Origin of the sequence: Variovorax restrictus, assembly GCF_051216715.1 — a bacterium.
Lineage (GTDB): Bacteria > Pseudomonadota > Gammaproteobacteria > Burkholderiales > Burkholderiaceae_C > Variovorax.
On sequence record NZ_JBPJZH010000001.1, the window covers coordinates 1 to 55,153 of the forward strand.

At 68.2% G+C, this 55,153-nt stretch carries 55 protein-coding genes (1 of these 55 cut by a window edge); 16 read left to right on the forward strand and 39 right to left on the reverse strand.

Annotation, left to right across the window (positions count from 1 at the left end):
• The 9 genes from ACSFA0_RS00005 to ACSFA0_RS00045 all read right to left on the reverse strand — a co-directional run.
• The coding region (locus ACSFA0_RS00005) for a GTP-binding protein (RefSeq protein WP_435448179.1) at nt 1-351 on the reverse strand (351 nt) is incomplete at its 3' end.
• A gap of 141 nt (nt 352-492) precedes the next feature.
• Nucleotides 493-2,592, reverse strand: a complete 2,100-nt coding sequence (gene fusA, locus ACSFA0_RS00010) for an elongation factor G (protein ID WP_435448180.1) — start codon at nt 2,590-2,592, stop codon at nt 493-495.
• Nucleotides 2,593-2,677: 85 nt separating this feature from the next.
• Nucleotides 2,678-3,151 (reverse strand): 30S ribosomal protein S7, encoded by a 474-nt coding sequence (gene rpsG, locus ACSFA0_RS00015; protein WP_435448181.1) that lies wholly within the window; start codon nt 3,149-3,151, stop codon nt 2,678-2,680.
• Nucleotides 3,152-3,327: 176 nt separating this feature from the next.
• Nucleotides 3,328-3,705 (reverse strand): 30S ribosomal protein S12, encoded by a 378-nt coding sequence (gene rpsL / locus ACSFA0_RS00020; RefSeq protein ID WP_013543948.1) that lies wholly within the window; start codon nt 3,703-3,705, stop codon nt 3,328-3,330.
• A 137-nt stretch (nt 3,706-3,842) separates the two neighbouring features.
• Nucleotides 3,843-5,012, reverse strand: a complete 1,170-nt coding sequence (locus ACSFA0_RS00025; protein ID WP_435448182.1) for a D-alanyl-D-alanine carboxypeptidase family protein — start codon at nt 5,010-5,012, stop codon at nt 3,843-3,845.
• Nucleotides 5,013-5,034: 22 nt separating this feature from the next.
• Nucleotides 5,035-5,667 (reverse strand): alpha/beta hydrolase, encoded by a 633-nt coding sequence (locus ACSFA0_RS00030; RefSeq protein WP_435448183.1) that lies wholly within the window; start codon nt 5,665-5,667, stop codon nt 5,035-5,037.
• 19 nt (nt 5,668-5,686) lie between these two features.
• Complete coding sequence (locus tag ACSFA0_RS00035) at nt 5,687-6,049, reverse strand: (2Fe-2S) ferredoxin domain-containing protein (RefSeq protein ID WP_435448184.1); 363 nt, start codon at nt 6,047-6,049, stop codon at nt 5,687-5,689.
• Between the two features lie 10 nt (nt 6,050-6,059).
• The gene (locus ACSFA0_RS00040) at nt 6,060-7,172 is read right to left on the reverse strand and encodes a VanZ family protein (RefSeq protein ID WP_435448185.1); all 1,113 of its coding nucleotides are present in this window, start codon (nt 7,170-7,172) and stop codon (nt 6,060-6,062) included.
• 28 nt (nt 7,173-7,200) lie between these two features.
• The gene (locus tag ACSFA0_RS00045; RefSeq protein ID WP_435448186.1) at nt 7,201-7,629 is read right to left on the reverse strand and encodes a CopD family protein; all 429 of its coding nucleotides are present in this window, start codon (nt 7,627-7,629) and stop codon (nt 7,201-7,203) included.
• Between the two features lie 456 nt (nt 7,630-8,085).
• On the opposite strand from ACSFA0_RS00045, the gene hemB reads away from it, so the two are divergent.
• Together hemB and ACSFA0_RS00055 are read left to right on the forward strand one after the other, a co-directional pair.
• Complete coding sequence (hemB, locus tag ACSFA0_RS00050; RefSeq protein ID WP_435448187.1) at nt 8,086-9,093, forward strand: porphobilinogen synthase; 1,008 nt, start codon at nt 8,086-8,088, stop codon at nt 9,091-9,093.
• A 12-nt stretch (nt 9,094-9,105) separates the two neighbouring features.
• A complete protein-coding gene (locus ACSFA0_RS00055; protein ID WP_435448188.1) occupies nt 9,106-10,248 on the forward strand; it encodes a magnesium transporter CorA family protein in 1,143 nt (380 codons plus the stop codon).
• A 97-nt stretch (nt 10,249-10,345) separates the two neighbouring features.
• Here ACSFA0_RS00055 and ACSFA0_RS00060 read toward each other — a convergent pair whose 3' ends face one another.
• A complete protein-coding gene (locus ACSFA0_RS00060; RefSeq protein ID WP_435448189.1) occupies nt 10,346-10,696 on the reverse strand; it encodes a hypothetical protein in 351 nt (116 codons plus the stop codon).
• Between the two features lie 172 nt (nt 10,697-10,868).
• Between ACSFA0_RS00060 and ACSFA0_RS00065 the strand changes: the two genes are divergently transcribed.
• Nucleotides 10,869-11,774: a LysR family transcriptional regulator gene (locus ACSFA0_RS00065; RefSeq protein ID WP_435448190.1), complete on the forward strand. Its 906-nt coding sequence runs from the start codon at nt 10,869-10,871 to the stop codon at nt 11,772-11,774.
• A 3-nt stretch (nt 11,775-11,777) separates the two neighbouring features.
• Here the strand turns inward: ACSFA0_RS00065 and ACSFA0_RS00070 are convergent, their stop codons facing one another.
• Both ACSFA0_RS00070 and ACSFA0_RS00075 read right to left on the reverse strand, forming a co-directional pair.
• A complete protein-coding gene (locus tag ACSFA0_RS00070; RefSeq protein WP_435448191.1) occupies nt 11,778-12,461 on the reverse strand; it encodes a dienelactone hydrolase family protein in 684 nt (227 codons plus the stop codon).
• A 28-nt stretch (nt 12,462-12,489) separates the two neighbouring features.
• Nucleotides 12,490-13,098: a 2-hydroxychromene-2-carboxylate isomerase gene (locus ACSFA0_RS00075; protein WP_435448192.1), complete on the reverse strand. Its 609-nt coding sequence runs from the start codon at nt 13,096-13,098 to the stop codon at nt 12,490-12,492.
• 85 nt (nt 13,099-13,183) lie between these two features.
• Between ACSFA0_RS00075 and ACSFA0_RS00080 the strand changes: the two genes are divergently transcribed.
• Nucleotides 13,184-13,933 (forward strand): SDR family oxidoreductase, encoded by a 750-nt coding sequence (locus ACSFA0_RS00080; protein ID WP_435448193.1) that lies wholly within the window; start codon nt 13,184-13,186, stop codon nt 13,931-13,933.
• A gap of 14 nt (nt 13,934-13,947) precedes the next feature.
• Nucleotides 13,948-14,592, forward strand: a complete 645-nt coding sequence (locus ACSFA0_RS00085) for a MarC family protein (RefSeq protein WP_435450865.1) — start codon at nt 13,948-13,950, stop codon at nt 14,590-14,592.
• 16 nt (nt 14,593-14,608) lie between these two features.
• Here ACSFA0_RS00085 and ACSFA0_RS00090 read toward each other — a convergent pair whose 3' ends face one another.
• The 5 genes from ACSFA0_RS00090 to ACSFA0_RS00110 all read right to left on the reverse strand — a co-directional run bounded on the left by ACSFA0_RS00090 (nt 14,609) and on the right by ACSFA0_RS00110 (nt 19,278).
• A complete protein-coding gene (locus ACSFA0_RS00090) occupies nt 14,609-15,256 on the reverse strand; it encodes an ABC-type transport auxiliary lipoprotein family protein (RefSeq protein WP_435448194.1) in 648 nt (215 codons plus the stop codon).
• A gap of 10 nt (nt 15,257-15,266) precedes the next feature.
• Nucleotides 15,267-16,250: an MlaD family protein gene (locus tag ACSFA0_RS00095; RefSeq protein ID WP_435448195.1), complete on the reverse strand. Its 984-nt coding sequence runs from the start codon at nt 16,248-16,250 to the stop codon at nt 15,267-15,269.
• Nucleotides 16,251-16,255: 5 nt separating this feature from the next.
• The gene (locus ACSFA0_RS00100; RefSeq protein ID WP_435448196.1) at nt 16,256-17,077 is read right to left on the reverse strand and encodes an ABC transporter ATP-binding protein; all 822 of its coding nucleotides are present in this window, start codon (nt 17,075-17,077) and stop codon (nt 16,256-16,258) included.
• Nucleotides 17,074-18,246 carry an MlaE family ABC transporter permease gene (locus ACSFA0_RS00105; RefSeq protein ID WP_435448197.1) on the reverse strand — a complete coding sequence of 391 codons (1,173 nt, stop codon included), beginning with the start codon at nt 18,244-18,246 and terminating at the stop codon, nt 17,074-17,076. The genes ACSFA0_RS00100 and ACSFA0_RS00105 overlap by 4 nt, the downstream gene beginning before the upstream one ends.
• Before the next feature lie 72 nt (nt 18,247-18,318).
• Nucleotides 18,319-19,278 carry a LysR family transcriptional regulator gene (locus ACSFA0_RS00110; protein ID WP_435448198.1) on the reverse strand — a complete coding sequence of 320 codons (960 nt, stop codon included), beginning with the start codon at nt 19,276-19,278 and terminating at the stop codon, nt 18,319-18,321.
• A gap of 109 nt (nt 19,279-19,387) precedes the next feature.
• On the opposite strand from ACSFA0_RS00110, the gene ACSFA0_RS00115 reads away from it, so the two are divergent.
• Nucleotides 19,388-20,899, forward strand: a complete 1,512-nt coding sequence (locus ACSFA0_RS00115) for a CoA-acylating methylmalonate-semialdehyde dehydrogenase (RefSeq protein ID WP_435448199.1) — start codon at nt 19,388-19,390, stop codon at nt 20,897-20,899.
• Nucleotides 20,900-21,237: 338 nt separating this feature from the next.
• Here the strand turns inward: ACSFA0_RS00115 and ACSFA0_RS00120 are convergent, their stop codons facing one another.
• Both ACSFA0_RS00120 and ACSFA0_RS00125 read right to left on the reverse strand, forming a co-directional pair.
• Entirely contained in the window at nt 21,238-22,698 is a 1,461-nt protein-coding gene (locus ACSFA0_RS00120) for an amidase (RefSeq protein WP_435448200.1), read from the reverse strand.
• Nucleotides 22,699-22,784: 86 nt separating this feature from the next.
• Nucleotides 22,785-23,726, reverse strand: coding sequence for a LysR family transcriptional regulator (locus ACSFA0_RS00125; RefSeq protein WP_435448201.1), 942 nt, complete (start codon nt 23,724-23,726; stop codon nt 22,785-22,787).
• Between the two features lie 66 nt (nt 23,727-23,792).
• Between ACSFA0_RS00125 and aptA the strand changes: the two genes are divergently transcribed.
• Both aptA and ACSFA0_RS00135 read left to right on the forward strand, forming a co-directional pair.
• Entirely contained in the window at nt 23,793-25,145 is a 1,353-nt protein-coding gene (aptA, locus tag ACSFA0_RS00130; RefSeq protein WP_435448202.1) for an omega-aminotransferase AptA, read from the forward strand.
• Between the two features lie 123 nt (nt 25,146-25,268).
• Entirely contained in the window at nt 25,269-26,909 is a 1,641-nt protein-coding gene (locus tag ACSFA0_RS00135) for a GMC family oxidoreductase (RefSeq protein WP_435448203.1), read from the forward strand.
• A gap of 536 nt (nt 26,910-27,445) precedes the next feature.
• On the opposite strand, the gene ACSFA0_RS00140 is transcribed toward ACSFA0_RS00135, so the two are convergent.
• The 7 genes from ACSFA0_RS00140 to ACSFA0_RS00170 are packed head-to-tail and all read right to left on the reverse strand — an operon-like array spanning nt 27,446 to nt 34,135.
• Nucleotides 27,446-28,522, reverse strand: a complete 1,077-nt coding sequence (locus ACSFA0_RS00140) for an ABC transporter substrate-binding protein (RefSeq protein ID WP_435448204.1) — start codon at nt 28,520-28,522, stop codon at nt 27,446-27,448.
• Between the two features lie 45 nt (nt 28,523-28,567).
• Entirely contained in the window at nt 28,568-29,707 is a 1,140-nt protein-coding gene (locus tag ACSFA0_RS00145; RefSeq protein WP_435448205.1) for an NAD(P)/FAD-dependent oxidoreductase, read from the reverse strand.
• Nucleotides 29,704-31,098: an FAD/NAD(P)-dependent oxidoreductase gene (locus ACSFA0_RS00150; RefSeq protein WP_435448206.1), complete on the reverse strand. Its 1,395-nt coding sequence runs from the start codon at nt 31,096-31,098 to the stop codon at nt 29,704-29,706. Before ACSFA0_RS00150 ends, ACSFA0_RS00145 begins: the two co-directional genes overlap by 4 nt.
• The gene (locus ACSFA0_RS00155; protein WP_435448207.1) at nt 31,095-31,397 is read right to left on the reverse strand and encodes a (2Fe-2S)-binding protein; all 303 of its coding nucleotides are present in this window, start codon (nt 31,395-31,397) and stop codon (nt 31,095-31,097) included. The genes ACSFA0_RS00150 and ACSFA0_RS00155 overlap by 4 nt, the downstream gene beginning before the upstream one ends.
• Nucleotides 31,394-32,191: an ABC transporter permease gene (locus tag ACSFA0_RS00160; RefSeq protein ID WP_435448208.1), complete on the reverse strand. Its 798-nt coding sequence runs from the start codon at nt 32,189-32,191 to the stop codon at nt 31,394-31,396. Before ACSFA0_RS00160 ends, ACSFA0_RS00155 begins: the two co-directional genes overlap by 4 nt.
• A gap of 4 nt (nt 32,192-32,195) precedes the next feature.
• Nucleotides 32,196-33,056: an ABC transporter permease gene (locus ACSFA0_RS00165; RefSeq protein WP_435448209.1), complete on the reverse strand. Its 861-nt coding sequence runs from the start codon at nt 33,054-33,056 to the stop codon at nt 32,196-32,198.
• Entirely contained in the window at nt 33,053-34,135 is a 1,083-nt protein-coding gene (locus ACSFA0_RS00170; RefSeq protein ID WP_435448210.1) for an ABC transporter ATP-binding protein, read from the reverse strand. The genes ACSFA0_RS00165 and ACSFA0_RS00170 overlap by 4 nt, the downstream gene beginning before the upstream one ends.
• A gap of 186 nt (nt 34,136-34,321) precedes the next feature.
• Here ACSFA0_RS00170 and ACSFA0_RS00175 point away from each other — a divergent pair, with 186 nt between their 5' ends.
• On the forward strand, nt 34,322-35,170 hold the full coding sequence (locus ACSFA0_RS00175) for an IclR family transcriptional regulator (RefSeq protein WP_435448211.1): 849 nt from the start codon (nt 34,322-34,324) through the stop codon (nt 35,168-35,170).
• Here ACSFA0_RS00175 and ACSFA0_RS00180 read toward each other — a convergent pair.
• A complete protein-coding gene (locus tag ACSFA0_RS00180) occupies nt 35,079-36,071 on the reverse strand; it encodes a LysR family transcriptional regulator (protein ID WP_435448212.1) in 993 nt (330 codons plus the stop codon). The genes ACSFA0_RS00175 and ACSFA0_RS00180 overlap by 92 nt on opposite strands.
• Nucleotides 36,072-36,244: 173 nt before the next feature.
• Between ACSFA0_RS00180 and amaB the strand changes: the two genes are divergently transcribed.
• A complete protein-coding gene (amaB, locus tag ACSFA0_RS00185) occupies nt 36,245-37,786 on the forward strand; it encodes an L-piperidine-6-carboxylate dehydrogenase (protein WP_435448213.1) in 1,542 nt (513 codons plus the stop codon).
• Between the two features lie 7 nt (nt 37,787-37,793).
• Nucleotides 37,794-39,473, forward strand: a complete 1,680-nt coding sequence (locus ACSFA0_RS00190) for a thiamine pyrophosphate-binding protein (RefSeq protein WP_435448214.1) — start codon at nt 37,794-37,796, stop codon at nt 39,471-39,473.
• A gap of 6 nt (nt 39,474-39,479) precedes the next feature.
• Here the strand turns inward: ACSFA0_RS00190 and ACSFA0_RS00195 are convergent, their stop codons facing one another.
• Complete coding sequence (locus ACSFA0_RS00195) at nt 39,480-39,770, reverse strand: hypothetical protein (protein WP_435448215.1); 291 nt, start codon at nt 39,768-39,770, stop codon at nt 39,480-39,482.
• A gap of 27 nt (nt 39,771-39,797) precedes the next feature.
• Nucleotides 39,798-41,150 (reverse strand): ammonium transporter, encoded by a 1,353-nt coding sequence (locus ACSFA0_RS00200; protein WP_435448216.1) that lies wholly within the window; start codon nt 41,148-41,150, stop codon nt 39,798-39,800.
• A gap of 416 nt (nt 41,151-41,566) precedes the next feature.
• Between ACSFA0_RS00200 and ACSFA0_RS00205 the strand changes: the two genes are divergently transcribed.
• Nucleotides 41,567-41,770 (forward strand): hypothetical protein, encoded by a 204-nt coding sequence (locus tag ACSFA0_RS00205; RefSeq protein WP_435448217.1) that lies wholly within the window; start codon nt 41,567-41,569, stop codon nt 41,768-41,770.
• A 27-nt stretch (nt 41,771-41,797) separates the two neighbouring features.
• Here ACSFA0_RS00205 and mrdA read toward each other — a convergent pair whose 3' ends face one another.
• The 4 genes from mrdA to ACSFA0_RS00225 are packed head-to-tail and all read right to left on the reverse strand — an operon-like array spanning nt 41,798 to nt 46,413.
• Nucleotides 41,798-43,771, reverse strand: coding sequence for a penicillin-binding protein 2 (mrdA, locus tag ACSFA0_RS00210; RefSeq protein ID WP_435448218.1), 1,974 nt, complete (start codon nt 43,769-43,771; stop codon nt 41,798-41,800).
• A 54-nt stretch (nt 43,772-43,825) separates the two neighbouring features.
• Nucleotides 43,826-44,347, reverse strand: coding sequence for a rod shape-determining protein MreD (gene mreD / locus ACSFA0_RS00215; protein WP_435448219.1), 522 nt, complete (start codon nt 44,345-44,347; stop codon nt 43,826-43,828).
• On the reverse strand, nt 44,344-45,354 hold the full coding sequence (mreC, locus tag ACSFA0_RS00220) for a rod shape-determining protein MreC (protein ID WP_435448220.1): 1,011 nt from the start codon (nt 45,352-45,354) through the stop codon (nt 44,344-44,346). The genes mreD and mreC overlap by 4 nt, the downstream gene beginning before the upstream one ends.
• 15 nt (nt 45,355-45,369) lie before the next feature.
• On the reverse strand, nt 45,370-46,413 hold the full coding sequence (locus ACSFA0_RS00225; RefSeq protein ID WP_262075790.1) for a rod shape-determining protein: 1,044 nt from the start codon (nt 46,411-46,413) through the stop codon (nt 45,370-45,372).
• Nucleotides 46,414-46,627: 214 nt separating this feature from the next.
• Here ACSFA0_RS00225 and gatC point away from each other — a divergent pair, with 214 nt between their 5' ends.
• The 3 genes from gatC to gatB are packed head-to-tail and all read left to right on the forward strand — an operon-like array spanning nt 46,628 to nt 49,960.
• The gene (gene gatC, locus ACSFA0_RS00230; RefSeq protein ID WP_435448221.1) at nt 46,628-46,927 is read left to right on the forward strand and encodes an Asp-tRNA(Asn)/Glu-tRNA(Gln) amidotransferase subunit GatC; all 300 of its coding nucleotides are present in this window, start codon (nt 46,628-46,630) and stop codon (nt 46,925-46,927) included.
• Complete coding sequence (gene gatA, locus ACSFA0_RS00235; RefSeq protein ID WP_435448222.1) at nt 46,924-48,414, forward strand: Asp-tRNA(Asn)/Glu-tRNA(Gln) amidotransferase subunit GatA; 1,491 nt, start codon at nt 46,924-46,926, stop codon at nt 48,412-48,414. The genes gatC and gatA overlap by 4 nt, the downstream gene beginning before the upstream one ends.
• Nucleotide 48,415: 1 nt before the next feature.
• Nucleotides 48,416-49,960, forward strand: coding sequence for an Asp-tRNA(Asn)/Glu-tRNA(Gln) amidotransferase subunit GatB (gene gatB, locus ACSFA0_RS00240; protein ID WP_435448223.1), 1,545 nt, complete (start codon nt 48,416-48,418; stop codon nt 49,958-49,960).
• Nucleotides 49,961-49,966: 6 nt separating this feature from the next.
• Here the strand turns inward: gatB and ACSFA0_RS00245 are convergent, their stop codons facing one another.
• The gene (locus ACSFA0_RS00245; protein ID WP_435448224.1) at nt 49,967-50,581 is read right to left on the reverse strand and encodes a DUF4124 domain-containing protein; all 615 of its coding nucleotides are present in this window, start codon (nt 50,579-50,581) and stop codon (nt 49,967-49,969) included.
• A gap of 72 nt (nt 50,582-50,653) precedes the next feature.
• Complete coding sequence (gene pyrE / locus ACSFA0_RS00250) at nt 50,654-51,337, reverse strand: orotate phosphoribosyltransferase (RefSeq protein ID WP_435448225.1); 684 nt, start codon at nt 51,335-51,337, stop codon at nt 50,654-50,656.
• A gap of 11 nt (nt 51,338-51,348) precedes the next feature.
• Between pyrE and ACSFA0_RS00255 the strand changes: the two genes are divergently transcribed.
• Nucleotides 51,349-52,152 (forward strand): exodeoxyribonuclease III, encoded by an 804-nt coding sequence (locus ACSFA0_RS00255; RefSeq protein WP_435448226.1) that lies wholly within the window; start codon nt 51,349-51,351, stop codon nt 52,150-52,152.
• Nucleotides 52,153-52,269: 117 nt separating this feature from the next.
• On the opposite strand, the gene ACSFA0_RS00260 is transcribed toward ACSFA0_RS00255, so the two are convergent.
• The 4 genes from ACSFA0_RS00260 to atzD all read right to left on the reverse strand — a co-directional run.
• Nucleotides 52,270-52,698: a DUF3830 family protein gene (locus ACSFA0_RS00260; RefSeq protein ID WP_435448227.1), complete on the reverse strand. Its 429-nt coding sequence runs from the start codon at nt 52,696-52,698 to the stop codon at nt 52,270-52,272.
• A gap of 84 nt (nt 52,699-52,782) precedes the next feature.
• Nucleotides 52,783-53,523 (reverse strand): ABC transporter permease, encoded by a 741-nt coding sequence (locus ACSFA0_RS00265; protein ID WP_435448228.1) that lies wholly within the window; start codon nt 53,521-53,523, stop codon nt 52,783-52,785.
• Nucleotides 53,520-54,401 carry an ABC transporter ATP-binding protein gene (locus tag ACSFA0_RS00270; RefSeq protein WP_435448229.1) on the reverse strand — a complete coding sequence of 294 codons (882 nt, stop codon included), beginning with the start codon at nt 54,399-54,401 and terminating at the stop codon, nt 53,520-53,522. Before ACSFA0_RS00270 ends, ACSFA0_RS00265 begins: the two co-directional genes overlap by 4 nt.
• Nucleotides 54,402-54,426: 25 nt before the next feature.
• On the reverse strand, nt 54,427-55,153 hold the 3' portion of the coding sequence (gene atzD, locus ACSFA0_RS00275; RefSeq protein WP_435448230.1) for a cyanuric acid amidohydrolase. 395 nt of this gene lie beyond the right edge of the window; the window shows 727 of its 1,122 coding nt (coding positions 396-1,122); its start codon lies beyond the right edge, outside the window — the gene reads right to left on this strand; the stop codon is at nt 54,427-54,429.

Sequence of the window (55,153 nt, forward strand, 5' to 3'; positions counted from 1 at the left end):
ACGGGTCTGGGGCATCGGGCCGTCGGCGGCCGAGCACACCAGGATCGCGCCGTCCATCTGGGCAGCGCCGGTGATCATGTTCTTCACATAGTCGGCGTGGCCGGGGCAGTCGACGTGGGCGTAGTGGCGGTTGGCCGTTTCGTACTCGACGTGCGCGGTGTTGATCGTGATGCCGCGGGCCTTTTCTTCAGGTGCCGCGTCGATCTGGTCGTACGCCTTGGCCTCGCCGCCGAACTTGGCCGACAGCACCGTGGCGATGGCCGCCGTCAGCGTGGTCTTGCCGTGGTCGACGTGACCGATCGTGCCCACGTTCACGTGCGGCTTGGTGCGGGTGAATTTACCTTTTGCCATTTTTCAATCCTTAGAAAGAGCATGTCCGTGTGTTGGTTTTATGTCTGCACCCGATTGCTGATTCGCCCCGCACGGAAACAGGACGGCACCGGATCGCAGACAAGTCGGGCCGCGCACTGCGCGAGCCCCACATTCTTGAAATTACTTCGCGCGAGCGGCCACGATGGCTTCGGCGACGTTACGGGGAGCCTCAGCGTAGTGCTTGAACTCCATCGTGTACGTGGCGCGGCCTTGCGACATCGAGCGCAGCGTGGTCGAGTAGCCGAACATTTCCGACAGCGGCACTTCGGCCTTGATGGCCTTGCCGCCACCGATCATGTCGTCCATGCCCTGCACCATGCCGCGACGGCTGGACAGGTCGCCCATCACGTTGCCGGCGTAGTCTTCGGGCGTCTCGACTTCCACGGCCATCATCGGCTCGAGGATCACCGGGCTGGCCTTGCGGCAGCCTTCCTTGAAACCGAAGATGGCGGCCATCTTGAAGGCCATTTCGTTCGAGTCCACGTCGTGGTACGAACCGAAGTGCAGCGTGACCTTGACGTCGACGACCGGGTAACCGGCCAGCACGCCCTGATTCAGCGCCTCGATCACGCCCTTCTCGACCGCGGGGATGTACTCGCGAGGAACCACACCGCCCTTAATGGCGTCGACGAACTCGAAGCCCTTGCCGGCTTCCTGCGGCTCGACCTTCAGGATCACGTGGCCGTACTGGCCCTTGCCGCCCGACTGGCGAACGAACTTGCCTTCGGCATCTTCGACCGTCTTGCGGATGGTTTCGCGGTAGGCCACTTGCGGCTTGCCCACGTTGGCTTCCACGCCGAATTCGCGCTTCATCCGGTCCACGATGATTTCGAGGTGGAGCTCGCCCATGCCCGAAATGATGGTCTGGCCGGACTCTTCGTCGGTCTTCACGCGGAAGGACGGATCTTCCTGGGCCAGGCGCTGCAGCGCGATGCCCATCTTTTCCTGGTCGACCTTGGTCTTCGGCTCGACGGCCTGCGAGATCACCGATTCCGGGAACACCATGCGTTCGAGCGTCACGATGGCCGTCGGGTCGCACAGGGTTTCGCCCGTGGTCACTTCCTTCAGGCCCACGCAGGCCGCGATGTCGCCGGCGCGGATTTCGTTGACTTCTTCGCGGTTGTTGGCGTGCATCTGCACGATCCGACCGATGCGCTCCTTCTTGCCGCGCACCGGGTTGTAGACGCTGTCGCCCTTGGTCAGCACGCCGGAATAGACGCGCACGAAGGTCAGCTGGCCCACGAACGGGTCAGTCATCAGCTTGAACGCCAACGCAGAGAACTTCTCGCTATCGTCGGCCTTGCGGGTCACGGGCGCTTCGTCTTCATCGGTGCCACCGACCGGTGGGATGTCCGTCGGCGCGGGCATGTATTCGATGACCGCGTCGAGCATGGCCTGCACGCCCTTGTTCTTGAACGCGGAGCCGCACAGCATCGGCTGGATTTCGCCGGCGATGGTGCGCTGACGAATGGCGGCCTTGATCTCTTCCTCGGTCAGCGCTTCGCCTTCGAGGTACTTGTTCATCAGGTCTTCGCTGGCTTCGGCAGCGGCTTCGACGAGCTTCTCGCGGTATTCGTTGCAGACGTCGACGATGTCGGCGGGGATTTCGCCGTACTGGAAGGTCACGCCCTTGTCCTCGTCCCAGATGATGGCCTTCATCTTCACGAGGTCGACGATGCCCTGGAACTTGTCTTCGGCGCCGATCGGGATCTGGATCACGACCGGGTTGGCCTTCAGGCGATCGATCATCATCTGACGAACGCGCAGGAAGTTCGCGCCGGTGCGGTCCATCTTGTTGACGAACGCGAGGCGGGGCACGCGGTACTTGTTGGCCTGGCGCCAGACGGTTTCCGACTGGGGCTGCACGCCGCCGACGGCGTCGTACACCATCACAGCGCCGTCGAGCACGCGCATCGAACGCTCGACTTCAATCGTGAAGTCGACGTGACCGGGGGTGTCGATGATGTTGATGCGGTGTTCGGGGAACGTACCGGCCATGCCCTTCCAGAAGCAGGTCGTGGCAGCCGAGGTGATCGTGATGCCGCGTTCTTGCTCCTGCTCCATCCAGTCCATCGTCGCGGCACCGTCGTGCACTTCGCCGATCTTGTGGTTCACGCCCGTGTAGAACAGGATGCGCTCGGTCGTGGTGGTCTTGCCGGCGTCGATGTGCGCGGAGATACCGATGTTGCGGTAGCGCTCGATGGGGGTTTTGCGGGACATGAGTATTTACTCCGTTAACGGATGAAAGCCCGCCCACCACACGGTAGGTCGGGCTTCCAGCCTGTCTGATTGAGGGACGGTCTTCTTAGAAGCGGAAGTGGCTGAAGGCCTTGTTGGCTTCGGCCATGCGGTGCACTTCATCGCGCTTCTTCATGGCGCCGCCACGGCCTTCCGTGGCTTCCATGAGTTCGTTGGCCAGACGCAGAGCCATCGACTTCTCGCCGCGCTTGCGGGCGGCTTCCTTGATCCAGCGCATCGACAGCGCCAGACGACGCACCGGGCGCACTTCGACGGGCACCTGGTAGTTCGCGCCACCGACGCGGCGCGACTTCACTTCGACCATCGGCTTCACGTTGTTGATGGCCATCGTGAAGGCTTCGACCGGGTCCTTGCCCGGGTTCTTCTTCTCGATCTGGTCGAGCGCACCATAGATGATGCGCTCGGCGATCGCCTTCTTGCCGCCTTCCATGATCACGTTCATGAATTTGGACAACTCGACATTGCCGAACTTCGGGTCCGGCAGGATTTCACGTTTGGGGACTTCGCGACGACGTGGCATGTTACTAACCTCTTTGCTTCAGTTGGCACCGTTTGCGGCACCGCGAGAGCCAACAAGAACTCTCACTTACTCGACCCGACAGTGGGTCACTTCGTTCGATGTGCCCGCCAAGGCCACCGAACACCGATGAATCGACACGGCGAAGGCTTGAACCTTCTTCGCGCCAGAAAGCCGGATCAGGCCTTCTTCGGACGCTTCGCGCCGTACTTGGAACGCGACTGCTTGCGGTCTTTCACGCCTTGCAGGTCGAGCGAACCGCGCACGATGTGGTAGCGAACACCGGGCAAGTCCTTGACACGACCGCCGCGAACCAGCACGACGCTATGTTCCTGCAGGTTGTGGCCTTCGCCGCCGATGTAGGAGATGACTTCGAAGCCATTGGTCAGGCGGACCTTGGCCACTTTACGAAGCGCCGAGTTGGGCTTCTTAGGCGTCGTGGTGTAGACGCGGGTGCAGACACCGCGGCGTTGCGGCGAGTTCTGCATGGCAGGGCTCTTCGAATTGATCTTCTCGACCGTTCGACCCTGACGCACCAGTTGATTGATGGTTGGCATGAATGAATAAGTCCCAAAACACCCCGGCCTTGTGCCTCATCGTGACATGAGAGGCCGGGAAATGACGAAAACGTGAAACCCTTCGGAAATTTCCGAAAAGCCCGCGAGTATAGCAGTCCGCCCGGGTTGCGGGCGTTTTACTTGATCCAGAGGCGGATGGCGTCCCAGGCGCGGCCCAGGATGCCAGCCTGCTCCACAGGCTCCAGCACCACCAGCGGCACCTCGGCCACCGGCTCCTCGCCCAGCATGACCTTGAGGGTGCCGACGGCCTGGTTCTTGGCGAACGGTGCCACCAGCGGATCGGGGCGTGCGACCTGCGTCTTGAGCTTGCTGGCCGAGCCGGCAGGCACCGACACGACGATGGCCTCCGGACGACCCAGCTTGACGGTGTCGGACTTGCCCTTCCAGACCGCCGGCGTGGCCGCAGGCTGGTTGGCGTCAAACAGCTTGACCGCGTCGAAGGCGGTGTAGCCCCAGTTCAGCAGCTTCTGCGATTCGTTGGCGCGCACGTTCTCGCTGGAGGCGCCCAGCACGATCGACAGCAACCGGCGGCCGCCGGCCAAGTTCGGGAAGTCGCGCTTGGCCGTCACGATCATGCAGTAGCCGGCCGCATCGGTATGACCGGTTTTCAGGCCGTCGACGGTCGGGTCGCGGAACAGCAGCAGGTTGCGGTTGGTGTCGTTGGTCGACGGCGTACCCGGGTAGCGGTACTTTTTGATGGCGTAGTAGTGCACGTACTCCGGAAAGTCGTGCATGAGCCGCGTGGCCAGGATGCTCAAGTCGCGCGCCGTCGTGGTGTGGCCCGGCACCGTGAGGCCTTCGGGGTTCCTGTAGCCGGTGCCCTTCATGCCGAGCGCCTTGGCCTGCTCGTTCATGAGTTCGATGAAATGCTCGGCCGTGCCGCCCACGCCCTCGGCCAGCGCCATGGTGGCGTCGTTGCCCGACTGGACGATCATCCCCTTGATCAGGTCGTCGACCGGTACCTGCATCTTCGGGTCGATGAACATGCGCGAACCCGGCATCTTCCAGGCGCGTGTGCTCACGGGCAGCGTTTGGGTCAGGCTGATCTTCTTGGACTTCAGCGCATCGAACACCAAGTAGGCCGACATCAGCTTGGTCAGCGATGCGGGCTCGACCGGGCTGTCGATGTCCTTCTGCGCCAGGATCTGGTTGGCCGTGACGTCGAGCAGGAGGTAGCTGCGGGCGGCGACTTCGGGCGGCGCCGGGACCTGGGCCGCGGCCAGCATGCAGAAGGATGCGGCGGCGGCCAGCACCAGCGCGCGCAGCGCGTCAGAGATACGTTTCATGGGAGATGGGAAGACCTGCAGATCAGGCCGCGCGCAGATGGCGGGCCACGAGATTTTTCAAGAGCGGCAATTGTCCGTGAAAGAAATGGCCGCCTCCGGGGACGACTGTGACAGGAAGTGACTGTGGGCGCGCCCAATCCATCACGGCCGACAGGGCGACCGTGTCGTCTGCCTCGCCATGCACGACCAGCGTCCGCTCGAGCGCACCGTCGGGCAGCGGCGGCGGCACGACGCGCGCCACGCTGGTCCCGACCAGCACCACCTGCTGCACCTCACGCGCTGCCCACAGCACCTGCAGCGCATTCACCGCCACGAAGCCCCCGAAGGAAAAGCCCGCCACGGCGACCGGCCCGTCCGCCGCGACCTGCGCCAGGACGGCGGCGAAGTCCCCGGTCTCGCCACGCCCTTCGTCGTGCGTGCCCTCGCTGGCGCCGACGCCACGGAAGTTGAAGCGCACGGCCGTCCATCCGTTCGCGACGAAGGCGCGGGCCAGCGTCTGCACCACTTTGTTGTCCATGGTGCCGCCGAAGAGCGGGTGCGGGTGGGCGATCACGGCGACGCCGCGCGATGCAGCATCGCCGGGTGGCCGGTCGCGCTGGGCTTCGATGACGCCCGCCGCGCCTTCCAGGCGAAGTTTCTCGGTCTGCGAATTCATCACGGATGCGGGGTCGGGTTCAGCGGCCGACGTCAGGCGGGAGCAGAAGACGCTCGACCACCTGGCCGTTCTGGAGGTGCGACTCGACGATCTCGTCGATGTCGTCGGCGTCCACGAAGGTGTACCAGACGGCTTCCGGGTAGACCACAGCCACCGGCCCGCCGGCGCAGCGGTCGAGGCAGCCTGCCTTGTTGACGCGCACCTTGCCAACTCCGGCCAGGCCGGCCTCCTTGACCTTCGACTTGCAGCGGTCGAAGCCTTCCTGCGCGTTGTGCTTGGCGCAGGCGTCCTCGCCGTTCTTGCGTTCGTTCAGGCAGAAGAAGATGTGGCGTTCGTAGTAGCCGGGCATGCCAGACGTGCTGGCCGAAGTGGAAGAAGGCATCCGCCCGATTCTAGGTTTGGCGGGTGCGCCGCGACAGCGCCACCAGCACGTAGCCCAGCGTCGCGAAGGGCCACAGCCAGCCCAGCCATTGGGCGAGCCCGTGGAAGCGGATGAAGCGCCCCTGCTCCCAGGTGGCCAGCGTCTGCGCGAAATAGGCGCTCTCGGGCGCCTGGTTGAGCAGGCTGAGGTGCAGCACCAGCGCCGCCAGCAGCAGCGCCGCGCAGAGCCGACGCGGCGCGCCGAGCAGCAGCATGCCCACGACCACCGCCGCGGCGATGCCGACCTGCACCGGCAGGCTCAGCCACGCCCACGCGTGCTCCGGCCCCCAGCTCAGCGCCGCCGACAGCGCGCTGGCCCCCACGCCGGTCGCCAGGATCACCGGCATCAGCAGGGCGCGCCGCGCCACCGACCGCGTGACCAGGAAACCCAGCAGGCACGGCACCACCGCCCCCAGCATCACGCAGAGCAGTTCTACCGCCGGCACGAGCGGCTGCAGTTCGAACTCGCGCAGTGGCATCCAGTCGAGGAACGGCGTGTCGATCAACCATTCGGCGATGCCGGCCTCGAGCCGCTCGAAGACCTGGCCCAACCCGAAGGTCACCGCCGCCGGAAAGAGCAGCGCCACCGGCCACAGCGCCAGCAGCACCAGGCCGCCGCGTGCGTCGTCGACGAACCAGTAGGCGCGCGCCCGCCCCCAGTGCGCCACGGCCCCGACGCGTTCCAGCCCGGCGGCCAGCACCGCGCCGACGAACACCCCCAGCGCATTCAGCCCGAGGTCGACGTTCGATGGAATGCGCGCCGGCAGGTAGCTCTGCAGTGTTTCCATCGCGAAGGAGACCGCGCTGCCGGCCACCCCGGCGCGCAGCACCGCCTGCCAGCCACCGGCACCCGGTCGGGTGCGCAGCACGGCCAGCGCCATGAGGAAGCCCAGCGGGACGTAGCCCGCCACGTTGATGCCGAAGTCGAAGCCGGTCCAGTATTTCGGCCACGGCGCCCAGAGGTACGACCACGGCGCGATGCCCTGGTCGCGCCAGTCGGCGAAGGGGTACAGGCTCGCGTAAACGATCAGTGCCGCATAGGCCAGCGCCAGCGGCAGCGCAGCGGACTTGTGCGGCGTGGTCACCGGATGCTCCGGGCGGTCGACGGGCGCGTCAGAACGGCTTGACGACGACCAGCACGACGATGGCCAGCAGCAGCAGCACCGGCAGTTCGTTGAACCAGCGGTACCAGCGGTGACTGCGCCGATCGGTACCGGCGGCGAGCTTGCGCAGGATCACCGCGCAGCCATGGTGGTAGCCGATCACGACCAGCACCAGCGCCAGCTTGGCGTGCATCCATCCGTTGCCCGGACCGCGGCCGATGCCGTAGCCCATCCACAGCCAGACACCGAAGACGATCGCCGGGACGGCCAGGAAGGTGGTGAAGCGCAGCAGCTTGCGCCCCATGAGCAGCAGCCGGGCCCGCTCGGCCTCCGAACCGGGCGGCACCATGGCGAGGTTCACGAAGATGCGCGGGAGATAGAAGAGCCCGGCAAACCAGCTGGCGATGAAGACGATGTGCAGCGATTTGATCCAGAGCATGGCGGCAGTTTAGTGGGAGCGGACCAAAGACCGCATAGACCGTGCCGCGGCGGGCGTCGAGACGCGCTCTGTTCGTGAAACACCGCGGAACGGGCTCCGCCCGGCCGCCGGTGTTGCCCCCGGTAGGAGGTGCGGAGCGCGCGACACGCAGTGCGCGCGACCTGGGGGCAAGCAAAAAAAAGTTCAAAAAAAAGCCCGGCGTTAAAAACGCCGGGCTGGGAAGCCCTTTTGCTGTCACACATCAAGGCACCCGCTCAGGGAGGAAAAGCGGGGAGCGGCAAGCCGCCCGGGGGGGAATTTAACAAAGCAAAATGAACGTATCAAGCAAATGGTTAACTTTCTCTGACATTTGCACACTTCGTCACCCTTCTGAACGACGACGCCGTCACCGCCCCTGCACCTGCATCCGCCCATGCTGGCTGCGGTGCGTGCGGCAAAACAGGCACAATTTTCGATATGACCCCACACGCCCCCTTCCCCGCTGGACGGCCACGCCGCCTTCGCCGCGACAGCTTCACGCGCAACCTCGTCCGCGAGCACGCGCTCACTGCGCACGACCTGATCTACCCCGTGTTCGTGCAGGAAGGGCAGAACAAGCGCGATGCGGTCGGCTCGATGCCCGGCGTCGAACGCTTCAGCCTCGACACCCTGCTGCCGGTGGCCGAGGAATGCGTGGCGCTCGGCATTCCCGTGATGGCGCTGTTCCCGGTGATCGACGGCGCACTCAAGACCCCCGCGGGCGACGAGGCCTTCAACCCCGACGGGCTGATCCCGCGCGTGGTGTCGGCGCTCAAGTCGCGCTTCCCGGAACTGGGCGTGATGACCGACGTGGCGCTCGACCCCTACACGAGCCACGGCCAGGACGGCCTGCTCGACGACGACGGCTACGTGCTCAACGACGTGACCGTCGAAGTGTTGGTCAAGCAGGCGCTGACCCAGGCCGAGGCCGGCGTCGACATCGTGGCGCCCAGCGACATGATGGACGGCCGCATCGGCGCGGTGCGCGATGCGCTCGAAGCCAACGGCGACATCCACACGCGGATCATGGCGTACAGCGCCAAGTACGCGAGCGCCTTCTACGGCCCGTTCCGCGACGCTGTCGGCTCGGCCGGCAACCTCGGCAAGAGCAACAAGAAGGTCTACCAGATGGACCCCGGCAACAGCGACGAAGCCCTGCGCGAAGTCGGCATCGACATCGCCGAAGGCGCCGACATGGTGATGGTCAAGCCCGGCATGCCCTACCTCGACATCGTGCGCCGCGTGAAGGACGAGTTCCGCGTGCCCACCTTCGCCTACCAGGTGAGCGGCGAGTACGCGATGCTCAAGGCCGCCGCGCAGAACGGCTGGCTCGACCATGACGCCGTCATGCTCGAAAGCCTGCTGGCCTTCAAACGTGCCGGTGCCGATGGCGTGCTGACCTATTTCGCGCGCGACGCGGCCCGGCTGCTGAAGCAGCAGCGCTGAAGCCGCAGCGCCGTGCGAATTTTCGAGATCACCGGCTCGCAGGTGGCCGAGCACGACGCGCTGGCGCCCCTGTTGCTGCCGGGCGCCTGCCAGAACGGCTACGTTTGGCTCTCGCTCACGCGCGACGAATTCCGTGCCTCCCTCGCCGAGGTACAAGACCTTCTGCAGACGCTGTGCGGCACGCCACTGGTCGACCTGCATGTGAGCGACCTGCTCAACGACCAGCTGCCCTCGCACTACGACTACACGTCCCAGTACGACGTGCTCGTGTTCCGCCGACTGGCCGCTGCGCAACGCGCCGCGCTGCAGGCCGACGAGACGCCGAAAGCCCGCAGCGGTCCGCCGGTGCTGCGGCGCATCGACACCCGGCCGGTCGGCTTCGCCGTGTTCGACCGAGTGCTGCTGTCGGTGCATCCGGAAGACGGTGCGGTGCGCGACGTGTACGCCGCCAAGCTGTTGGCCGCTGCACGCAGCGACCGTCCCGACGCCGCGACACCGGCACCGGCCCTCGACGCGCGCGCCACCAGCGCCCGCGTGCCGACCGGCCCCGCGGACCTGATGCTGCGCGTGGTGAACCAGATCGTCGACGCCTACCTGGAACTGCGGCGCGAACTCACGCGCCAGCTCGACCACTGGCAGGCCGAGCTGATCGACCCACGCAGCCGCTTCACCAACTGGAGCGCGCTGATGGAAGCACGCCAGTCGCTGCACCACCTCGACGAGATCTGCCAAGACCAGCGCTCGGCCGTGCAGGACTGGATCGACGCGATGGAGACCCTGCCGACGCCCGAACTTCCTGCCGACATCCGCGAGCGCGAGCTGATCATGGTGCGCAGCCGCGACGTGCTCGAACACATCGAGCGCGTGGTGCACCACGTGCGCCGGCTCGAGCAGAACGCCGAGACCGCGGTGCAGATGCACTTCAGCGTGCAGAGCCACCGCGCCAACGACATCATGCGGGTGCTCACGGCGCTCACCGCCATCTTCCTGCCGCTCAACCTGATCGCCGGCATCTTCGGGATGAACTTCGACTTCATCCCGTTGGTGCACAAAGCCGACGGTTTCTGGATCGCCATGGGGGCGATGGGCGTCATCGCCGTCGTGCTGGTCGTCGTGTTTCGGCGCAAGCGCTATCTGGCCCGCACCGCACGCTGACCGCGCGCGACATGGAAAAGGCCGGAGGGTGCAACGCACCGTCCGGCCTTTTTCGAGGGTCTGAATCAACCACGGCCGCGCGCTGCGGCCGCAGCGATCACAGGCCGGCGCGACGGCTGGTGGCCAGCGAACCGTTCGTGTACTCGGCAGGCACCGTGCTGTTCACGAAGGACTTGCGGTCCAGGTTCTGGTTGGCGGCATTGGCGGACGCGACAGCTTCGGCGGCCACAGCGGCGCGGCTGGTGGGCGACGGCAGGGCCGGCGCGACCTTCGAGCTGCGGTTGATGTTCTGGTCCGGTGCGTGCGCAGCGGCGACGGCCTCGGCGTCGACAGCGGCACGGCTCTTGACCGACACGATTTGCTGGACGCCGTCGTAGGTTTCAGCCTGGGCGCCGACAGCGGCAAGAAGGGTCAGGGCAGCAGCGGCGATGATGTGAGCGGTCTTCATGGATAGGTCCTCGGTATGTTGTCGTTGGCACATCGGGCTGGCTTCTTGTGGCTGGCCCGTGGGACGGATTCTCGAAGGAGACTGCATCGCAGATCCATGCAAAAATGAACCACGGTGTTCATGAATACGAAACAATCCGGCACGCTGCACACCCGCTCATTCAACCCACACCATGGACAGCCTCGACCTTCTGAAGACCTTCCGCGAAGTCGCGACGCTCGGTAGCTTTTCGCGTGCGGCCAAGCGGCTCGACATGTCGAAGGCGACCGTCAGCAAGTACGTCGCCGAACTTGAAACGCGCTTCGGCGTGCGGCTGCTCAACCGCTCGACACGCTCGGTGAGCCTGACCGACGCAGGCGCGCTGCTGCTCGAACGCAGCACGCCCGTGATGGAGATGGTGGCGCTCACGCAGGCCGAGATCCAGGAACACGCCAGCCGCCCCACCGGCCGCCTGCGCATCTCTGCGCCGCACGGCATGGGCCAGGGCGACCTGCCCACGCTGTTGGCGCAGTTCATGGGCTACTACCCTGACGTCAGCATCAGCCTGCACCTGAGCAATCGCACGGTCGACATGGCCGAAGAAGCGATCGACGTCGCGTTGCGCTTCGGGCCCATCGCCGACGACAACCTGATCGTGCGCAAGCTGCAGCAGATGCCCCTGGTACTGTGCGCGTCGCCGGTGTACTGGAAGAAGCACGGCACGCCCGAGCACCCATCCGACCTGGCCGGCCACGACGCGTTGACGCATTCGCGCCTGGGCTCGCATCCGCAATGGCGCTTCGATGTGGAAGGTAAGCCGCTGGACGTCTCGGTGAAGAGCCGCATGGACGCCACCGAGGCCGGGCCACTGATCGAGGTGGCCCTGCATGGCTTTGGCGTGATCTACATGCCGGCGCTGCTGGTGCAGCCGCACCTCGATCGCGGCGAACTGGTGCCGGCGCTCGAGCCCTATGTACGCAGCGACATGTGGCTGTCCGCCGCCTACCTGCAACGGCGCCACAACAGCGCCGCGCTCAAGGCCCTGCTCGACTTCCTGCAGACCCGCATCGGCGCCCGCGCCAAGACGGTCAAGAAGTAAGCGTCAATCGATGTGCTTGGCGAAGAAGGCGAGCGTGCGTTCCTTGGCCAGCTTCGCGGCGGCCGCGTCATAAGAGCCGCGCTGGTCGCAGTTGAAGCCGTGGTCGGCCTCGTACACATGCACCTCGACCTCCGGGTGCGCCTTCTTGAAGGCTTCGACCGATTCGAGCGAGATCCAGTGGTCCTTGCTGCCGAAGTGCGCGAGCACCGGCATCTTCGGCGTGCGCGCTGACTCCTCGGGCGTGGTCATGCCGCCGCCGTAGTACGGTGCCGCCGCCGCGATGCCCGACACCCCCGCGGCCGCGCGCCAGGTCAGCAGGCCGCCCCAGCAGTAGCCGACGATGCCGACCTTGCCCGCCTTCGCGGCGTAGTCGACCGCGGCCTGCACGTCCTGCAGCACGCCGGGCGCGGGTAATTCTTCGACCGCGGTCTTGAGCGCCATCCCGGCCTGCATGTCGTCCCCGGTGTAGCCGAGCTCGACACCCGGCTTCACGCGGTGAAAGGTCGACGGCGCCACCGCGAGGTAGCCGGCCGCCGCGTAGCCGTCGGCCACCGAGCGGATATGCGAATTCACGCCGAAGATCTCCTGCAGCACGACGATGGCCCCCTTCGGCTGGCCCGCGGGCTCGGCCACGTAGGCGGGGAAGGTGACGCCGTCTTGGGCGGTGAGATCGATGAATTGACCCATGGTCGTTGCTCCTGTCGGATTGAGGGAATCAGTGGGTGTGGCCTTGCAGCGCAAGCTCGACGAAGTGGAGCCGGTCCTGGCCCCAGAACAGTTCGCCGTCGATGGCGTACGTGGGCGCGCCGAACACCTGCGCGTCGATCGCCTCCTGCGTGAAGGCTTCGTAGCGCTCCTGCACGTCCTGGCGCTGCGACTGCTCGACGCGCTGGGACGGCAGGCCGCATTCGACGGCGATCGCCGACAGCACCTTCGGGTCGGCGATGTTGCGCTCCTGCACCCACACGGCCGCGAAGATCGCGCCGGATATCTGCATCGCCGCGTCGACGCCGTCCTGCATGTCGACCGCGATGATCAGTTTGGACGCATCGTCGCCCGACACCGGGAAGAAGCGCGGCTTGACGTTCATCGGCAAGCCCAGGTGCTGCGAGAAGCGCGCCATCTCGACCAACCGATAAGCCTGGCGCTGCGGCGCGCGCTTGCCCAGCGGCAGGCCGCCGGAGACAGGGAACACCGCGCCGAAGTCGACGGGGCGCACCCGCACGGTGGCGCCGGCGGCCTTCGCAATGGCGGCGAAGCGCTCGTGGCCGAGGTAGGTCCAGGGGCTCTGCGGGGTGAAGTAATAGTCGACGGTGCGGGGCATGGCTGTCTCCAGGAAAGCGGCGATGATGTCATCGCGCCGGGGCGCTTTTTTAACCCACGCACGGCTTTCGTGCAGGAGGCGGGAATTGGACCAGCAGATTGTTCTGATCACAGGCGGTGGCCGCGGCATCGGTGCCGCCGTCGCCCTGCTCGCCGCACAGCGCGGCTTTGCCGTGGCGGTCAACTACGCGAGCAACTCGCTGGCCGCCGACGAGGTGGTGCGCACCATCCGCGCGGGCGGCGGCACCGCCATTGCGGTGCAGGCCGACGTGGGCGACGAAGCCCAGGTGATGGCGATGTTCGAGAAGGTCGACGCCAAGCTCGGCAGGCTCACTGCCCTGGTCAACAACGCCGGCGTGGTCGACATGAAGGCGCGCGTCGACGAGATGAGCGTCGCGCGGCTCGAGCGCATGTTCCGCATCAACGTGATCGGCAGCTTCGTCTGCGCGCGCGAAGCCGTGCGGCGCATGAGCACGAAGCACGGCGGCACGGGCGGCGCCATCGTCAACGTCTCCAGCGCGGCATCGCGGCTCGGTTCGCCCGACCAGTACGTCGACTACGCGGCGAGCAAGGGCGCCATCGACACCTTCACCCTGGGCCTGGCCAAGGAGGTGGCCGACGAGGGCATCCGCGTGAATGCGGTCAGGCCGGGCCTCATCGAGACCGACATCCACGCCTCCGGCGGCATGCCCGAGCGCGCAGCGATGCTGGCGCCGACCGTGCCGATGAAGCGCACCGGCACGCCCGAGGAAATCGCCGGCGCCATCGTCTGGCTGCTCTCGCCCGAGGCCAGCTACACGACGGCGGCCCTGCTCGACGTCACCGGGGGACGCTGATGGCCAGCCCCACGATGGACCTGATCAAGCCGCTGATCACGCTGCTGGCCATCGTGAATCCGCTGGCGATCGTGCCCTTCTTCATCCACTACACGCAGGAATACAACGAGCGCCAGCGGCGCCGCACGGCGTGGATCTCGGCCTTCAGCGCCTTCGTGGTGATCGCCATCAGCGCGCTGCTCGGCCTGCAGCTGCTGGGCTTCTTCGGCATCTCGATCGCGAGCTTCCAGGTGGGCGGCGGCATGCTGCTGCTCATCAGCTCGCTCAACATGCTGAATGCGCAACCGGCCGAGGCCAAGACCAACAAGGAGGAGATCCGCGCGACCGAGGTGAAAGCCTCGCTGGGCGCATCGATCGCCGTGGTGCCGCTGACCATCCCGCTGCTGACCGGGCCGGCCACCATGTCGACCATGGTGATCTACGCCGAGAAGACGCGGCACCTCTGGGAACTGGCCGTGCTGGTCGGCTACGGCGTGGTGATCGGGCTGGCCACGGGCATCGCCTTCTCGCTGGCCGAGCCGATCGCCCGCGTGCTGGGCAAGACCGGCATCAACGTGATGACGCGGCTGATGGGCCTGATCCTCGCCGCGCTGGCGGTCGAGGTGATGGCCGACGGGTTGGGCAAGCTGTTCCCGATCCTCGGGCGCACGCCGGTCTGAACGCGCGCTGTCGGCGTCAAGGCTGCTGATCGACCCAGGCGACCAGTTCCGCGATCACCGCGTCGCTGGCCAGCGTCAGCGCCCGCACGCCGCCCGGCGCGTCCGCACTCGGTGCGGGGCGCTGCACCATGAAGCTGCGCTGCGCCACCACGCTGTCGCCGCCGGGCGCGCTCTGGACGAGCGTGGCGCGCAGGCGCACCAGGCCGGCGCTCTGCGTCGGTGCCGTGAAGTAGTGGCTGAACTCGTCGAGCGATACACGCAGCGTGCGCGGCACGCGGCCGGCCGCGCGCGCCATCGTCGCGCTCTCTTCACGGTTGAGCACGGTGCGGCGCTCGGCGAGCGCATCGCGCAGGCGCTGGTAGAGCAACTGGTTGGGCGCCACGCTCCAGCGTGACTGCCCGTAGGGCCGCAGCTCGTTGGCGTCGGCGTAGGCCAGGCGGTAGAGGATCTGCGTGCCCTCCAGCCGGGCGCTGGCGTCGATGTCGGCCAGCGAGAGCGTCGGCCGCGGCGTGACATCGGCAGGTGCGGGGGCGCGGGCCGTCAGCACCGGGCCGAAGTCGTAGAGCGTCGCCCGCGACGGGCGATCGGGCAGCGAGCCGCATCCGGCCAGAAGAGCGACGGCAGCGGCCAAGGCCGCGATGGGAGCAAAGCGTGTGGTCGGCATGGTCATCACCTCAAGGACGGGCGGCCGCAGCCGGCGCGGAGAAGCCCGGCTCGCCCGGGCCGGCGACGGCACCGCCATTGCCGAACAGCAGCGACTGCGGGTTGTCGTTGATGCCGTCGGCCGCGCGGCCGAGGCGGCGCACCGCGGTCGACGTGTCGTCGGCCACGCGGTTCAGGCGCGGCAGCGTCGCCATGTTGAAGCTGTCCACCGCCTGCGACAGCGCCTTGGTGCCGTCGCCCAGCCGGTCGATCGGGCCGTCGGGCGCATTGAGCCGGTTGGCGGTGGTGTTGAGGTTGTTGGCCACGCGCGAGATGTCGCCGGCCGCGGTCTTCACGCTGCCCATCGTGTCGCGCGTGCGGTCGATCAGCGGCGGCAGCGCGGTGAGCGCCGGGTTCAGGCCGGTCTTGACGGTGGTGTCGAGCTGCTTGGTCAGCTGGTTCGCGCTCGCCGCGGCCTGCGCGATGTTCTCCAGCGCGTCGGCGATGCGCTTCTGGTTGGCCTCGCCCAACACGACGTTGACCCGCTTCGTCACGTCCTCGACCTGGTTGAGGATCGCCTCGCCGCGGTCCTGCAACTGCGCCAGCACCGACGGCTTGAGCGGGATGCGCGGCGGGTTGGCCTCGTCGGGCGCCAACGCCACCTGCGACTCGCCCTTGTCGTCGATCGCGATGAAGGCCAGGCCGGTCACGCCCTGGTAGCTCAGCGTGGCGAAGCTCGACTGCGTGAGCGGCACGCGCTCGTCGACGGTGATGCGCACCCGCACGTTGCCCTTGACCTTGGGGTCGAAGTCGATGGCCGTGACCTTGCCCACCGCGATGCCGCGGTAGCGCACCATGGCTTGCGGCTGCAGGCCGCTCACCGCGTCGCGGGTCGACAGCTCATAGGTATTGCGCACCGTGTTGTCGCGCGTGAGCCAGACCACCAGCGCGACGAGCACGGCGACCAGGCCGAGCACGAAGGCGCCGGCGGCGAGGGCGTGGGCCTTGTTTTCCATGGGGTCTACCTTTCGGCCGGCGCGTTGCCGGCGGGGGTGTCGTGCAGGGCTTCCATGGCGCGCTTTCCGCGCCCGCCCAGAAAGTAGTCGTGGATGAACGGGTGCTCGTAGGCGATCACCTCGCGCGGCCGGCCCGAGACGATGACGCGCTGGTCGGCCAGCACCGCGATGCGGGTGCTCAGGTCGAACAGCGTGTCGAGGTCGTGCGTGACCATCACCACCGTCAGCCCCAGCTCGCGGTGCAGGCTGCGCAGCAAGTCGCAAAAGCTGTCGGAGGCCGCAGGGTCGAGCCCGGCGGTAGGCTCGTCGAGCAGCAGCAGCGGCGCGTCCATGATGAGCGCGCGTGCCAGCGCCACGCGCTTGATCATGCCGCCCGACAGGTCCGAGGGGCTGCGGTTCGCATGCTCGGGCTTCAGGCCCACCATCTGCAGCTTGACCAGCGCCGCGTCACGGATCAGGTCGTCGGGCAGCAGCCGCAATTCGCGCAATGGGAAAGCGATGTTCTCGAGCACGCTGAAGGCCGAGAACAGCGCGCCGTGCTGGAACAGCATGCCGACCTTGGCCGCATCGCGGGCGCCCAGCTGCCCGGGCCGCTGGCCCAGCACCGTCACCTCGCCACGCGTCGGATGTTCGAGCCCGAGGATCTGGCGCAAGAGCACCGTCTTGCCGGTGCCCGAGCCGCCGACCAGCGACAGCACCTCGCCGCGACGGATCGACAGGTCGAGGTCGCGGTGCACCACCTGCTCGCCATCGGGCGAGGTGAACACCGTCCACAGCTTGCGGATGTCGACCACCACCGGCGCGTCGGTTGCGGGCGCGTCGATCATCGGAAGCCCACGCTGCGGAACAGCACGGCGAACAGCGCGTCGACCAGGATCACCACGGTGATGGAAGTCACCACCGACGACGTGGTGCCGCGCCCGAGGCTTTCGGTGTTGGGCTTGACCTTCATGCCGAAGTAGCAGCCCACCAGCGCGATGAGGATGCCGAACACGGCCGACTTGCCGAGCGCCAGCCACAGGTTCGACAGCGGCACCGCGCGCGGCAGCGCCTGCATGAAGTAGGCAGGCGACAGGTCGAGCGTGAGGTTGGCCGCCACCATGCCACCCGCGAGCGCCGCCATCGAGGTCCACATGCTGATGAGCGGCATCGCGATGGCCAGCGCCAGCACCCGCGGCATCACCAGCCGGTAGCCGTGCGGGATGCCCATGACGCGCATCGCGTCGAGCTCCTCGGTCACGCGCATCACGCCGATCTGCGCGGTGATGGCCGAGCCCGAGCGACCGGCCACCAGCACCGCGGCCAGCACCGGCCCGAGCTCGCGGATCAGCGACAGGCCCAGGATGTTGACGATGAAGGCTTCCGCGCCGAAGTTGCGCAGCTGGTTCGACATGAGGTAGGCCAGCACCACGCCGATCAGCACACCCACCAGCGCGGTGATAGGCAGCGCGGTGGCCCCGAACTGGTAGAGCTGGCCCGACAGGTCGCGCCAGGGCGCGCGGTGCGGGGCGCGGATCAGCGTGCCGATGTCCAGCACGAGCTGGCCGATCATGCGCAGCAGGTCGCGTGCCACCGCGAGTGCGCGCGGGCCGTGGAGGGCGTAGGACTGGAGCCGGTCGGCCAGCGTCGGGCTCACCTCGGGCGGCGGCGCACAGGTGAAGGTCGCGACATGCTCGAGCACCGCCTGGTGCGGCGGGTCCATCTCGATGTGCCGGGGCCAGGCGCCGCCCCAGTGCTTCCACAGCACCTGGGCGCCGATGTGGTCGAGCTGCTCGATCGGGCGCAGGTCCCAGGCCATCTCGTCCTGCGGCAGGCTGCCGAGGTTCCGGGTCAGTGCGACCCAATCCTGACGCGACGAGAAGGCCAGTGCGGTCCACTGGCCTTCCGCGACCACCGCACCGTCCGAACCGCGCGCCACGCGGGGCGGTGTACGCGTCGACTCGTTCGACGCGGCGGCGAGCGTGGCGGGCGCGGTGTTCGGCGCGGCAAGTGGCATGGAGGCGGTCTGTTCCGGGGAGGGCTCGTTGGTGGTGGCGCACCATCGTAACCGGAGGGTATGACGCGCACGTCAAGGCGCGGTGCCAAAGCCCTCGGCCAGCGACGCACGCAGCCACGCGACGAAGGCCGCCACCGCGCGCGGCACATGGCTCGCGTAGGGGCGGATGGCGTACAGCCGCTCGCCGAAGGCGCCGACCGGCGTCCACTGCGGCAGCACCTCGACCAGCTTGCCCGCGCGCAGCGCCGCCTGCGCGCTGAAGTCGGGCAGCAGCGCGATGCCCAGCCCTGCCAGGGCCGCGTCGCGCAGCGCCTCGCTGTTGTTGGCGGCCAGCGGGCCCGACACCGGGACGGTGACGCGCTGGCCGTCGTTGCCCACGCCTCCCGCACGGCCGGCGCGCCGCTCCAGGTGCCAGGTCGGCGTGTCCTGCGCGCGCGGGTAGTGGAGGCAGTCGTGCGCGGCGAGCGCCGCCGGTGAATCGGGCGTGCCGCGGCGGCGCAGGTAGCCGCGGCTGGCCGCCAGCACCGAGCGCGTCGGGCACAGCACCCAGGCGACGTGCGTGTCGGGCGGCGCGGCGGTGTGGCGGATCGCGAGGTCGAAGCCTTCCATTGCCAGCGAGCTGAGGCGGTCCGACAGGTCGAGCTCGATGCGCACTTCGGGGTAGGCACGAAGGAACTCCGCCAGCCGCGGCACCAGCTGCTGGCGCGCGAAGGCGACGGGCGCCGTCACACGCACCCGCCCGCGCGGCACGCCGGCCAGGTCGCGCACCCCGGCAAAGCTGTGGGCGATCTGCTCGAAATTGGGCCGCATCTCATCGACCAACCGCTGGCCCGCTTCGGTGAGGCGCACGCTGCGCGTGGTGCGCTGCACCAGCGGCACGCCCGCCGCCTGCTCCAGCTCGGCGATGCGCTGACTCATCGCGGCCTTGCTCACGCCCAGACGCTGCGCCGCGGCCGTGTAGCTGCCCTGCTGCGCCAGCACGGTGAGCGCGTGCAGGTGGGTCCAGAGCGCTTCGATCTTTCGGGAGTCCATGACGTGATTGTTCACCGGACCGAACAATCAGTTAAGCCGGAGCCGTCTTGGCGCCAGGATGCCGCGTGCCTAAACTGCCCACATTCCTCCTCGCACACGAGACACCCCCATGACCATCGCCTCCATCGACCACTACATCCAGGGCCGCGCCGTGGCCAACGCATCCGGCCGCAGCCAAGACGTGACCAATCCCGCCAGCGGCAAGGTCACCGGCAAGGTCGGCCTGGCCGACAAGGCCGCTGTCGACGCCGCCGTGGCTTCCGCCCAGGCCGCCTTCCCCGCCTGGGCCGACACGCCGCCGATCCGCCGCGCCCGCGTGATGTTCAAGTTCCTCGAACTGCTCAATGCGCACAAGGACGAGCTCGCCCACCTGATCACCGCCGAGCACGGCAAGGTGTTCACCGATGCGCAGGGCGAAGTCAGCCGCGGCATCGACATCGTGGAATTCGCCTGCGGCATTCCGCAGCTGCTCAAGGGCGACTTCACCGACCAGGTGAGCACCGGCATCGACAACTGGACGCTGCGCCAGCCGCTCGGCGTGGTGGCCGGCATCACGCCCTTCAACTTCCCGGTGATGGTGCCGATGTGGATGTTCCCGGTGGCCATCGCCGCGGGCAACACCTTCGTGCTGAAGCCGAGCCCGACCGACCCGAGCGCGTCGCTGAAGATGGCCGAGCTGCTGAAGCAGGCCGGCCTGCCCGACGGCGTGTTCAATGTGGTGCAAGGCGACAAGGTCGCGGTCGATGCGCTGCTAGAGCACCCCGACGTGAAGGCCGTGAGCTTCGTCGGCTCCACGCCGATCGCCAACTACATCTACGAAACCGGTGCCCGCCACGGCAAGCGCGTGCAGGCCCTGGGCGGCGCGAAGAACCACATGGTCGTGATGCCCGACGCCGACATCGACCAGGCGGTCGACGCGCTGATCGGCGCCGGCTACGGCTCGGCCGGCGAGCGCTGCATGGCGATCTCGGTGGCGGTGCTGGTCGGCGATGTGGCCGACCGCCTGCTGCCCAAGCTGATCGAGCGCACGAAGACGCTGAAGGTGCTCGACGGCGAGAACCTCGAGGCCGAGATGGGCCCGATCGTCACGCGCGCCGCGCATGAACGCATCACCGGCTACATCGACCTGGGCGTGACCGAAGGCGCCACGCTGCTGGTGGATGGGCGAAAGTTCGACGGCGCCAAGGCCGGCCAGGGTTGCGACGACGGCTACTGGATGGGCGGCACGCTGTTCGACCACGTCACGCCCGAGATGCGCATCTACAAGGAAGAGATCTTCGGCCCGGTGCTGGGCTGCGTGCGCGTGGCCGACCTGAAGGAGGCGGTCGACCTGATCAACGCCCACGAGTTCGGCAACGGTGTGTCGTGCTTCACCCGCGACGGCAACGTGGCGCGCGAGTTCGGCCGCCGCATCCAGGTCGGCATGGTCGGCATCAACGTGCCTATCCCGGTGCCGATGGCCTGGCACGGCTTCGGCGGTTGGAAGCGCTCGCTGTTCGGCGACATGCACGCCTATGGCGAAGAAGGCGTGCGTTTCTATACGAAGCAGAAGTCGATCATGCAGCGCTGGCCGGAGAGCATCGGCAAGGGGGCGGAGTTCGTGATGCCTACCGCGAAGTAAGCTGTCCTGCGTTCGATGAAAACGCCGTGGGCCTTTGTTGGCTCGCGGCGTTTTTCTTTGTTGGTTGTGCGTTCGTGGTGGGCTCGAGGGCGACGGGTAGCCCCTTCCGCGAATGTCCCCCGCCTTCGGCTCCTCCTTTATTTCGCTGCAGGGGCTACCCATCACCCTCGGCCTGGGACGCGGCGCGTCGTTCCGCGCGATCAACCCCCGCCGTGTCCAAGGCTCAGGCCGGTGGGGTGTACTGCGCAGTGAGGTTAAGGAGGAGGCCGAAGGCCGGGGGACACGAACGAAGCAGTGCACCCCGCCGGCCTGAGCCTCGTCCGAACAGGAATCCGGCTTCAAGCGCCGGTCACATGCACCCCAGGCCGCTGCCCCGCGTTCCACTTGCCACCGATGGCCCGTTCGATCTGCGCAGCCAGCTGCAGCAGCAACCCATCGTTGGCTTGCCGCGCCTGCGCCTGGATGCCCAGCGGCAGACCGTTCTCCTGCGCCGCCAGCGGCAGCGAGATGCCCGGCATGCCGCACAGGTTCGCGAGCGGCGTGTAGGCGAAGTTCTTCCACAGGTGGCCGAACCAGTCGTAGACCGACGGGTTGTCGCTGACCGTGAGGTACTCGGTGGTGCCGACCTTGGGCGTGGGCAGCGCGGTCACCGGCGTGAGGATGATGTCCCAGTCCTCGAAGAAGTGGCCGAAGGCGCGCGAGGTGGTGTTGAACACCGCCTGCATCTTCGAGCGCTCGCCGTAGGTGGTGTCCAGGCCCGCTTCCCAGATCTTGATGTTGATTGGCTCGAGCAGATCGGCCGGCGGGCGCTCGTGGCCCAGGCGCGCGATCTGGCCGGCGATGACCTGCGCGAAGTTGCTGATGTAGCAGGTCGTCTGCGCGGCGAAGGCGGTCTGGAAATCGACCTTCGGCAGCGCCCATTCGACGTGGTGGCCGAGGCCTTCGAGGAAGCGGCCCACGCGTTCCAGCTCGGCCACGAAATGCGGCACGGCGCGGTAGTCGCCCCACTCGTGCGACAGCGCGATGCGCAGGCGCCCCGGGTCCTTCTGGATCAGTTCGCTGTACGGCTCGGCCGGTGACCAGAAGGGCATGAACTCGCCGGGCGCGCCCCCGCGGCACTGGTCGACGAAGGCCGCGGTGTCGCGCACCGTGCGGCTGTGGCAGCCCTGGATCGACACCAGGCCCGAGAGGTCCGACAGGTTCGGGGCCAGCGAGAACACGCCGCGCGAGACCTTCAGGCCGATGTTGCCGTTGGCGCCGGCCGGGATGCGGATCGAGCCACCGCCGTCGGTGGCGTGCGACATCGGCAGCACGCCCGCGGCCACGATGGCGCCGGTGCCGGCCGAGGAACCGTAGGTGGTGTAGGCCGTATCCCAGGGGTTGCGCGTGACGTGCAGCGTGTTCTCTGCCGAGCTGCACACGCCGAACTCGGGCGTGGTGGTGCGGCCCATGATGTTCAGCCCCGCCTGGCGGATCTTGCCGGTGAGGAAGCTGTCTTCCGCCGGGCGATGGCCCTGCATCAGCAGCGAACCGAATTCCTGCAGACGGCCCTTGAGCGTGGGGCCCAGGTCCTTCATCAGGTAGGGCACGCCGGCGAAGGTGCCGCCGGTGTTGGTGCCGTTGCCCACCGGGTCGGCCACGGCGTCGTCGAACACCTCGACCACCGCATCGAGCGGGCCGTTGACCTTGTCGATGGCCGCCTTCGCCTGCGCCGCCAGTTCGGCCGGGCTCACGTCGCCCTGGCGCACGCGGTCGGCCAGTGCCACCGCATCGTGGTCCGCCCATTCGGACCAACTCATTGCCATCGTCATTTCAGTTTCCGTTTCTCTTCAATGGATGCGGCGCCTCGTGCGCCGCGATGAATGCATTGCAAGTATCCAGCCACTCAGCCGCCTTCGTGCGCCGCCACCAGGCAGTCCTGGAACAGCTGCGCCGCACGCGACGGCGCCGGCGAACGCCGCAGCACGCTGACGAAGCGGCAGGCATAGCGGAAGCGCTTGGGCGCCACCGCCTGCATCAGCCCTTCCTGCTCGAAACCCTTGGCGTAATGGTCGGGCAGGAAGCCCAGGTACTGCCCTGACAGCACCAGCATCGCGATCGCCTCCTGGTCGAAACCGGTGGCCTTGCGCACCAGCCGCGCGCGGTGGCTGAGCTCCATGTTGGGCGAGTGGAAGCCCAGGCCGGCGAAGGCATGGGCGCGCAGTTTCTCCCACGTCAGGCCGGCATGCGCCGCACCGAACAGCGGATGCCGCGCACCGCAATACAGCAGCATCGTCTCGCCGAACAGGTCGGCGTAGGCCAGCGTCTTCGAGCTGCGATGCGCCGGGATGATGCCGACCTGGAAGGCGCCGTCGATCACGCCGCGCTCGATGGCGTTGATCGAGCCGACGTGGATGTTCAGCCGCACCTCGGGCGCCCGCGTGGCGAAGCGCGCGATGGCATCGCCCACGCGCGCCTGCGGGTTGCTCGCGGTCTTGTCGAACACCGCCACGTCGAGCTGCCCGCCCATACGGTGGTGGATGTCGTCGATGCTGCTGCGGAAGGCCTCGACCGAGGCCAGCAGGCGCAGCGTTTCGTCGTACACGCGCTGGCCTTCCGGCGTGAGCGCGAAGCCGGCCCGCCCGCGCCGGCACAGCACCAGGCCCATGCGCGTCTCCAGGTCCTTGACGTGGCGGCTCACGGTGGAGGTGCCGATGTTGAGTTCCAGCTCGGCCGCCGCCATGCCGCCGCATTCGACGACGCTCTTGAACACCTTGAGCAGGCGCAGGTCCATGTCGCTGAGCTGGCCAATCAACGCGCGGGATTTTTCCTGGGTTTTTACTTGCATGGATGCTCAAGTGAACTTCGATATTGCGCCATTTTCAGGAATAAGCGCGCGGCGAACAATCCGCGCATGACCACCCTCACCGCCCCCACCCCGCCTGCCGCCTCCCGCACCGACGCCGCCTGGCTCGACGCGCACTGGATGCCCTTCACCGGCAACCGCAACTTCAAGGCCGACCCGCGCATGGTGGTGGAGGCCAAGGGCGCCTACTTCACCGACGACACCGGCCGCAAGGTGTTCGACGGCCTGTCGGGCCTGTGGTGCACCGGCCTCGGCCACGGTCGCCCGGAGATCACCGAAGCGGTGAGCCGCCAGATCGCCAAGCTCGACTACGCGCCGGCCTTCCAGTTCGGCCACCCGGGCTCCTTCGAGCTGGCCAACAAGCTCAAGGAACGCACGCCCGCGGGCCTCGACCATGTCTTCTTCACCGGCTCGGGCTCCGAGGCGGCCGACACCTCGCTCAAGATGGCCCGCGCCTATTGGCGCGCCAAGGGGCAGGCGAGCAAGACGCGGCTGATCGGCCGCGAGAAGGGCTACCACGGCGTCAACTTCGGCGGCATTTCGGTCGGCGGCATCGGCGGCAACCGCAAGGTGTTCGGCCAAGGTGTGGAGGCCGACCACCTGCCGCACACCGTGCTGCCCGGCAACACCTTCGTGCGCGGCATGCCGACCGAAGGCGCGCACCTGGCCGACCGCCTGCTCGACCTGATCGCACTGCACGACGCGTCGAACATCGCGGCCGTGATCGTCGAGCCGATGTCCGGCTCGGCCGGCGTGATCGTGCCGCCGGTGGGCTACCTGCAGCGCCTGCGCGACATCTGCACCGCCAACAACATCCTGCTGATCTTCGACGAGGTCATCACCGGTTTCGGCCGCATGGGCGCAATGACCGGCGCCGATGCCTTCGGCGTGACGCCGGACATCATGAACGTCGCCAAGCAGGTGACCAACGGCGCGCAGCCGCTGGGCGCCGTGATCGCCAGCAAGGAGATCTACGACACCTTCATGGCCGCCGGCGGCCCGGACTACCTGGTCGAGTTCCCGCATGGCTACACCTACTCGGCCCACCCGGTGACGTGCGCCGCCGGCATCGCGGCGCTCGACGTGCTGACCCGTGAAGACATGGTCGGCCGCGTGCGCACGCTGGCGCCGCACTTCGAGAACGCGGTGCACAGCCTGAAGGGCAGCAAGCATGTCGTCGACATCCGCAACTTCGGCCTGGCCGCGGGCATCACGCTCGCGCCCGTGCCCGGCGAACCGGCAAAGCGCCCGTATGAGGTGGCCATGGCGTGCTGGAAGAAGGGCTTCTACGTGCGCTATGGCGGTGACACGATCCAGCTCGCACCGCCCTTCATCGCGGAGAAGGCGGAGATCGACCGGCTGATCAACGCCGTGGGCGATGCACTCGCCGAGGTCGCTTGATCAAGTGTGAATGAGCGCCCCGTGACGTAAGCAAGCCGCCAGTCATTGGCGCCTAAACTGCCAAGCCCGAGGCCCGGATACACCGGCCCGGGCTTTTTGTTTGTTCAGTCTGGAGACAACGCGTTGAGCGACACCACATTCGACTACATCGTCATCGGCGGCGGCACGGCCGGCGCGCTGATGTGCAACCGAGTCTCGGCGGACAAGCGCAAGCGCGTGCTGCTGATCGAGGCCGGCCGCAAGGACGACTACCACTGGATCCACATTCCGGTCGGCTACCTCTACTGCATCGGCAACCCGCGCACCGACTGGCTCTACAGCACCGAGCCCGACCCGGGCCTCAACGGCCGCACGCTGCGCTATCCGCGCGGCAAGACGCTCGGTGGCAGCTCCAGCATCAACGGGATGATTTACATGCGCGGCCAGTCGCGCGACTACGACCAGTGGGCGCAGCTCACCGGCGACGACGCGTGGAAATGGGAGCACGTGCTGCCTGCCTTCAAGCAGCACGAGGACTACTACCTCGGCGCCGACGAGATGCACGGCGCGGGCGGCGAATGGCGCGTCGAAAAGCAGCGCCTGCGCTGGGACATCCTCGACGCCTTCGCACTGGCCGCGCAGGAAGCCGGCATCCCGCATTCCACCGACTTCAACCGCGGCAGCAACGAAGGCGTGGGCTACTTCCAGGTCAACCAGAAGAACGGCTGGCGCTGGAACACGGCCAAGGCCTTCCTGCGGCCGACCTGCTATGGCCGGCCGAACTTCGAGATGTGGACCGGCGCGCAAGTCACGAAGCTGATCGTCGAGACGCAGCCCGACGGCACGCAGCGCTGCACCGGCGCGCAGGTGTGGGACGGCCAGGAGATGGTCACGGCGCACGCCACCGCCGAGGTGCTGCTGTGCGGCGGCAGCATCGGCTCACCGCAGACGCTGCAGCTCTCGGGCATCGGCCCGGCCGACTTGCTGCGCGAGCGCGGCATCGACGTGGTGGCCGATCTGCCCGGCGTGGGCGCGAACCTGCAGGACCACCTGCAGATCCGTGCGGTGTTCAAGATCGACGGCGCGCCGACGCTCAACGTGCTGGCCTCCTCGATGATGGGCAAGGCGAAGATCGGCCTCGAGTACCTGATGAAGCGCAGCGGGCCGATGAGCATGGCGCCGTCGCAGCTGGGCGCCTTCACGCGCAGCTCGCCCGACCACGAATGGCCGAACCTCGAGTACCACGTGCAGCCGCTGTCGCTCGACGCCTTCGGCGACCCGCTGCATGCCTTTCCGGCCTTCACCGCGAGCGTGTGCAACCTGAACCCGACGAGCCGCGGGTCGGTGCGCATCAAGAGCGCGCGCTTCGAGGACGCACCGGCGATCGCGCCCAACTACCTGAGCACCGACGAAGACCGCAAGGTCGCGGCCGATTCGCTGCGCGTGACGCGCCGCATCGCCGCGCAGCCAGCGTTGTCGAAGTACAAGCCGGTCGAATGGAAGCCGGGGCCGCAGTACGAGAGCGACGATGATCTGGCACGCCTCGCTGGCGATATCGCGACCACGATCTTCCATCCGGTGGGCACGACGAAGATGGGTGCCGACGGGGACCCGATGGCGGTGCTGGATTCGCGCTTGCGGGTGCGGGACGGGCGCGGGGGGTTGATCGCCGGCCTGCGCGTCGTCGATGCGGGGGCAATGCCGACGATCACGAGCGGGAACACGAACAGTCCGACGTTGATGATGGCGGAGAAGGCGGCGGGGTGGGTTCTGGGGAGCGCGTAGATCTTTGAGGGCGTTTGCGGCGTACGCCCGGCAGGCGGTGCGCGCCGTTCGACCCCGGTGCGCCGGCCGCTTCGCGGCTGCCCTGCGGTGCTCGCGCCATCGGCTGCGTCGCAGAACTCGCTGCGTTCACTTCGTTTCTCTTCGCTCAGACAGCTGCGACGAGTCAGATGTTGAAGCGCGCTGCGCGCGCAGCCGATGGCGCTGTGCTCCTCGGCGGCGCACAGGGGATCGCCCGGCCCGCACCGCCTGCCGGGCTTGTTGCGCGCGCGACGATTGCGCTCGCCGGAAAGAGATGCACAACGATCGCGTCACGTCGGTGGGCGGGCTGCCTTTGGGCGGCTGTTGAGGCTCCGGCGAGCACCGCAGTGGCAGGCGGATCAGGGCCGCGCGTGTTTGAGCGAAGCGAGTTTGCGCGGACCCCGCCTGACGCGAGGAGCAGCAGCGAAGCCCGAAGGGCCGGAGACGTCTGCCGCCCAAAGGCAGACCGCCCGCCGACGCCCCACGACTAACCGCAGCCGCAGCCGCAGCCGCAACGATCACCGCTCGATCGTCTTGTTCCACCGCGCATTCCAGGCCGGCCTGTTCGCATTGATGCTCTCCCAATCCACCGTGATCGCCGTCTTCATGTAGCCGTTGATCGCCGCCACCTGCGCGACGCCCTCGCCCACGACCGGTGCCTTGGGGTTGGTCGGGATCTGGCTGCCGTACTGCAGCACGTTCGCTTGCGCCAGCGGCGACAGCAGGAACTCGGTGAGCTTCTGCGCCAGCTCGGGCTCGCTGTTGTTGGCAATGACGCACTGGCCGACGATCAGCACCACGGAACCTTCCTTCGGGTTCGCGTATTCGACCGGGATGCCCTTGGTCTTCATCGCCGCGACGACCGTCGGCGTCAGCGGGAAGACCGCTGCTTCGTTGGTCTGGACCATCTCGGAAATCTTGGCCGAGCTGGGGATGTACTCCAGCACGTTCGGGCCGATGGTCGTCGGCCAGGCCTTGAAGCCCGGCTCGACGTTCTTCTCATTGCCGCCCTGGATGCGGTTGAACATCAGGAAGCCATGCAGGCCGAAGGACGACGCCGAGGCCGACTGGAACACGACCTTGCCCTTGAACTTGGGGTCGGCGAGGTCCATCCACGAGGTCGGCGGCGCCCAGCCCTTTTCCTTGAACATCTTGGCGTTGTAGGCCAGGCCGGTCATGCCCAGGCTCACGCCGCTGGCCATGTCGCCCTTGAAGCGCGCGGCGGGGTAGATCTCGGCGAGTGCGGCGCTCGGGCGCTGCTTCTCGCACAGGCCCATGCCGATGGCGCGGATCATCACGCCGTCGTCGAGGAACATCACGTGCATCTGCGGACGGTCCTTGTTGGCCTGCGCCTTGGCCAGGATGTCGGACGAGGTGCCGGGCACGACCACCACCTTGACGTTGTTGGCCTTCTCGAAGGCCGGGAACACGTACTGCGTGTACGCCTTCTCCATCGTGCCGCCGTTCATGCCGATGTAGATCGTCTTGGTCTGCGCGACGGCTGCGCCGGTGGCGGCCAGGGCCGCGGCGGCCACCGCGGTGAAGGCGGCGCGGCGCAGGGCGGTGGCTGTTGAGGCGATGCGAGAGATGAACATGGCTTTCCTTTCGGTGGGTGAAGGGGATGCGGGGACGGAAACGGTTCAATGCGCGAGCGCGGGCTCGGCGGCGGATGTGTGAGCGAAACGGCCGATGCCGAACGCGTCGATGGGTGTCGTGCTGCGGCCGTCGCTCACCAGCTCCGCCAGCACCTCGCCCACGGCGGGCCCGATCTGGAAGCCGGCGCCGGCGAAGCCGAAGCCGTGGAACAGCCCTGTCGTGGTTCGGCTCGGGCCGATCACCGGTTGTCGATCGGGCAGGTAGCCCTCGGTGCCGCTCCAGGTGCGGATGAAGTGCGCGTGGCGCAGCACGGGCAGCAGTTCGATCGCCTGCGTGGCGAGCGCGGCCATCGAGGCGCGATCGGAGCGCGCACGGTCGGCGTCGAGCGCACGGCCTGGCCCACCGCCCAGCACCAGGTTGCCGCGCGCGACCTGGCGGCAGTACACGCTGCCGCCTTCCACGCCCAGGCTCCAATGCATGAAGAAGGGCAGCGGCTCGGTGACCGCCATGGCCGGGTGGCCGGAATGCATGGGCACCGTGTCGCCGAACTGGTCGGCGATGGTGTGGGCCCAGGCGCCGGCGCAGTTGAGCAGCACGGGCGCCTGCACATCGAGCCCGCCCGCGCGCAGATGGAAGCGCTGGCCGTCGTGCGCGATCTCGTCGACGCGCGTGCGTTCGTGGATGTCGGCCCCCGCACGCCGTGCCGCGAGCGCGAAGGCCGGCGACACAAGGCGAGGATTGGCCTGCCCGTCTTCCATGCACAGGGAGCCGCCGACCGCCTTGCCGCCGAGCCACGGGCAGTGTTCGCGCAGGCGCGCGCCGGAGAGGATGTCGATGCCCAGATCGAAGTCGCGCGCGCTGTCTCGGTAGGCTTCCAGCGCGGCCAGGTCGGCCTCGCTGCGCGCGATCTTGAAGTGGCCCGAGCGGATGTACTCGCCGTCGGTGCCGATGAGTTCGGGCAGCCGCCCCCAGATGCCGTGCGCGCGTTGTGCCAGCGGCAGCTGGTTCAGCGGTCGGCCCTGCCGCCGCACGCCGCCATAGTTCACGCCGCTCGAGCGTGAGCCGCACAAGTCGCGTTCCAGCAGCACCACGCGCACGCCCTTGCGGCGCAGCGCCAGCGCGGCCGAGCTGCCGACGATGCCGCCGCCGACGATGGCGACGTCGGTCACGATGCGCTGCGTCATGCGGCCACCCCTTCATCGGTCGCGTGCACCAGGTGGATCGGGATCGGCTTGATCGGCGCCTGCCCGCGCAGGCGCCCGACCTGCGCCACGGGCTGGCCGGTGGCGTGCGCGAGGATCTCCGCCGCCGCCACGCCGCACATGCGGCCCTGGCATCGGCCCATGCCGACGCGCGTGAGGGCCTTGAGGCGGTTCATCTCGTCGGCGCCGCTGTCGGCGATGGCGCGGCGCAGTTCGCCGGCCGTGATGTTCTCGCAGCGGCACACGACGAGGTCGTCGGGCGCGTGGGCCGCCCAGTCTTCGGGAAAGGGGAAGGCGCGCTCCAGCCCTGCGCGGAAGCCCATGAGCTTCTCGAGCTTCTGCTGCAGCGCGTTCGCACGCCGCGTATCGATCGTCACGCCGTGGTCGGCCAGCAGCGTGAGGGCCGCGAGTTCACCGGCCCACTCAGCGGCGTCGGCCCCCATGATGCCGGCGCCGTCGCCCGCGAGGTACACGCCCGCGACGCTGGAGCGTCCGGCCGCATCGCGCTCGGGCAGGTGCGCGCGGTGCATGGGCGCAAAGGCGAAACGGCAGCCCAGCAGATCGGCCAGCTGGGTTTCGGAGCGCAACGCGTAGCCGAAGCCGATGGCGTCGCAGTCGAGCGTGCGTTCGCGACCGCCTTCGGCCCAGACGACCGAGCGCACACGCTCGTCGCCCTGCATGCGGACCAGCCGCACGCCGTTGTGCAGCGCCACACCCTGCGCGCGCAGCCACGCGACGTAGGTCACGCCCTTCGCAAACACCGCAGGTTGCCGCAGCATCGCCGGCACAGCCGCGAGCTGATCGGCGAAGCGCGCGGTGTCGAGCACAGCCGCCACCTTCACGCCGGCCTTGGCGTACTGGTACGCCACCAGATAGAGCAGCGGCCCGGTGCCCATGAACACCACGCGCGAACCGATCGCGCAGCCCTGGAACTTGAGCGCCACCTGCGCACCGCCGAGCGTGTACACGCCGGGCAGCGTCCAGCCCGGCACGGGCAGCACCCGATCGGTCGCGCCGGTGGCGACGATGAGCTGACCGTACGGCACGGTGCGCGTGGTCTGCGTGGGGCCGTGCAGCACGTCGAGGCGCTGGTCCTGCACGTTCCACACGAGGCTGTCGGGCCGGTGGTCGATGCGGTCCTGCACGCCGTCGATGGCCGCGTGCACAGCGGTCGCGCGCCCGGCTTCGGTACCGTAGAGCGTCTTGGGCGTGCGCTTGAAATGCGCGGGCGGTCGGCGGTAGATCTGGCCACCGGCGCGCGCGGCCTCGTCGATCACGATCGGCCGCAGGCCATGCGCGGCCAGCGTCTGTGCCGCGCGGATGCCGGCGGGGCCGGCGCCGACGATGACGGGCTGCAGCGCGGGCCTGGTCATGCCGGCACCTCGCTCAGCAACGCCATGCCGGGCACGATGAACGTCGAGCAGGCACGCAGCCGCGCGCCATCGGCGGTGGCGATCCAGCAGTCCTGGCAGGCGCCCATCAGGCAGAAGCCGGCGCGCGGCTCGCCGCTGAATTCGTTGCGGCGCAGCTGCGCGCCTTGCGTGAGCACCGCGGTCAGCACCGTGTCGCCTTCCAGCGCCTGCACCGACCGGCCGTCGAGCGTGAACGACACCGGCGCGCGTTGCGTCTCGGCGACGCGGCGCAGCAGCGGTTGCACGGCGACGACATTCATCGATGCCCCCCCACCAGCACGCGGTCGAGGCCGTAGAGCCGGTCGAGCACGATCATCGCGACGGCCGTGACCGCCACCATCAGCGCCGACACCGCCGCCATCAGCGGGTCGATCGACTCGGTGGCGTACATGTACATGCGCACCGGCAGCGTGACCGTGCTTGGCGAGGTGACGAAGATCGACATCGTCACTTCGTCGAAGCTGTTGATGAAGGCGAGCAGCCAGCCGCCCGTGACGCCCGGCAGGATCATCGGCAGCGTGATGCGCTTGAACACCGTCGCCTGGCTCGCGCCCAGCGACAGCGCGGCCTGCTCGGCGCTGCGGTCGAAGCCGACCAGCGCGGCCACCACCAGGCGCAGCGTGTAGGGCGTGACGATCAGCGCGTGCGCGAAGATCAAAAAGCCGAAACTGCCGGTGCCGCCGACCAGCGCGAACATCCGCAGCAGTGCGACGCCCAGCACCAGGTGAGGAATGATCAGCGGCGACAGGAACAGCGCGTTGAGGAAGTCGCGCCCCCGAAAGTCGTAGCGCGTGATCGCCAGGCCGGCCGGCACCGCGAGCAGCGTCGCGATGGTGGCGGAGGCGAGCGCCAGCCACAGGCTGTTCCTGAACGACTGCATGAAGTCCGAGTGCTCGAACACCGCGCGGAACCAGCGCAGCGAGAACTCGGTCGTCGGCAAGGTCAGCGTGTTCTCGGGCGTGAAGGCCACCACGCAGACGACCACGAGGGGCGCCAGCATGAAGGCGATGACGAGCGCGTTGAACGCGAGGGCGAGGGGGCCGTTCTTGGTCATGGTTTCAGCCCAACGACTTCTTGTAGCGGCCTTCGACAAGGCGGTTGTAGCTGAGCATGACGACCAGGTTGGCCACCAGCAGCACCAGCGCGACGGCCGCGCCCAGCGGCCAGTTCAGCTCGTGCAGGTACTCGTCGTAGACCACCGTCGCAACCATCTTCAGGCGGCGCCCGCCGAGCAGGCCCGGAATCGCGAAGGAGCTGGCCGCAAGGCCGAAGACGATCAGGCTGCCCGACAGGATGCCGGGCATCACCTGCGGCAGCACGATGCGGCGCAGCGTGGTGAACGGCGTGGCGCCGAGCGACAAGGCCGCGTTCTCGACGCCGGCGTCGAGCTTCTGCAGCGAGGTCCACACGGGGATCACCATGAAGGGCAGCATCACGTGCACCAGCGCGATGACGATGGCCGCCTCGGTGTAGAGGATCTTGACCGGGCCGAGGCCGAAGACGCCGAGCAGCCCGTTGACCAGGCCCTCGGGGCCGAGCAGCATGCTCCAGCCGAAGGCGCGCACCACCACCGACACCAGCAGCGGCGCGAGCACCACCAGCAACAGGATCGAGCGCCACGGGTTGCGCATGCGGCTGAGCACGTAAGCCTCGGGCGTGCCGATGAGCACGCAGATGACCGCGACCAGCGCCGAGATCCAGAAGGTGCGCCAGAAGATCTCGTAGTAGTACGAGTCGGTGAAGAGGTGGATGTAGTGATCCAGCGTGAACTCGCCGCTCTTCACGCCCAGCGTCGGGTCGTACACGTTGAACGACAGCACCGCGGTGAGCAGCAGCGGCACCAGCAGCAGCACGGTGAACAGCACCAGCGCCGGGGCCGAGAGCCACCAGGGCGTGGACTTTCGGGCGAGTGCGCTCATGCCGCAGCCACCTCCGCCGAAGCCGATTCGTCAGCCGGCAGCAGGCGCGTGCAGTGGTCGGGCCAGTCGATGCCGGCGGCCTGGCCTTCGTCGATCGCGTCGCGGCCGTCGTTGGGGCTCAGCACCATCAGGTCGCCGACCGGCGTGCCCACGCGGTAGAGCCACTGGCTGCCGAGGAAGAAGCGCTCGCCCACCACGCCCTGCAGCCGGCCGCTGCCGGCGGCGACCAACTGCGCCTTCTCGGGCCGCACGCTCAGCAACACGGCGGCGCCAGGGCGGAAGCCCGCGTCGTCCACGTCCACCACGAGCGGGCCGATCTCGACGCGGGTGCGGCTGCCGACCAAGGCGACCCGGCCTTCCAGCAGGTTCGCCTTGCCGACGAAGGTCGAGATGAAGCGCGTGCGCGGGTGCTCGTACACGCGGTGCGGATGGTCGATCTGCGTGGCACGGCCGGCCTCCATTACGACGACGCGGTCGCTGATGGACATCGCCTCGCTCTGGTCGTGCGTGACCATGATGGTGGTGGTGCCGACCTTGCGCTGAATCTGCCGCAGCTCGAACTGCATCTCCTCGCGCAGCTTGGCGTCGAGGTTCGACAGCGGCTCGTCGAGCAGCAGCACCGGCGGCTCGATCACCAGCGCACGGGCCAGGGCGACGCGCTGGCGCTGGCCGCCGGACAGTTCGCGCGGGTACTTCTTGGCATGCACCTCGAGGTGGACGAGCGCCAGGGCCTGCGCGACGCGCTCCTGCCGCTCGACCTTGGGCATCTTGCGCATCTCGAGGCCGAAGCTCACGTTGTCGGCCACCGTCATGTGCGGGAACAGCGCGTAGGTCTGGAACACGATACCCAGGCCGCGGCTGTTCGCCTTGGCCTGGGTGATGTCCTTGCCGTCGAGCTCGATGCGGCCACTGCTCACCGCCTCGAAGCCCGCCACCATCTGCAGCGTGGTGGTCTTGCCGCAGCCCGAGGGTCCGAGCAGCGAGACGAATTCGCCCTTCTCCACCGACAGGTTCATGGCCGACACGGCGCAGGTCGTGCCGTAGTACTTGGTCACGCCGGTGAGTTGCAGAAATGACATGAACGGCCTTTCATCGATCGGGGGAGCCGCCAGGGGTCTGAATCCGCGCGGCGTTCGAACCAATCTATTGCAATAACCGAACCAGAATTCTCGTGGTATTCCATTAATCGGAAGTTATCTCCGTTTTATTCCATTGATCGGAATACATGCGCTAAACTTTGTTGAAGAGATTCCATAGAACCGACCATGACCACGACATCCACTCCCACCGGGGGCGTGCCCCGGGCCTTCCTGGTGATCCGCGCGCTGGCCGAACTGCAGGCCGAGGGCGGCCGCGTGACCCAGATCGCACGAAATGTGGGCCTGACGCAGGCCACCACGCACCGTTTGCTGCAGTCGCTGGTGACCGAGGGCGTGGTGGAGCAGGGCGAGCGCAGCAAGCTCTACCGGCTGAGCATCGACTTCTTCGCGCTGGCGGCGAAGGCCGGCGACGGCGGCGGGCTGCGCGCCCTGTGCCGGCCCGCCCTGCTGCGCCTGAGCGCCAGCCTGGGCGACAGCATCTTCCTGCTGGTGCGCAGCGGCTTCGACGCCGTCTGCCTCGACCGCAGCGAAGGCCCCTTCCCCATCCGCTCCTTCTCCGGCGACATCGGCGGACGTATCGCACTGGGCGTGGGCCAGGGCGCGCTGGCGATCCTCGCCTTCCTGCCGGAGGCCGAGCGCGAGGAGGTGATCCGCTTCAACCTGTCGCGGGTGCGCGAGTACGGCGTGTACGACGAGGTCTACCTGCGCACCGAGATCGAGAAGGTGCGCCAGCAGGGCTACGCCGGCCGCAACACCGGGCTGCTCGAGGGCATGGCCGGCGTGGCGGTGCCGGTCTGCGACCGCGAAGGCCGCGCCGTGGCCGCGCTGAGCGTGGGCACCATCGCCGACCGGCTCAACGCCGACCGCATGCCCACGGTGGTCGAGCTGCTCAAGCGGGAGGCGGCCGCCATCGGCCCTCGCATCAACCCTTTCGACGCGACCCTGCGCCGGCCGACGCAGAGCCTGGCGAGTTCGCCGGCCGCACAGAAGATAGAGCTGCCGCCGGTGGAATGATCGCCGCCGCATCGGCCTGCGCCTCCCCGACGATCCAGTCGCGGAAGGCCAGCAGCAGCGGCACCTGCGCGCGCGACTCGGGGTAGACCAGGTAATAGGCGTCGTCGCTGGTCAGCGCCTGGGGGAACAGCACGGTCAGCGCGCCGGCGGCGATCTCGGCTTCGACCAGGAAACTGGGCAGCAGCGCCGCGCCGAGGCCCGACACGGCCGCCTGCGCGATCATCGCGAACTGCTCGAAGCGCGGCCCGCGCAGGGCTGACGCGCCGGCCACACCGACCTGCTCGAACCATTCCGCCCACTGGGTCGGCCGGGTGCTTTGCTGCAGCAACACGACCGCCGCGAGGTCGTCCGGCTGCCGAATCGCATGGCGCTCGGCGAAGGCCGGACTGCAGACCGGCACCACCGCCTCGTGCATCAGGTAGACGCAGTCCGCACCGGCCCAATGCGGTGCTCCGAAGTGGATGGCCGCGTCGAAGGGCTCCTGCGCGAAGTCGAAAGGCTCCGAGCGCGCGGCGAAATTCACCGTGACCTCCGGGTGCCGCGCGACGAAGCCCCCCAGGCGCGGAATCAGCCAGCGCGTGCTCAGTGTGGGCAGCACCGCCAGGTTGAGCAGCCCGCCGCCCGCCGACGCCATGACCTTCTGGCTGGCGCCCGACAGCTGCTGCAGCACCGCGCGCACGTCGGCCGCATAGACGCGGCCGATGTCTGTCAGCACGATGCGCTGGCGCACGCGGTGGAACAGCGCGATGCCCAGCTGCTGCTCGAGCTGGCGGATCTGCCGCGACACGGCGCTCTGCGTGAGGTGCAGCTCCTCCGCCGCGCGCGAGATGCTGTGGTGCCGCGCCGCCGCCTCGAAGGCGAGCAGGTCGGCGATCGGCGGGAGGAAGGATTTCTTGAACATTGTCATTCGGAGGGGGAATGAAGCGATGGCTCGACCTGCATCCTCTTCCATGCACCGGTCACGCATTCTGCCGACTTCATTCGGTATCGGCATCAACTCGTTCCACATTTTCGCTATGCAAGCCGGCTGCACTGGCGGACAGTCTCACGGTCGTCTTTCCTGCTGGACCTGCCATGCCCCACGCCGCCCCCCTCTCCTCCCTGCCGACCGAAGTCGCCGAACTGCTGCAGCGCCTGGGCGTGCCGCGCGACGCCTGTATCGGCGGTTCGCTGCCAGTGCGTTCGCCCGTGACGGGTGAACAGATCGCCGCCGTCGCCGAGACCTCCGCCGCCCAGGCCACGGAGGCCATCGGCCGTGCCCACGCCGCGTACCTGCAATGGCGCAACGTGCCGGCACCGCGCCGCGGCGAACTGGTGCGCCTGCTCGGCGAAGAGCTGCGCCTGCACAAGGCCGACCTCGGCCGGCTGGTGACGCTCGAAGCCGGCAAGGTGCCGTCCGAAGGCGCCGGCGAGGTGCAGGAAATGATCGACATCTGCGACTTCGCGGTCGGCCTGTCGCGCCAGCTCTACGGCCTGACCATCGCCACCGAACGCGCCGAGCACCGGATGATGGAAACCTGGCATCCGCTGGGCGTGGTCGGCGTCATCTCGGCCTTCAACTTCCCGGTGGCCGTGTGGTCGTGGAACGCGGCGCTGGCGCTGGTCTGTGGCGACCCGGTGGTGTGGAAGCCGTCCGAGAAGACGCCACTGACCGCGCTCGCCACGCACGCCATCGCCCAGCGCGCCATCGCCCGCTTCGGCGCGGATGCGCCCGAGGGCCTGCTCGAACTGCTCATCGGCCAACGCGACATCGGCGAAGTGCTGGTCGACGACCACCGCGTGCCGGTGCTCTCGGCCACCGGCTCGACCGCGATGGGCCGCCAGGTGGCGCCCAAGCTGGCCGCGCGCTTCGCCCGCGCCATCCTCGAACTGGGCGGTAACAACGCGGCCATCGTGGCGCCGTCGGCCGACCTCGGCCTGGCGCTGCGTGGCATCGCCTTCGCGGCCATGGGCACGGCCGGCCAGCGCTGCACCACGCTGCGCCGCCTGTTCGTGCACGACAGCGTGTACGACGCGCTGGTGCCCAAGCTGGCCAAGGTCTACGGCAACGTGCAGGTCGGCGACCCGCGCGAGGCCGGCACGCTGGTCGGCCCACTGATCGACCGCGCAGCCTTCGATGGCATGCAGAAGGCCTTGGGCGAATGCCGCGACATCGGCGCGACCGTGCACGGCGGCCAGCGCGTCGACGGCATCGGCACGCCCGACGCCTATTACGTGCGCCCGGCGCTGGTCGAGCTGCCCTCGCACGCGGGCCCGGCGCTGCGCGAGACCTTCGCGCCCATCCTCTACGTCGTGCGCTATGCGGCCTTCGACGAGGCCATCGCATGGCACAACGCCGTGGGCGCGGGCCTGTCGTCGTCGATCTTCACGCTCGACATTCGCGAAGCCGAGCGCTTCATGTCGGCGGCGGGGTCGGACTGCGGCATCGCCAACGTGAACATCGGCCCGAGTGGCGCGGAAATCGGCGGCGCCTTCGGTGGCGAGAAGGAAACCGGCGGCGGGCGCGAGGCCGGCTCCGACGCCTGGAAGGCCTACATGCGCCGCGCGACCAATACCATCAACTACTCGACCGCCCTGCCGCTCGCGCAAGGCGTGACCTTCGACATCGGCGACTGATTTTTTTATGACGACACTCACCTCCCGCACCGGCGGCCAGATCCTGGTCGACCAACTCATCACCCACGGCGTCGAGCAGCTGTTCTGCGTGCCGGGCGAAAGCTTCCTGGCCGTGCTCGACGCGCTGCACGACGCCTCGATCGCCGTGACCGTGTGCCGCCAGGAAGGCGGCGCGGCCATGATGGCCGAGGCGCAGGGCAAGCTCACCGGCAAGCCGGGCATCTGCTTCGTCACGCGCGGGCCGGGCGCGACCAACGCGTCGGCCGGCGTGCACATCGCGCACCAGGATTCGACGCCACTGCTGCTCTTCGTCGGCCAGGTCGCGCGCGACGCACTGGGCCGCGAGGCCTTCCAGGAACTGGACTACGGCGCGGTCTTCGGCACCATGGCCAAGTGGGTGGTGCAGATCGACGACCCGGCGCGCGTGCCCGAACTCATCTCGCGCGCCTTCCACGTCGCGACTTCCGGCCGGCCCGGCCCGGTGGTCATCGCGCTGCCCGAAGACATGCTGACCGAGGCCGCCACCGTGGCCAACGCCCTGCCCTACGCCGTCGCGGAAACGCACCCGGGCGCAGCGCAGATCGCCGAGCTGCAGCAGCGCATCGAGGCGGCCGAACGGCCGGTGGTCATCCTCGGCGGCAGCCGCTGGTCCGACGCCGCGGTGCAGCAGTTCGCCGGCTTCGCCGAGGCCTTCGCGCTGCCGGTGTACTGCTCGTTCCGGCGCCAGATGCTGTTCAGCGCGAAGCACCCGTCGTACGGCGGTGACCTGGGTCTGGGCGCGAACCCGAAGCTGCTGCAGGCGATCCGCGCGTCGGACCTGGTGCTGCTGATCGGCGGACGCCTGTCGGAAGTGCCTTCGCAGGGCTACGAGCTGATCGGCATCCCGACGCCGCAGCAGGCGCTGGTGCACGTGAACGCCGACGCCGACGAGCTGGGCAAGCTGTACCGCGCCACGCAGGCCATCCATGCGACGCCGCAGGCCTTCGCGGCGGCGGTCGCGGCGCTGCGGCCGTCGGCCCCGCCAAAGTGGGCAGCTGCCACGGCGCAGGCGCACCAGGACTTCCTGGCCTGGAGCGACCCGGCACCGATCCGCATCCCTGGCCCGCTGCAGATGGGCGAGGTCATGACGCATCTGCGCGAGGTGCTGCCGGCCGACACCATCTTCTGCAACGGCGCGGGCAACTTCGCCACCTGGGTGCACCGCTTCTGGCCCTTCACCACCTTCGCGAGCCAGCTGGCGCCCACCAGCGGCTCGATGGGCTACGGCCTGCCGGCGGGCGTGGGTGGCAAGCGCCTGTGGCCACAGCGTGAAGTCGTCGTGTTCGCCGGCGACGGCGACTTCCTGATGCACGGCCAGGAATTCGCAACCGCGGTGCAGTACGGGTTGCCGATCATCGTGGTGCTGCTCGACAACGCGATGTACGGCACGATCCGCATGCACCAGGAGAAGCACTACCCCGGCCGCATCAGCGCCACGCAGCTGAAAAACCCCGACTTCCGCGGCTATGCCGAGGTGTTCGGCGGCCACGGCGAGCGTGTGACCACGACAGAAGAGTTCGCCCCGGCCCTGGCGCGTGCGCGGGCCAGCGGCAAGCCGGCGATCCTGCACTGCCTGCTGGACCCGGAAGCGATCACGCCGGGCAGCACCTTGCAGAGCATCCGCAAGGCCGCACTGGCGGCGGGCTAAAGTGCGCTAACGCAGGCCGCCGACGTAGCGCGGCGTCGCCACGGCGGGCGCCACCCGTTCGGCGGCATGCTGGCGCTGCGCGGCCGCCAGCGGCGCCATCGCCAGCTCCAGCCGTGCCGCGATGGCGGCGAGCTCGGCGTCTTCCTGCGCAGCCGCATGCGCCCGCGCGAAGCGCACCATCTCTGCCGCGTAGTCGACGTTCACCGCCATCCATTCGGCGTCGGTCACGCGGCTCGTCTTGCGCCTGAGCGCCACGTGCAGCCGCGCGGCTGCGGCGATTCGCTCGTTGTCGGTCATGGCTCGGCTCCCTGTTCGGCGCGGACATCAGCCGCCGATGCGCTCGCGGTGCACGCACAGGTCGAGCCCGTCGACCTCCGTGTCCGCGTCGACGCGCAGACCCACGATGGCGCGTACCACCAGAAGCACGGTGGCGGTCCCGGCCAGGCTGTAGAGCGCCACCGCGCCGACGGCCAGCGCTTGCGTGAGCACGCTGCCGCCGACACCGCCGATGCGCGGGTCGGCGAACACACCGGTCAACAGGGAACCGACGATGCCACCGATGCCGTGCACACCGAAGACGTCCAGCGAATCGTCCGCGCGCAACAGCCGCTTCAGCGTGGTCGCACCCCAGTAGCAGGCCACGCCGGCGATCGCGCCGATGGCCACCGCGGCTGCGGGGGTGACAAAGCCCGCCGCCGGGGTGATCGCGACCAAACCGGCCACCAGGCCCGAGCAGAGACCGAGCAGCGACGGGCTGCGGCGCGTCCACCATTCGGCGAGCAACCAAGCCAGGGCGCCGGCCGATGCAGCGATGTGCGTGCAGGCCATGGCCAGGCCGGCACGGCCGTCTGCGGCGATGGCCGAACCGGCATTGAAGCCGAACCACCCCACCCACAACAGGCCGGCCCCGACCATCGTGAAGGCCAGGCTGTAGGGCTCGAAGGGCTCGCTGCCGTAACCGCGTCGCGGGCCGACCATGTACGCGCAGACCAGGCCCGCCACACCGGCGTTGACGTGCACCACCGAACCGCCGGCGAAGTCGAGCGCGCCGAGTCGGGCCAGCCATCCGCCCGGCTCCCAGACCCAGTGCGCGACAGGCACATAGACCACCAGGCTCCACAGCGCGGCGAACCAGAGCACGGCCCCGAACCGCATGCGCTCGACGAAGGCGCCGACCACCAGCGCTGTGGTGATGATGGCGAAACTGAGCTGGAACATCGCGTAAACCGATTCGGGCACGTTGGGCGCGATGTGGCTGACGGCCAGCGTTCCCGCCTCCTTCAGGTAGTCGAGGCCGGCGAACCCGAGGCGGGTGCCGCCGCCGATCCAGGCGGAGCCGGGGGTGAAGGCCAACGAATAGCCCAGTGCGAACCACACGAGGGACACCACCGAGGCGATGCCCACGACCGCCGCCATGGTGCTGAGGACGTTCTTGCGGCGCACCATGCCGGCGTAGAAGAGCGCGATCCCGGGCAATGTCATCAGCAAAACAAGTGCCGTGGCCATCATCAGCCACGCCGTGTCGGCACCGTTGATCGTGCTCTGTGGCAGCAACCCCGGCGCCGTTGGCAACGTGGCTGCGCAAGCGCCCGCCGTCCACCCTCCCAGGGCCAGTGCGGCCACGGACATCCCTTGCTTCATGGCATGAACCTTGTTGTTGTCGGACAGCCGACTCATGCATGAGTCGTGCCCGCGTGACACGTCTTGAAACACTCAGCAAAGAGGTGGGCGCGACCCTCGCGGGTTACTCCCAATGCACTACCGCGGTGCACACCCTAAAGTCGCCCCACTCGCAAACGGGCATGCCCGTCCCGCGGGGTGCCGAGGAGACATAGCTTTCGCCCAGAACTCGAAGAACCCGAGACAAACAGGCTTCCACAGAGAAGCCGCACAGAAGAAGAAAAAGACGCCGCTGGACGGCGTCTTTTTTTTTGCCTGCTCGAACACAGAGCCCGCGTGACAAACAGCCTCGTTGTGGTGCGCCGCACACAGCCGTGCAGCCAGCGGACGGAAACACGACGGAGTTCACGGAAAGTTTTACCCGCGAATCCAGTGGCCGGCGGAAGATCGACAGACCCCCTCAAGGAGCTGCGATGCCCGTCCACACATCCCCCTACCGCACTGCCGATGCGTCGGCGGCCACGTGGCGCCAGCGCCTCGCGCGGGCCATGGCACGCCGCAAGACGTCCGCCGGTGCCGCGCCCTCGACCCTGCAGATTCCCGTCGCCCGAATGCCCAACGAAGCGTTCGAGCGCATGGACCTCGACCAGCGGGTCCGCCAGCTCGGCGAGTGGTGAGCTGAACGTCCGGCTGCCGCCCCCGACTCAGGGCGCCGTCGCCGGGACGTTCGCAGCCGCAGGCGGCCACGCCACCTCGCTCGCCACGCGCGGCTTGCCGATCGGTGCCGTCGCCTTGCCCACCCGGACCGCCGCCATGTCGGCCTCGCTCGGGTACTGATTCATCAACCAGTAGTCCATCACGCGGCGTGCGAGCGGGGCGGCCGCACCGGCGCCCCAGCCGGCGTTCTCGACGATCACCGCCACCGCGATCTTCGGGTCGTTGGCCGGTGCGAAGCCCATGAACAAGGCGTGGTCCCGCTGATGCTCCTCCAGCGCCTTGGCGTTGTACTTGGTGTTCTGAGCCTGCGTCACGGCCTGCGCCGTGCCGGTCTTGCCGGCGGCCTGGTAGCCCGCGCCCGCGAACACACCGCGCGCCGTGCCGCTGGTGACGACGCTCACCAGGCCTTCGCGCACCACGGCCACGTTGGCCGGTGAATAGCCCAGGCTTTCCGCGGGCGGCTGGATCACGGACTTGATCTGGCCGGTGACCGTGTCGCGGGTGGCGAGCACCAGATGCGGCCGATGCCGCACGCCGCCGTCGGCCACGATCGCCGTGGCCTGGGCGAGCTGCAGCATGGTGAAGGTGTTGTAGCCCTGGCCGATGCCCAGCGAGATGGTCTCGCCCGCGTACCACTTCTTCTGCTCGGCCCGCTTGTAGGCGTTGCGCTTCCACTCGGTGCTGGGCAGCACGCCGCGCAGCTCGCCGCCCAGGTCGATGCCGGTGATCTGCCCGAAGCCCAGCGGCTTCATGAAGTCGTGGATCTTGTCCACGCCCATCTCGTTGGCCAGCGAGTAGTAGTAGATGTTGCTCGACAGCTGGATCGACCGGCGCATGTCGACGCCACCGATGTTGCCTTCGGGGCTGCCGAAGCGACGTCCGCCGAAGTTGAAGTAGCCGGGGTCGTTGACCACGACATTGGGGCCGCGCGAGCCGGTCTCGAGTGCCGCCAGCGCCATGAAGGGCTTGTAGGTCGAGCCCGGCGGGTAGGTGCCGCGCAGCGCACGGTTGAGCAGCGGCTTGTCGAGCGACTCGCTCAACTCCTTCCAGCTCTCGGTGTCGATGCCCTCGACGAAGAGATTGGGGTCGAAGGTCGGTTTGCTGACGAAGGCCAGCACTTCGCCGGTCTTGGGGTTGATGGCCACCAGCGCACCGCGCCGGTCGCCGTACATGTCCTCGACCAGTTTCTGAAGCTTGATGTCGAGCGACAGCATCACCGTGTCGCCCGGTGTCGACGGGTGGCTGGACAGCCGGCGCACCGCCCGACCGCCCGCCGAGGTTTCCATCTGCTCCACGCCGGTCAGGCCGTGCAGCGTCTGCTCGTAGCTCTGCTCCACGCCGAGCTTGCCGATGTAGTCGGTGCCCTTGTAGTTGGCGATTTCTTCCTCCGGCCACTCTTCCATCGCTTCCTTCTCGCGCTGGTTGATGCGGCCGATGTAGCCGAGCACATGGCTCGCCGTCTCGGCGTACGGATAGTTGCGAAACAGCCGCGCCTTGATCTCGACGCCCGGAAAGCGATAGCGCTGGGCCGCAAAACGGGCGACTTCCTCGTCGGACAGCCGCGTGCGGATCGGCACCGAGTCGAAGCTGCGCGAATCCTCGCGAAGGCGCTTGAAGCGGCGACGGTCGCGCGGCGTGATGTCGACCACCTCGGCCAGCGCGTCGATGGTGTCGTCGACCTTGCCAGCCTTCGACGGCGTGATCTCCAGCGTGTAGGCCGAGTAGTTCGACGCCAGAACGACCCCGTTGCGGTCGAGGATCAGGCCACGGTTGGGCACCACCGGCACCACCGCGGTTCGGTTGCTCTCGGCCTGCTCGGCCAGGTCGGTGTGACGCACCACCTGCAGGTAGACCAGCCGCGCGCAGAGCAGCCCGAAGGCGGTGAGCACCACCAGGCCGATGACGATCACGCGCCGCTTGAAGCGGGCGAGGTCGGCGGCGACATTGCGGATCTCGGTCATGCGGGAGCAAGGCTACGCGCGCAGCGCGCGTGGAGCAAGTTCACTGTAGCCACGTCACAGGGGCCGATTGGCGTCGGGCTCCGGCGTGCGCCGCTGCGGCGCCAGCAGGATGAGGCTGACGAGCGGCCAGAGCACCGCCTCGATCAGGGGCGCGATCATCATCGACCAGCCCGGGAACACGCCGCCGCCGATCATGCGGATGGCCAGCTCGATCAGGTGCGACACCGCGAAGAGCGGCAGCACCTGCGGCATCTGCGACAGCACCGGATACCACAGCAGGCGGCGGTGCATCATGATCGCGAAGAAGCCCAGCGTGGTGTACGACAGCGCATGCTGGCCGAGCATGGCCGACTGGTGCACGTCCATGCACAGACCGAAGACGAAGGCCGCGCCGATGCCGATGCGCGCCGGCTGGTGCACGCTCCAGAAGACGATCACCAGCGCCAGCAGGTCGGGCGCCCAGGCCGCGCGGCCCATGGGCACCATGTCGAGCAGCATCGCGACGATCAGGCTGGACCAGATGAAGACCGGGTTGACGGGCAGCAGCAGCTGCTGCTGGCCGGGACGCATGATCATGGCGTGCCCCCTTCGCGGCGTGCGGCGGGCGGTTTGGCAGGCGGTTTGGCGGATGTCGCGCCGGAGGCGGCCGACGCCTTGGGTTTGGCGGCCGGTGCGCTTTTGGCGCTCGCTGCCGACGCCGCCGCCGCGGCCGAGCGCATCGACGCCGCGCTGCCGATCGGCGTGAGCACCAGCACATAGCGCGCCGCCGTCACCTGCGCGAGCGGCAGGCAGTAGATGCGGGCGAAGCCGGAATCGGCGCGGCGCTCGATGCGCTCGATCTTCGCGACCGGAAGGCCGGAGGGGTAGACGCCGTCGACCCCACTGGTGGCGAGCAGGTCGCCCTCCTGCAGGTCGGCATTGGCCGCCACGAAGCGCAACTCGAGACCGCCGCCGTGCGCACTGGCATCACCGAAGGCCACGCTGCGCGCGCCGGTACGGGTGTTCTGCACCGGGATGGAAAGGTCCCGGTCGATCACCAGCGTGACCTCGCTGCTGAAGGGCAGCACCTGCGTCACCTGGCCGATCACGCCACGCTCGTCGATCACCGGCGAGCCGGGGGCGATGCCGCTAGACAGGCCCTGGTCGATGACGACCTTTCGGGTGTACGGGTCGGCCGCGTCGTAGAGGACCTCGGCCGCCCGGCCGGGTGTCTGCGTCGTCTGACGCAGTTCGAGCAGCGAGCGCAGCCGTTCGTTTTCCGTGGCCAGGCTGTCGGCATGGCCGGCGCGTTCGGCCTGCAGCGCCAGCGCACGCCGCGCGTCGGCTTCGTTGCGCTGGGCGGCCTGCAGGTCTTCGAGGTAGCTGCCGCCCTGGGCGAACAGCTGCACTGGCTTGAGCGCGAGCCACTGGAAGGGATACAGCACCGCGCCGACCCCGGCACGCAACGGCTGCGTCAGATGAAATCGCGCATCGGCCACCATCAGAAACACGGCCAGTGCGCTGAAGAAGATCAGCTTGCTGAGCGCCGACGGGCCCTGGTGAAAGAGCGGTGGCGCGGAGCGATCCAGCGTGCCGAGCGGCATACGCGGTCGCCGGGGTTATTCCGACGTGAAGATGCTGCCGAGGCGGTCCATGCGCTCGAGGGCGATGCCGCAGCCGCGCACCACGCAGGTCAGCGGGTCTTCGGCGACCAGCACCGGCAGGCCGGTTTCCTCGGCCAGCAGGCGGTCGAGGTCGCGCAGCAGCGCGCCCCCGCCCGTGAGCATCATTCCGCGCTCGGCGATGTCGGCGCCCAGTTCGGGCGGCGTCTGTTCCAGCGCGTTCTTCACGGCCGAGACGATGTTGTTGAGCGGGTCGGTCAGGGCTTCCAGCACTTCGTTGCTGCTGATGGTGAAGCTGCGCGGCACGCCTTCGCTGAGGTTGCGCCCCTTGACTTCCATCTCCTTGACCTCGGAGCCAGGGAAGGCCGAGCCGATGGTCTTCTTGATGACTTCGGCCGTCGGCTCGCCGATCAGCATGCCGTAGTTGCGGCGGATGTAGTTGATGATGGCCTCGTCGAAGCGGTCGCCGCCCACGCGGACGCTGCCCTTGTAGACCATGCCGCCGAGCGAGATCACACCCACTTCGGTGGTGCCGCCGCCGATGTCGACGACCATCGAGCCGGAGGCTTCGGACACCGGCAGGCCGGCGCCGATGGCCGCGGCCATGGGTTCTTCGATGAGATAGACCGAGGTGGCACCGGCCGCTTCGGCCGCGTCCTTGATGGCGCGGCGCTCGACCTGGGTCGAGCCGCAGGGCACGCAGATGATGATGCGCGGGCTGGGGGCGAGCAGCGAACGCGGGTGCACCATCTTGATGAACTGCTTGATCATCTGCTCAGTGATCACGAAGTCGGCGATCACGCCGTCCTTCATCGGGCGGATCGCCTCGATGTTGCCGGGCACCTTGCCCAGCATCGCCTTGGCTTCGCGGCCGACCGCCTGGATCACCTTCTTGCCATGCGGGCCGCCTTCATGGCGGATGGCCACGACCGAAGGCTCGTCCAGCACGATGCCCTTGTTGCGGGCGAAGATCAGGGTGTTGGCGGTGCCCAGGTCGATGGCGAGGTCGGTCGAAAAGTACCGACGGAAAGCTCCAAACATGTGGAATTCCTTGGGAGCACGGCATGCGCGTCGGCAGGTCGTCGCTCTATTTTTTGGGTCGTCTGACGGGATGGATTGATGGTTTTTGCAGCAAAAGCCGGCGCGTTCGCGGGGGTTGCGGCAAAGGCGGGATAATACCCGAATCCCCTGGACTTCCCCCGCTTTTCGCCCCTCGGCGGGGCCGGTTTCGACACCGTTTCGCCCTCATTTTCGAATGTCACTCACCTCCACCGATATCGCCCGCATCGCCACGCTGGCGCGCCTCCAGCTGGCGCCCGAAGAAAGCACGCGACTGCAGGGCCAGATCAACGGCTTCTTCGACCTGGTCGAGAAGATGCGCGCCGTCGACACCACCGGCCTCGAGCCGCTGGCGCACCCCGTGGCTGCCATCGAAGACATCACCCTGCGCCTGCGCGACGACGTGGTGAGCGAGCCCAACCACCGCGAAGCCAACCAGCAGAGCGCGCCCGCCGTCGAGCGCGGCCTGTTCCTCGTGCCGAAGGTGATCGAATGAGTGCGAACCTGCATCAACTGGGCGTGGCCGGCCTCGCCAAGGCACTGGCCGCGCGCGAGGTGTCGGCGGTCGAGGCCGCGCAGCATTTCCTGCAACGCATCGATGCGCACCAGGCGCTGGGCGCCTTCGTCGCGGTCGATGCCGACGTGACGCTGGCGCAGGCCCGGGCCGCCGACGCGCTGATCGCCAAGGGCAACGCACCGGTACTGGCCGGCGTGCCGATCGCGCACAAGGACATCTTCGTCACCACCGACTTCCCCACCACCGCCGGTTCGCGCATGCTGGCGGGCTACCGCTCGCCGTTCGACGCGACCGTGGTGCGCAAGCTGGCCGAGGCCGGCGCCGTGACGCTGGGCAAGCTCAGCTGCGACGAGTTCGCCATGGGCTCGGCCAACGAGAACGTGGCGGTACCCGCTGTCGGTTCCGACGCCGTTGTGCCCGTGCGCAACCCGTGGGACACGACCCGCATCCCGGGCGGCTCGTCGGGTGGCAGCGCAGCTGCAGTCGCAGCGCGCCTGGCACCGGGCGCCACCGGCACCGACACCGGCGGCTCGATTCGCCAGCCCGCGTCCTTCTGCGGCATCACCGGCATCAAGCCGACCTACGGCCGCGCCTCGCGCTACGGCATGGTCGCCTTCGCCTCCAGCCTCGACCAGGCCGGCGCGATGGGCCGTTCGGCCGAAGACTGCGCGCTGCTGCTGTCGGCGATGTGCGGCCCCGACCTGGACCGCGACTCCACCTCCATCGACCGGCCGGCCGAAGACTATTCGCGCGCGCTGACCGGCTCGCTCGAAGGCCTGCGCATCGGCGTCCCGAAGGAATTCCTGGGCGATGGCGTGGCGCCCGGCGTGCGCGCCGCGGTCGATGCGGCCCTGGCCGAGTACGAGAAGCTGGGCGCCAGGCGCGTGGCCGTCACGCTGCCGCGCACCGAGCTGTCGATCCCCGTGTACTACATCCTCGCGGCGGCCGAGGCGTCGAGCAACCTGAGCCGCTTCGACGGCGTGAAGTTCGGCCACCGCGCCAAGGACTACCGCGACCTCGCCGACATGTACGGCAAGACGCGCGAAGAAGGCTTCGGCGACGAGGTCAAGCGCCGCATCATGATCGGCACCTACGTGCTGAGCCACGGCTACTACGACGCCTACTACCTGCAGGCGCAGAAGGTGCGCCGCATGATCGCCGACGATTTCCAGCAGGCCTTTCAGCACTGCGACGTGATCGCCGGCCCGGCCGCACCGACCGTGGCCTGGAAGCTCGGCGAGCACGGCGACGATCCGGTCGCCGACTACCTGGCCGACATCTTCACGCTGCCCGCCTCGCTGGCCGGCCTGCCCGGCATGAGCCTGCCCGCGGGCTTCGGCGAAGACGGCATGCCCGTCGGCCTGCAATTGATCGGCAACTACTTCGCCGAGGCGAAGCTGCTGAACGCGGCGCACCGCTTCCAGCAGGCCACCGACTGGCATGCCCGCGCGCCCGAGGAAATCTGAGATGAGCGACCCCGTGAACACATTCGAAGCGCAGCAGGAAGGCCGCCCGACCGGCCCGCTGGTGCAGGGCTATGAAGTCATCATCGGCTTCGAGACGCATGCGCAGCTGTCGACTGCCAGCAAGATCTTCAGCCGCGCCTCCACCGCCTTCGGCGCCGAGCCGAACACGCAGGCCTGCGCCGTCGACCTGGCGCTGCCGGGCACGCTGCCCGTGATGAACAAGGGCGCGGTCGAACGCGCCATCAAGCTGGGCCTGGCGCTGGGCTCGACCATCGCGCCACGCAGCGTCTTCGCGCGCAAGAACTACTTCTACCCCGACCTGCCCAAGGGCTACCAGATCTCGCAGTTCGAGATCCCGGTGGTGCAGGGCGGCGCGGTCAGCTTCTTCGTCGGCGACGAATCCAAGACCGTGCGCCTGGTGCGCGCGCACCTGGAAGAAGACGCCGGCAAGTCGCTGCACGAGGACTTCATCGGCCAGTCAGGCATCGACCTGAACCGCGCCGGCACGCCGCTGCTGGAGATCGTGACCGAGCCCGACATGCGCTCCACGGCCGAGGCCGTGGCCTATGCCAAGGAGCTGCACAAGATCGTCACCTGGATCGGCATCTGCGACGGCAACATGCAGGAAGGCAGCTTCCGCTGCGACGCCAACGTGTCGGTGCGCAAGCCCGGCGCCAAGCTGGGCACGCGCCGCGAGATCAAGAACCTGAACAGCTTCAAATTCATGCAGCAGGCGATCGACTACGAGATCCGCTGGCAGATCGAGGAGATCGAGGACGGCCGCGCGATCCAGCAGGCCACCGTGCTGTTCGACCCCGACACCGGCGAGACCCGCGCGATGCGCACCAAGGAAGACGCGGCCGACTACCGCTACTTCCCCGACCCGGACCTGCCGCCGTTGGCGATCGCGCAGGAGTGGATCGAGCGGGTGCGTGAGGCAATGCCCGAGTTGCCGCGCGCCATGGCGGAGCGCTATGTGGCGACGCACGGCCTGTCGGCGTACGACGCCGCGCAGCTCACGCAAAGCGTGGCGCTGGCGCAGTACTTCGATGCAGCGGTGGCCGCGGGCGCGGCGCCCAAGCTGGCCAGCAACTGGATTACTGGGGAGATTGCAAAGCGTTTGAATGCGCAAGACATCGAAATCGGTTCCGCACCGGTCAGCGCAACGATGATTGCAGCGCTGATCCGCCGCATCTCGGACAGCACTATTTCCAACAATGCAGCGAAGCAGGTATTCGATGTGTTGTGGGCTGCGGGAGAGTTCAGCGGCGCACCGTTGCCAGCCGAATATGTTGCCCGCGCGACCGATGACTTGTCTCGGATCGATGCCGTGATCGAAGCCAAGGGCCTCAGGCAGATGAGCGATTCCAGCGCGCTGGAAACCATCATCGACGGCGTCCTCGCGACCAACGAGAAGAACATCGCCGAATACCGCGCCGGCAAGGACAAGGCCTTCAACGCGCTGGTCGGTCAGGTCATGAAGGCCAGCCAGGGCAAGGCCAACCCCGCGCAGGTCAATGCGCTGCTCAAGGCCAAGCTGGGCTGAAGTCGATCAGCGGCCGGCGCCGCCGCCAGCAGCCGTCGCCGACCACAGCGGCTTGAGCCGCGCGCGCTCCTCGTCGAAGCGCGCGTTCACGCGCTTCTTCTCTTCTTCCTGCGCCGCAATGAAGCGGTTCTGGATCGCGACGCTCTGCTCGCTGTCGTCGAGCTTGCGGCGCAACGACGGCGGGGCCTTGCTCGGGTCCTTCTTGTAGAACTCCATCTCGTCGTCGATGCCCTGGCGCTCCTTGCCCAGCTCACCGAGCCGCTTGCGGGCAGCGTCGATGACCGCGTCGATCTGGAGCATCGCCTCCGCACGCTCGCGCTCGTGTGCGGCCGGGTTCGGGTAACGCATCATCAGCGCCCGCTCACGCCGACGCTCTTCATTCAACCGCGACGCCTGCAGCGCGGCCTGACGCGCGCGTTCTTCACGCTCGGCCTGTTCGCGGGCGGTGTAGGTCGGCTCGAGCGTGCGGCGCACCGTGCCGCTGGGGCCGAGCTCGCGCTGCTCACGGTCGATGCAATCGGGGATCGGGCGGTCGGCGGTGATGGTGCGTCCGCGGCTGTCGGTGCAGCTGTAGATGCCGGGCGATGCACTGGCGCCTTGCGCCGAAGCGGAAGCGGCCATCACACACAGCGACCAAGTCGCCCACAAGGTTCGTTTCGGCAGCAGCATCCGTTCTCCCGTGACGGTCCGACTTCAGGCAGCGCCGTAGCGCTGGCGGTATGCCAGCACCTTGTCGCGGTGAGCGTCGAGTTCGCCGCCGCCGCGCTCGGCCAGGTACTTTAGCAAGTCGTCCAGGCTGGCGATCGACAGCACCTGCATCCCCAGCTGGTTCTGCACGTATTGCACGGCGCTGTGGGCCACATCGACGCCGTCTTCCGTCGCCATTTCCTGTCGGTCCAGGGCGATGACGACCGCATGCGGCGTGGCCCCGGCCTGGCGGATCGTCGCGATCGATTCGCGCACCGCGGTGCCGGCCGACATCACGTCGTCGACGATCAGCACCCGCCCCTGCAGCTTGGCGCCGACGAGCGTCCCGCCCTCGCCATGGGTCTTGGCTTCCTTGCGGTTGTAGGCGAAGGGCACGTTGCGCCCGCGCCTGGCGAGCTCGGCGGCCAGCACCGCGCCCAGGGGAATGCCCTTGTAGGCCGGGCCGAACAGCATGTCGAACTCCAGGCCGCTGTCGATCAGGCGCTCTGCATAGAATTCCGCCAGCCGCAGCATCTTGGCGCCGTCGTCGAACAGACCGGCATTGAAGAAGTAGGGACTGAGCCGTCCGGCCTTGGTCTTGAATTCGCCGAATCGCAGCACGCCGGCGTCGAGCGCGAACTGCACGAAATCCAGCGCGAGCCTGTCGCCCGCCCCCTTCACCTCAGCCATCGGGAATTCCTTTGTTCAAACTGACCAGCCTCAACCTCAATGGCCTGCGTTCGGCCGCCACCAAGGGCGTGGCCGACTGGGTGGCCGAACTGGCGCCGGATTGTATTTGCATGCAGGAGATCCGGGTCCAGGCCAGCGACATCGAAGGCCGCTTCGAAGAGATGGCCGGCCTCAAGGGCCACTTCCATTTTGCGGAGAAAAAGGGTTACGCCGGTACGGCGATCTACACGAAGCATGCGCCGAGCGAGGTCGTGGTCGGATGGGGTGATGCCGAGTTCGACGCCGAAGGCCGCTACCTCGAACTGCGCTTCGACACGCCGGCGCGCAAGCTGTCGATCATCAGCTGCTACTTCCCGAGCGGCTCGTCCGGCGAAGAGCGCCAGGCCGCCAAGTTCCGCTTCCTCAAGGGCTTCTTCCCTCACCTGAGCGCACTCAAGCGCGAGCGCGAGTTCATCCTCTGCGGCGACATCAACATCGCCCACCAGGAGATCGACCTGAAGAACTTCAAGGGCAACATGAAGAACAGCGGCTTCCTGCCCGAAGAGCGCGCCTGGATGACCCGCCTGCTCGACGCGGGCGCCGACGGCGCGGGCCTGATCGATGTCTACCGCCAACTCAAGCCCGACACCACGGGCGAGGCCTACACCTGGTGGAGCAATCGCGGCCAGGCCTACGCGAAGAACGTGGGCTGGCGGCTGGACTACCACCTGGCGACTCCGGCGCTCGGCGCGCTGGCGCGGCACGAGTCGATCTACAAGACGGTGAAGTTCAGCGACCATGCGCCGATCACGGTGGACTACGAGTTCACGCTGTAGCCACGGCGCAAGACGTGCGAAGGAACCGCCGCGAGCGGCCCCAGCTTGCGTCGAGGACCGGAGCCGCACTGCCGTGCGGTGAGGACCACAGATGCGAGATCGGGTCGCGCAGCAGGTTCATTCGCACGTCTGGAACACCACGTCCTGCGCGCCTTCCCACAGCACCTTCACGCCGAGCGCGCGAAGGTTTTCCTTGCCTTCGACGATAGTGAGGAAGTGGTTGCCGGCCAGTTGTCCCATCTTGCTGGCGAAGCTGCAGGCGCCGTAGGCCAAGATGATTTCCGTCTCGCTATAGCCGCCCGGGTAGAACAGGATGTCGCCGACCGACGGGTGGCTGGTGTGGTTCTCGAAGCCCACGGGCGTGCCGTCGTTCTCCAGCTTGAATTCGCCCAGCGGCACCCAGCAGCCTTCGCCGCTCCAGCGCACGTGGATCAGCTTTTGCCGGTACGGCAGCAGCTTCAAGAAAGCGGCCACGGTGAGGGGCGCGTCGGGATGGGTTTCGGCGATGAATTCATAGCCGCCGGCGGTGATCTTGAGTCGGGTCATGGGTCGATTGTCGAGGCAAAAAAATGCGTGGGTGCGAAGGCGCTCAGCCCATCGCCAGGTCGGTCTTGCGCTGCGACCAGCCGGTCACGCGCTGTTCGACAAGTGAAGAGATGCCATAGAGCACCACGCCCATCGCCGCCAGCAGAAAGAGTCCTGCGACACCATCGGCACGTCGAAGTTGCCGCTGGCGATCATCATCACGGTGCCGATGCCCTTGTTAGACGCCACCGTCTCGGCCAGCACCGTGCCGACAAAGGACAGCGTGATCGCGATCTTGAGCGACGCGAACAGGTAGGGCATGGCGCGCGGCAGGCCGACGTTCCACAGGATGTCGCGCTTGCGCGCGCCGAGCACGCGCAGCACGTCTTCGAGTTCGGGCTCGGTGCTGGCCAAACCGGTGGCGACGTTCACCACCACCGGGAAGATGCTGATGACCATCGACGTGAGGATGGCCGGCACCGTGCCGGCGCCGAACCACACGACGAAGAGCGGCACCACCGCCACCTTCGGGATGCTGGAGAAGCCGACCAGCAGCGGGTAGGTCACGTCATAGGCCAGCTTCGACGAGCCGATGCCGACACCGATCACGATGCCGGCGAGCACGCCGAAGGCGAAGCCGACGAAGGTGGTGTAGAGCGTCTGCAGCGCGTGCGGCCACAGCAGCGGCATCTTCTCGATCAGCACGGCCGCGATCTGGCTGGGGCGCGGCAGGATGAGGTCGGACACGCCGAAGGCGAGGCAGACCACTTCCCACAACACGAAGAAGCCGACGAGTGCGGCGGCGGACAGGATGCGTTGGCGCACAACCGGAGACAGCGCGTTCATGCCGCCACCTCTTCGATCACGGGCGCTGTCACGACAGGCGGCGGCGTCGCATCGCCGTCGCGCCGGGCCTCGGCGATGCGCATGCGCAGCTGTTGCACCAGCGTCGCGAACTCGGGCGCGTAGCTGCTCTCGAGCGTGCGTGGCCGGGTGAAGCCGACATCGCGCGTCTCCAGGATGCGGCCGGGCCGCGAGCTCATCACGCAGATGCGGTTGGCGAGATAGGCCGACTCGCGCAGGTCGTGCGTCACCAGCAGCACCGTGGGGCGGCGCGCCATCCAGAGGCTCTGCATGATGTCCCACAGCTCCTCGCGCGTGAACTGGTCGAGCGCGCCGAAGGGCTCGTCGAGCAGCAGCAGCTCGGGTTCGTGCACCAGCGCACGGCACAGCGACGCGCGCTGCAGCATGCCGCCCGACAGCTGCCACGGCCGCTTGTCGCCGAAGCCCTTGAGGCCGACCTGCGCGAGCAGCGCGTCGACGCGGTCCCGGTACTCGCCCTTCTTCTTCTTCGCGAAATCCTGGCGGAAGGGCTGGACGATCTTCAGCGGGATCATCACGTTCTCGCGGATCGTGAGCCAGGGCAGCATGGTCGGGTTCTGGAAGGCCAGGCCGATGCGCAGGCGCGGGGCCTGCGACGCGTGCGCGGCGGCCGGCTTTGTGCCCACGGTACCGACCTCGCGCCCTCCGGCGATCACCGCGCCGGAGGTCGGCTTCAACAGCCCTGCCACCAGCTTGAGGATGGTCGACTTGCCGCAGCCGCTCGGCCCCACCAGCGCGACGAAGTCGCCCTCGGCGATGCCCAGCGTGGTGTGGTCGAGCGCGATGGTGCCACCGCCGTAGCGCAGCATCACGTCGGAGAGTTGGATGAAGCTCTGGCTCATGGTGTCTTTCGGGAAAGGGGTTCGCTCAGGAAGAGGGCATGCGCACGATGGCCGCCACCGGCCCGCCGCCCGGCGGCCCCTGGTGTTCGGCGCCGCCCGATACGTAGAGCGCCGTGCGCCCGACGACCGAAGCCAGCACGCCGCCGACGGCCGCGCGCGCATGGCGCGTCGAGTTGATGTCGGAGTCGTTGAGCATGGTATGGCGCGCGCCGCGCACACGGCCGTCGGGGCTGGCCTCGGCCTTGGCGAGCAGGTTGACCAGGCGCGATGCGATGGCGTCGGCATCGCGCTCCGGGTCGAGCCCGAAGTGCGTGCGCAGCAGCGTGCGCACCCCCGTCGCATCGACCGCGTCGCGCATCACCGTGTGGCCGATGCGGAAGGCCGACGCACTGCCTTGGGCCTCGCCCAGCACGATGACGACGTTGCCTTCGAGCTCGATGCCGGCCGACACCGACGCGCGCGCCGAATGCAGCGTGGCGTCGTGCAGCACCGCCGCATCGCTCAGGCGCTCGGGCGCGATCTCACCCAATGCCAGGCCCACGCCCAACGCCGAGGCGCCGCGCGAATACCCCATCGATTCGTAGGTGTCGCGCGTGACCGGCTCGGCGCCGCGCCGCAGCGCATCGTCGACCTTGGCCGAGGTGAGCAGCGGGCACTTCACCTGCGCGAAGTGCACGTCGGCCGCGTCGGCGATGCCGGCGTCGCGCATGGCGTCGCGCACCGCATCGGCGGTGGCCTGCACCTGCGCCATG

Coding starts and splice junctions, on each gene's coding strand:
- ACSFA0_RS00125 (WP_435448201.1), bottom strand. CDS start 23,726: ATGCAAGTAAAAACCCAGGAAAAATCCCGCGCGTTGATTGGCCAGCTC.
- ACSFA0_RS00180 (WP_435448212.1), bottom strand. CDS start 36,071: ATGTTCAAGAAATCCTTCCTCCCGCCGATCGCCGACCTGCTCGCCTTC.
- ACSFA0_RS00155 (WP_435448207.1), bottom strand. CDS start 31,397: ATGAATGTCGTCGCCGTGCAACCGCTGCTGCGCCGCGTCGCCGAGACG.
- ACSFA0_RS00140 (WP_435448204.1), bottom strand. CDS start 28,522: ATGTTCATCTCTCGCATCGCCTCAACAGCCACCGCCCTGCGCCGCGCC.
- ACSFA0_RS00190 (WP_435448214.1), top strand. CDS start 37,794: ATGACGACACTCACCTCCCGCACCGGCGGCCAGATCCTGGTCGACCAA.
- ACSFA0_RS00085 (WP_435450865.1), top strand. CDS start 13,948: ATGGACCTGATCAAGCCGCTGATCACGCTGCTGGCCATCGTGAATCCG.
- mreC (WP_435448220.1), bottom strand. CDS start 45,354: ATGCCGCTCGGCACGCTGGATCGCTCCGCGCCACCGCTCTTTCACCAG.
- ACSFA0_RS00200 (WP_435448216.1), bottom strand. CDS start 41,150: ATGAGTCGGCTGTCCGACAACAACAAGGTTCATGCCATGAAGCAAGGG.
- ACSFA0_RS00205 (WP_435448217.1), top strand. CDS start 41,567: ATGCCCGTCCACACATCCCCCTACCGCACTGCCGATGCGTCGGCGGCC.
- ACSFA0_RS00035 (WP_435448184.1), bottom strand. CDS start 6,049: ATGCCTTCTTCCACTTCGGCCAGCACGTCTGGCATGCCCGGCTACTAC.
- ACSFA0_RS00175 (WP_435448211.1), top strand. CDS start 34,322: ATGACCACGACATCCACTCCCACCGGGGGCGTGCCCCGGGCCTTCCTG.
- pyrE (WP_435448225.1), bottom strand. CDS start 51,337: ATGGCTGAGGTGAAGGGGGCGGGCGACAGGCTCGCGCTGGATTTCGTG.
- ACSFA0_RS00110 (WP_435448198.1), bottom strand. CDS start 19,278: ATGGACTCCCGAAAGATCGAAGCGCTCTGGACCCACCTGCACGCGCTC.
- mreD (WP_435448219.1), bottom strand. CDS start 44,347: ATGATCATGCGTCCCGGCCAGCAGCAGCTGCTGCTGCCCGTCAACCCG.
- ACSFA0_RS00265 (WP_435448228.1), bottom strand. CDS start 53,523: ATGAACGCGCTGTCTCCGGTTGTGCGCCAACGCATCCTGTCCGCCGCC.
- ACSFA0_RS00100 (WP_435448196.1), bottom strand. CDS start 17,077: ATGATCGACGCGCCCGCAACCGACGCGCCGGTGGTGGTCGACATCCGC.
- ACSFA0_RS00025 (WP_435448182.1), bottom strand. CDS start 5,012: ATGAAACGTATCTCTGACGCGCTGCGCGCGCTGGTGCTGGCCGCCGCC.
- amaB (WP_435448213.1), top strand. CDS start 36,245: ATGCCCCACGCCGCCCCCCTCTCCTCCCTGCCGACCGAAGTCGCCGAA.
- ACSFA0_RS00065 (WP_435448190.1), top strand. CDS start 10,869: ATGGACAGCCTCGACCTTCTGAAGACCTTCCGCGAAGTCGCGACGCTC.
- ACSFA0_RS00075 (WP_435448192.1), bottom strand. CDS start 13,098: ATGCCCCGCACCGTCGACTATTACTTCACCCCGCAGAGCCCCTGGACC.
- ACSFA0_RS00150 (WP_435448206.1), bottom strand. CDS start 31,098: ATGACCAGGCCCGCGCTGCAGCCCGTCATCGTCGGCGCCGGCCCCGCC.
- ACSFA0_RS00045 (WP_435448186.1), bottom strand. CDS start 7,629: ATGCTCTGGATCAAATCGCTGCACATCGTCTTCATCGCCAGCTGGTTT.
- rpsL (WP_013543948.1), bottom strand. CDS start 3,705: ATGCCAACCATCAATCAACTGGTGCGTCAGGGTCGAACGGTCGAGAAG.
- ACSFA0_RS00115 (WP_435448199.1), top strand. CDS start 19,388: ATGACCATCGCCTCCATCGACCACTACATCCAGGGCCGCGCCGTGGCC.
- ACSFA0_RS00095 (WP_435448195.1), bottom strand. CDS start 16,250: ATGGAAAACAAGGCCCACGCCCTCGCCGCCGGCGCCTTCGTGCTCGGC.
- ACSFA0_RS00260 (WP_435448227.1), bottom strand. CDS start 52,698: ATGACCCGACTCAAGATCACCGCCGGCGGCTATGAATTCATCGCCGAA.
- ACSFA0_RS00090 (WP_435448194.1), bottom strand. CDS start 15,256: ATGCCGACCACACGCTTTGCTCCCATCGCGGCCTTGGCCGCTGCCGTC.
- gatC (WP_435448221.1), top strand. CDS start 46,628: ATGTCACTCACCTCCACCGATATCGCCCGCATCGCCACGCTGGCGCGC.
- ACSFA0_RS00225 (WP_262075790.1), bottom strand. CDS start 46,413: ATGTTTGGAGCTTTCCGTCGGTACTTTTCGACCGACCTCGCCATCGAC.
- ACSFA0_RS00145 (WP_435448205.1), bottom strand. CDS start 29,707: ATGACGCAGCGCATCGTGACCGACGTCGCCATCGTCGGCGGCGGCATC.
- fusA (WP_435448180.1), bottom strand. CDS start 2,592: ATGTCCCGCAAAACCCCCATCGAGCGCTACCGCAACATCGGTATCTCC.
- aptA (WP_435448202.1), top strand. CDS start 23,793: ATGACCACCCTCACCGCCCCCACCCCGCCTGCCGCCTCCCGCACCGAC.
- ACSFA0_RS00070 (WP_435448191.1), bottom strand. CDS start 12,461: ATGGGTCAATTCATCGATCTCACCGCCCAAGACGGCGTCACCTTCCCC.
- ACSFA0_RS00195 (WP_435448215.1), bottom strand. CDS start 39,770: ATGACCGACAACGAGCGAATCGCCGCAGCCGCGCGGCTGCACGTGGCG.
- gatA (WP_435448222.1), top strand. CDS start 46,924: ATGAGTGCGAACCTGCATCAACTGGGCGTGGCCGGCCTCGCCAAGGCA.
- ACSFA0_RS00165 (WP_435448209.1), bottom strand. CDS start 33,056: ATGAGCGCACTCGCCCGAAAGTCCACGCCCTGGTGGCTCTCGGCCCCG.
- ACSFA0_RS00270 (WP_435448229.1), bottom strand. CDS start 54,401: ATGAGCCAGAGCTTCATCCAACTCTCCGACGTGATGCTGCGCTACGGC.
- hemB (WP_435448187.1), top strand. CDS start 8,086: ATGACCCCACACGCCCCCTTCCCCGCTGGACGGCCACGCCGCCTTCGC.
- ACSFA0_RS00060 (WP_435448189.1), bottom strand. CDS start 10,696: ATGAAGACCGCTCACATCATCGCCGCTGCTGCCCTGACCCTTCTTGCC.
- mrdA (WP_435448218.1), bottom strand. CDS start 43,771: ATGACCGAGATCCGCAATGTCGCCGCCGACCTCGCCCGCTTCAAGCGG.
- rpsG (WP_435448181.1), bottom strand. CDS start 3,151: ATGCCACGTCGTCGCGAAGTCCCCAAACGTGAAATCCTGCCGGACCCG.
- ACSFA0_RS00105 (WP_435448197.1), bottom strand. CDS start 18,246: ATGCCACTTGCCGCGCCGAACACCGCGCCCGCCACGCTCGCCGCCGCG.
- ACSFA0_RS00170 (WP_435448210.1), bottom strand. CDS start 34,135: ATGTCATTTCTGCAACTCACCGGCGTGACCAAGTACTACGGCACGACC.
- ACSFA0_RS00030 (WP_435448183.1), bottom strand. CDS start 5,667: ATGAATTCGCAGACCGAGAAACTTCGCCTGGAAGGCGCGGCGGGCGTC.
- ACSFA0_RS00120 (WP_435448200.1), bottom strand. CDS start 22,698: ATGAGTTGGTCCGAATGGGCGGACCACGATGCGGTGGCACTGGCCGAC.
- ACSFA0_RS00160 (WP_435448208.1), bottom strand. CDS start 32,191: ATGACCAAGAACGGCCCCCTCGCCCTCGCGTTCAACGCGCTCGTCATC.
- ACSFA0_RS00245 (WP_435448224.1), bottom strand. CDS start 50,581: ATGGCCGCTTCCGCTTCGGCGCAAGGCGCCAGTGCATCGCCCGGCATC.
- gatB (WP_435448223.1), top strand. CDS start 48,416: ATGAGCGACCCCGTGAACACATTCGAAGCGCAGCAGGAAGGCCGCCCG.